Raw genomic sequence first — 44,784 nt, 5'->3', positions numbered from 1 at the left:
CCAGGTCGCGGCTGCCCAGGTAGACGTGATAGCCTTGCTGGGCGAGCTGGCGGGCGGTTTCAAAGCCGATGCCTTTGTTGGCCCCGGTTATCAGAACGGTTTTCATGGAGGGGTGCGGTTAGTTTACCCCGCAAAGGTCCTCAACCCCAGAAAGCCAGCAGTTGCCATTTGGCAAAAAGCGCGTCAACGAATATTTTTTCGTATTCGACTCAGCGACGACTGCGTCATACCCAGAAACGAGGCCAGGTAGGATAGCGGAATGCGATTGGCCAGCCGGGGGTAGTGGTCGAGAAATTCTCGGTAGCGGGTGCTTGCGTCCTGCGTGACCATCGGGCTGATACGCGCCAGCTTCTCGTTTAGGTGCTTGGACGTCATCTTATGCACCATGTCGCTCCAGCCCACTATCGTATGGGCCAACCCGTCCCAGTCGTGCTTGGCAAATACCAGGAGCCGGCAATCGGTGACCGCCTGCACGTACTCGGGCGAAGCTAGGCCTTCTTCCAAGCCGCGCAGGTTGGTGGTCAGGTGCAGCTCGTCGATAAAATTGCGGGTGATTTCGGTGCCCTTATTGTCATAATAGCAAATCCGCAGCACGCCTTCCTGCAGGAAACCTACTCGCCTGGATACGTGCCCGGCCTCCAGGAAATAGGCATCCTTGAGCAGCGCCAAGGGGGTAGCCTTGCTGGCAATCAGGTCGAGTTGGCGCTGATTGAGCGACCCGAATTGCAAGAGATAGCCGAAGAGTTCATCCATGGGTGCAAAGTACGCGGGCTTGGGGGAGTGCTACTTGCCATTTGGCAAAAAGGTAACTTTAGCCAGCCACAAAGGGGAATGTCAGACTACCATTACCTAATGCTGTCCGCTTCCCTTGAAAGAAGACCAGTTTAGGCTGGAGCCTGACAGCTCAAGCGTGGTTTAAAGTTGGCCACCTTACCGAGCTACCGCTGAAGAAGCCAGTTTCGCTCGGGTCAGATAGGTAGCGGCAAGGAAAGGGTAGACGAGAGGCTTTCCTGCTTTACCAGCACTTTAGCTCGTGGATATAATGGAATGGTTAAAAAAGGGCCTTCTGAGCCTAGGATATTGCCGGCGTTTCGCTATCGAGCAGCAGAAATGGGTACTCGGTTTTTTTACTACCCATTTCTACTGGCTATCCTAAGGGCAATTTATTTACAAAGCCATTGCAGTATGAGTATTAAACCAGAATTACTCGCCGCTGTGCGCGGCCTCATCACGCAAGCGCGCAAACAGGCTGTGCGGGCTGTCGATACGGAACGGGTACTTCTACACTGGCACATCGGACGAGTAATTCTTGAAGAAGAGCAGCACGGGGCCGACCGGGCAGCCTACGGCAGCAGTCTTATCAAGGGTTTGGCGATAGAGTTGCAACCGCAGTTTGGTAGCGGATTTTCGGGCCGGCAACTGGAACGCTACCGCCAGTTTTACCGTACCTTCCCAATTGCGTCCGCACTGCGGACGCAATTGAGCTGGACACACTATAAAACGCTTATCAGCCTCGACAATCCCGATAAGCGCGAATTCTATCTGGCTGAAGCAACTAAAAACAACTGGTCGGCCCGACAGTTGGAGCGGCAGGTTAACAGCCAGCTGTTCGAGCGTTTACTGCTTAGCAACGACGTGGCGGCCGTACTGGCCGTGGCCCGCCAAGAGAAACTACCCACGGAGGCCCGAGACATCATCAAAGACCCTATGGTGCTGGAGTTTCTGGGTCTTAAGCGGGAGGCCGCCTACTACGAGCGCGACCTAGAAGCTGCCTTGATTACGCATTTACAGGAATTTCTGCTGGAGCTGGGCAACGGCTTCTCATTTGTGTCTCGGCAGCAGTGCCTGCACCTCGACGGCGACGACTTCTTCGTGGACCTAGTGTTCTACAACCGGCTGCTGCAATACTTCGTGCTGGTTGAAATCAAGACCGATAAGCTCACCCACCAGGATTTGGGCCAGTTGCAGATGTACGTCAACTACTACGACCGCCTGGAAAAGCTGCCCCACGAGAATCCCACCATCGGTATCTTGCTCTGCGCCAACAAGAACGATGCGGTGGTGAAAATCAGTCTGCCAGCCGATAATCAGACCATTGTAGCCAGCAAGTATCAGCTTTATTTACCTAGTGAGCAGGCGCTTATGGCAGAGGTGCGGAAGGAATTTGATAAGCTGGACCAGTCCTAGTATACATTCAGTCATTGAGACGAAAATCGAACGGTAGGCTAACCTTATTGAGGGAGTGCTAGTGCGCCAGAAATACATCCTGAAAGTAGTCCAATAAGGGTCAGTAAAATATGACTGGAAAAAGGGCTTCCACACGCTGGAATCGCCCTCTCTGAAAGAATCCAATAAAGGCCCGTGGCTGTTGCAGAACTCGGCGCACCGACTTTTCAGGAAGCCTCGACCACCCGAATAAGGCTAGAAAAGCTGCCAAAACCGGCTTTTAGATAAGCTTAACTACCAATTCACACTGTTGCTGAGCCAGCCAGCGAGTTTTGTAACAGCCACGCCCGTGGATGTTGCAGAACCTGCCGGCTCGGTCGAAACTTGGTAATCTAGCTACGAAGGGCATGTAAAAAGCAATCTTGGTAGCCTTTCTAGCTCGGTTCAGCTCGTCGAATCCTCGCTTGCAGGTGTCACGCCGAGTTCCGCAACAGCCACGCCCGCTTGGTGAAGCAGTGCTCGATACCGTATTCGGTGCAAACGCGATCAAAGATATGGCGAAAGGCTTTGAGCTGATTACGCATATTGCCGAACTAAATACCATTGTCTGTCAATACCATGTGCACTCGGCAGGGCAATTTAGCCAGCACTCGGCGCAGAAACTTCGCTGCCCGCACTAAGGTGCTCAATGAGGAGTGGGAAGGTTGTTTTCGGCAGCAGCACCCTGCCCCTAGTCTTTGTCGTCCGAACCGATGCAGTTGACTGCCTAGCCCGCCTGCCCCACAGTTTTTGATGCTCTCCAATACTCCTCGCTACAGAAATCCTCGTTGCGGCACACCAAGGAAAGAATTCGTGGTGAATGGCTTGATGAGCCAATCCAGAATTCGCATCCTAAACGCTTGTCGTTAATTACATCCCAGATACGGTAGCAGGGATGCGCGTAGTAAGGCGCAAAATCGGCCAGCTTGCGCAGATAGCGCGTAGATGCGTACCAAAAATTTCCGTTGAAATGGGAGATGTTGCCCATATCGCGCCAGTTTACCCCTATCACATCGTATTGCGGTAGCTGAAGCGCGCAGCGTTCCCACTGCTCCACCAACTCCTTCATCATCAGGCGCCGCCAGTGGACTTTGATTTTGTCGTCCGGATTGCTCACGCCTTTACTGTGCAAATACAGCACATATCCTTCGTGCTGCCGGGCGTGTGCTTCCATAGCCAGCATGGCCGGCGTTTCAAAATACGTTAGTTCAGGAGCCCGGAAAAGGACTTCGGCTAGTAGCTCTAGGTTACTGCAAATGGAATTCACCACCAGCAAATCGGCTTCATCACCAAGCATCGTCAACTTAACCTGACGAAACCCATTCTGCTGAAGCTGAAGCATCTGCTCAGCAAAGACCTGCTGCCAGTTGCCCATGCAGGCCAAGTGATAAAACACGGCTACCTGCGTACGGAAGTAAGCCGCCACGCTCATTTTATAGGATAACAGTAGCTCAAAATCCGCATCGTAATCCAGCTTAGCAGGCAGGCTTTTCGCTTCCAGAATCTGCGAGCGGGTACTATCGATCAGACCACAGCCCCAGTCCGTGTCAAGCACGACGCACGCATAGGTAGTCTGCTGGAAGAATCGCAAGGCGGCCTTCCACACCTGCCCATTCCAGTTTTCTCCTTCCTCAAACTCTGCTAGCTCCCGCTGATACCATGCCGTGGGCGGCAAACAATCATGCAAGACGATAAGGCCGCCGCTTGCCAAGCACTGGCTGGCATTAGTCATGTCACGAAGCGCTTGTTCTTCGGTGTGTAGCCCGTCAATAAAAATCAGGTCGAACGGCGTCTTGTTTTGCGCAAAAAACGCATCGGACGTTCCCTGAAACGTAGTAACCGGCTTAGGATCAACGCCTATTTTGTAGCCACACCGGATGTGGGCGAAGTTATCCTGCTCGTTGCTGACACCTATTTCCAGGTAGCGTTGCAGGTTGCGCTGATCCACAAAATAATTAAGCAGTTCGGTGCGGGTCATGGCTTGCTACACTTTCTGAAGGACTACCAGTGTTTCCGCCACCTGAATTTTGCGGTAGGCTTTGCTGGCGATCAGCTCCCGCACAAATCCCTGTACCCCGGGATAATAATCAGCGTAGTCGTGGAAGGCCACGTAGGCATTTGGCTGCAGGTAGTCGGCAAAGTGCCAGAAGTCGCGGGCGACGTTAGGATAATCGTGCAGGCCGTCGATGAACAGCAGCGCGATGGGCGTTTGCCACGGAACCTCATCCGCCCGCTTCTGAATGACTTGCACTACATCGGCTACGCCGGCTTTCACCAGATTCATTTTAAAGGGAATCAGCGACGGCGGCAGGACCTGCAGCTCCTGATCGGCCGCGCCTAACTTGCCATCGTGCAAGTCAATGGCTATCAGGCGAGCCTGTGGACAAAAGGCTTTGATGACGCTCCCAATTAAAACGGTGGATTTACCATGGTAGCTGCCCACCTCCACGACTACCGGCGGCGCTGATGCGCCCTGGCAAACTTTTAGGGTAATGGCCAGCAGTAGATCGGCTTCCTCGTCGCTGAGCCATCCTTCCATTGTTTTTAGATGCCTTATGAGCGCCAGTGGCCTGAACAGACTCGGCGCGGCTTGTGTGTCAAAGCAGTCTGCGGGTTTTTCACAGGTGTAATGGTTGAAGTGGCGCCGGGTATGCTGACGCACAGTATCCTCGTAGTGCCGTTCGACGGGGTGAACCCAGTAGGCATCGGGTTGCGTAAAGGCCTGCTGTAGCTGCTGCTGACTGTAGGCTTGCCGGTACTGCACATAGGTGTGACTACACGGGTTTCTGGCAATTTCATAGCCTAGCAGCCGGACCAGCGTCGGCAGGATAATTTCCTCCGTGGCCCAGATCTTAGTCTGGATCATGAGGTGCTGCAACTGCGGGTCTTCTCGGAAGAGGCGGGTTAAATCGCGGGCAGCGTCCGCCGTGAAGATGGTAGAGGGCCAGAAGGTCCAGTGAACAAACTTGCTTTCTCCATCCGCGAAACGCCGCAGCCAGGGTTTCCACAAGTCATACTCTTTGAACGCCTGCGTAACGGGCCAGATATCCTGCGTAGCTTGGGTAAGCCGCTCGGGGCGGTTGGAAAGCAGGCCGATGTTCGTCTGTGACGCCAGAAAAGAGGCCAGGAAAGCCGGGTAACCTGCCCGGATGGCTAGCTGATCGGAATCGACAATGGTCAGGGTATCGAACGGGCTGGTATCCAGGGCAAACGCCATGGTATCCAGCGCGAACTGATGCAGGTACCCATGCTGCATAGGGTGTGGCTTAGGATGCACTAGTACTCCTAAGGCGTCCCAGTGCGCACGACTTTTCAGTAAATCCGGGTTTTGGCCGCCATTGTACAAGACAATAGGGGACTCCGGGTCGAGGTGGCGCAGGTTGCGCACCAGATCAAGCACGCACTCTGCGTGCTCATGCACCAGGCAGGCATACACGTTCCGGACGGGTTTGGGTACCGTAGGCACCGGGCTTCCTTCCCGAACGGTAATTTGGCTGGGTGGAGGCGCTACTACCACAGCTTCGGCGGGGCGGTAGCTCTGCCAGTCGGCTTGCAGAATAGTTTGAATGTCTGCCACCGCGTGGGGCTGCCACCATTGGCCAGCGGTTCGCTTGGGACTAACATTTTGGTTATGAATCATATGAACCGAAATAGTCCAATCGGGTAGGACCGAGATGCGCTCGGGAGCCGTCGCCCAGATAAATAGCCCATCCATGCCCACGTTGATATCGGCGAAGGGATTTTGCTGCCACAGATCTTTGGTAAAACACAGCGAACTGATCCAAGTCCGCTGGTTAGCGGGGTATCGGTACTGAAACGCGCGGTGGTTGATCAGATCGTAGTAGAGCAGCTTATTGATGCCACAAACATCGGTTTTCTCCGTCTGCAAGGTTGAAACCTGGTAGCTCAGCCGCCGGGAGGCGTACCAGTCGTCGTCGTCCCATAGCGCTAAAATAGAGCCAGCTGCGTGCGAGCAGGCCAGGTTAAGCTTGGCCCCCAAGGTCACCTTATTCGCTAGTCGAATATACCGAATGTTAGGAACATCAGGCACCAGATCGGCCACTGCGTCGGTGCCGTCGTCCAAGATAATCAACTCTTTATGAGGATAATCTTGCCGGAGAAAATACCGGATGGCATGCGGGACAAATTCGCGCCGGTTGTACGTCGGCATGAGGCAGGAGACGAGCAAAAAGGGGGCGTTAAGCATTTTGCTGACCGGCGAGACCTCTTAAAAAAAGAAACGAGACCAACTTGTGTCAGTCTCGTTCGTTCACGCCCGGGACTCGAACCCTTCACATAATTCGCAACCAAAGCACTCAGTACACTAGCGAAGTGAGCAAAAGCACACAACAAAGCAGACCTAACTCTTCGACAACTCACTACACAACCTTACCGAAAGGACAGACGCTGTGTTAAATATAAGAAGCGCTATTGTTAATTCCAAGAAAAAACAGCTTTTTATGTGGAGGAGCTGTTCTGAGCAGCACACGCTGATTGTTACTAATAGCCGCTAAGGCGTGTTCGTACCCACCACATTAAGGGTGCCGTTGCGGGCAATAACAGTGGTTTGCTTGCTAGGAGCCATGTTCCACATCACCACCCATTGCGCGTTTCGAGGCTTGTCCGCTAAAGGCTCTACGTGAATGCCGACAACAAAGCTGCGCTTTTGATTGCCATCAGCGCTAGCCACGTAGTTTTTGGTAATCATCAGTCGCTCGCCCAGGTTGCCCCACACCCGAATACCGTCGATAAGAAAGTTGTCGGTATCGGGCAGGCGGTTGAGTCGGATGTTGTTGTTCTCAATGAGCAAGCTCTTGCAGTTGCCGACAAAAATGCCGTGGCGGTCCTGCTTGCTGGCCGTGGGCAGCAGCACGACATCAATGGTATTGCCGGCAATGGTAACGGCCTCGGCCTGATCAACATCTTCGTGATTGGCCTGCTCATGACTCAGCCCCACGTGCACCCCCTGCAAAGAGCCGACAATCGTATTATTCAGTACCCGAATGTCCTGGGCCGTGCGACCACCCACCGTAATGCCCTGGGCGGCTACCTGCTGCGTCTGCGTCGCCAGCGACGCGATGGCCTGGTTGAAGGCTGGCACAGTTTTGCGGAATACTTCATCTACCAGGAGCCGGTTCGCTAACTTTTTAATGTGCGTTTGCAAGTCTGCCGGCGCCGCGTTTGGCAGCGGCGGATTCGCAGTCAGCAGTTGCTGCCAGGCTTTGCGCAAAGGACTGAGCGTCTTGAAGCTCAGGCGCTGATCGCCCACCGTTATTTCGGCGTTGTGGCTTCCCCCTTTGGAAGCATTAAGCACTGCTTTGCTGAATAGCAGCTGGCGCAGCCCGGCCCGCTGCTGCTTATCGGCCACTACGCTGCTCAGGTTTAGCTGCCTTGTTGAGCTCGCGCGCAGGGTGTTGTTCTCGACCAGCGCCGTTGTCACGTTCACCAGCAGAATACCCTGTTGCTGATGCCCTACCTGCAGGTCGCAGCGACGGATCCGCACCGAGCCCGGGGTTTTATGTTCATTGCGGACGGTTAGGCAAGTAGCCGTCCGGACTGCTCCGGGGCCGCACTGCAGCTTAACATGCTCTACCTCAACCGTCGGGCAGCTCAGGAACGTCAAGACCCCGTTCAGCTGCGAAACTCCCGCCAGGATTGGTTTAAGCGCGTTGCTTGCTTCTGCGTAAAGGTCCTGAACCAGCACAGACGCACAGCTTTCAAATACCAGTCCTACCTCCAGCCGGGGCGCCAGGATGCGGGTACCGGGGCCGCCGCCGATTAGCTTGAGGTGCCCTTTGTGAGAAATCTTGACGGGCTTACTCAGCACGTAATCGCCCACCTTAAAGCAGATCTGGGCGTCCTGGCCTTCTTTGATCTTATCGAAAACGGCCTCCCAGCCCGGGCCTGGAGAGGCAGTTAGCGTACAGTGACCCTGCTGATTCTGGCAAAGCTGCTCAATGGCCTGCTGCACTGTCTGGGCCTGGGGCAGCTGACAAGCTGTGTTATTGAACTGCACATCATCGGCCGTGATTTCTGTCAGGGATGGAAACAGCTTGCGGCAGTCTTGCAGAGTTACCACGCCGCTCAGGGCCTGCACCAGGGCCAGGCGGCAGTAGTGATGCTTGGTACCGGCGGGTAGTTGCGGCAGGGGCGCGTCGTTGGGAATAGCGAAGGGCGGCCATTCTACCTCCCCGGTGGCGGTACGGGCCGCGAAAGTCCAGTAGTCGCCCGGGTGGTAAGATCCTTCAGTGAAGGCGACCTGAATGCCATCTTCCAAGTCTATCCAGTCGCCTACGGCACCGGCCGGCTTCATGGCCAGCGCCGCGGCCGCCTGGTCCCAGCGGCGCAGCTTCAGGTTCTGATTCGCTTTCAATGCATCAGCAGAGCTATTGAGGGTAATAGCCTGTTTGTCGACATCGATGGCGGCAATCTGGAATAAGGCATTTGGGCGACTGGTGAGCGTGGCGGTTTCGTCGACAATCTCGACCCACTGCCCGTTGGCGAAGCCCAGCACGGAGTCGCGGCCCAGGTCTGCCACAACGAGGTTTGCCCCGTCAATGGCTTCTATCCTGGTTTCGACGCTGGCATCATCCCGCGACCATTTAAAGGTGCCTACCGTTCGGTTGTCCCCCTGCTGCACCTCGACCCGGTACAGTTGATTTTCCAAGCGGCGAAACCCGGAGGTAGGCGGCAGGGCGCAAGGATCCTTGGGGTTGGTGTTCCGCTTAGTTTGTACGTTAAGCTTCCCCGTGGGGGGCGCAATAAGTTGGTCCCACTCCGGAAAGGCACTCTGGCAGTCGGGGGCGCCGCTCCCTGCAGTCACCTTCACCAGCCTGACCTGCCAGACCGTCTGGAGCCGGGTGGTGGTATCTGCTTCGCCGAGTGCTACTTCCTGGATGTGCGGGTCATCGCGAAAGTTAATTTCGCGCTGCCAGGCGTCCAGGTACACCAGGTAGCTGCCATCCTGTAGCGTCAGCTGGCCGGCATCGGGTGGGCTAGTAGGCGGGCTACCGAGCTGGCGCTGGAAGTAAGCGATACTGGGAGCCGGGTAGCAGGGCTGCTGGAAGTAAGTAACGTCCTGGCTCAGCTCGCACAGCAACCCCTCAACGTAGAGGCGCCCCGCCGCAATAGTGAGCCGGCTGCCCGGGCCCGAAAGGCCTATTTTAAACCCGTCGTTGTTTTTCGGCACGCCCGTGGCTCCCACCAAATCGGTGGTTTCCGTCTCGGTCCGGTACTGCTGAATGGCCAGCTGCTCGTTCCAGTCGGCGTCAAGCTGGACGCGTCCCTGCTGCATGAGCACGCCGCTGTAGTGCTTTTCCTGGTCGAAAGTTTTTCGCGAATAATCACCAGCCATTGTGTGGTTCTCCTTTTAAATTCAGGCGTTATCCTGGGGTGAATTTGTAGTTGCTGCGAAGCCTTCCTCTTCGGACTTAGGAGGCGTAAAAGATGCCCGCTTCCAGTCCAAACCGCAGGTACTCTTCCAGCCTGGCCCGCAGGTTGGCCTCGCGCTGAGGGTGGTAGAGATTGTGAAATGCCCCCATTTCCGCTTCGTCGTCGGCTCCTTGCCGGATTTCCGGGGCACAGTGCTCACTAAGCTGGCCGTAGCCCGCATCGCCGTAGCGCAAAGAGGTAAAGACTGGGCGCACCCGAACTGCTTCGGCTGCGGCTTGGGGCTGGCATCGGTAGGGCGAAGGCACCCGGGAGCCGGGCGGCACGTACGAAAACCGAACGCAGCCTTTCTGGAGACGGTCAGCCACGACCGGTGCGGGCCACTGGTCGGCTGGCGCGAGGCTGGCCATAAAAATGGTGTTGGCAGCCAAGGTCATTACCCGCGTGTGGACCTTGCCGATAACCGTGCAGTTTTGGATAGTAAGCGAAGCCCCTGGCCGGGCAGCCTCAAAAGCGGTAGCCGGGCCGGGAGCTACCAGGCCCGCAAAAGCGACTTCCGTTGCCCGCAAGGCATCGACTATGCTGTTTTTGAGGCTGACGGCAGCCTCGTCCGTCACTCGCAGGCTTCCGACGATGGATTGTTCCACTTCCACCTCACAGTTCGGCACCTCTACCACGAGCCGGGGCCCGGCGGGCTGCGCCACCAGGCGTCCCTCCTCCGTGCGAAGAGCCGGACTCGCTCCTGGCAGCAGGGTGCAGTGGCGCACCCAAATGGCGTGCAGAAGGTTAAGCGCCCCGCTGCTAGCCAGCGCCGGCACCCGCACCCTGCCCCCGCTAACGAGCAAGCCATTTAAGTGAAACTCGGCATTGGCTTCGCCCAGGACAAGCAGCTCGCCCGCCAGCACTAAAACGGGCCGATGCTCATCGGCGGCCCGCAGCTCAATGGTCTTCCCGCTGGCAATCTGCACCACCGGGTTTTCCAGATAGTAGCCGTTGTCCTGAATTTCCACTACCCCCCCGGTTACGGCCAGCTGATTCAGCGCGTCTTGAATAGTCAGCCCGTTGGCTTTTGAAACTGGTACCAGTTGGGCCAGCCCGGCGGAGAAGGTGCTGGCCCGGCCGTACTCGCCGCCACCCATGTCGGCACTAAATCCATACTGGTAGCTGACCTGCACTGTTTGGGGGGGCATTTGAAAAGCCATCCGTCCCAGCACCGGATCAATCGCCAAGCGGTAGCGGGGGTAGCTTCCCTGCGGGGGGCTGCTTACCGGTGGGGGCATGTTTACCCAACCCACGGGCTGCCCTGCACCGTCCAGAACGTCGTTGCCGGCCAGATCTTTGATGTTGCTCAGGTCACAGATCGAAATAAAATCAGGTGCCACCATCTGCTCATCAGCCCACACCAGCAGACTCTTCGGCAGGGTACCCGCCGCGTCGGGGCCGTAGTATGTGGCCAAGTCACGCGTTAGGCGAGACCGACTCAGGGGCATGGGCACGTTGACTGGTTCGGCTAAGTGCGTGATTTCCTGCTCCGCAGCCGGGCGGTTGTAGAGCGGCGCATCGAGGCCTACCGCGTTAAAAGTATAGCGCAGAAGATCAACCTGAAAGGCAGGTGATTGAGTTAATGGATAGCTGCCAATCCGCCAGAGGTAGATGCCGATGTTCGGCAGGTTATACTTGCCCCGTTGCGGCTCAATGCGGCGTACGTCGGCGGTGCGGGTAATTTTGTCGAAAGGAGTATGCAGTATTTCTAGGGAGGCCGCATTGCGCAAGGAAGCTACCGCCAGATTTTTGGGGCGCAAGTGATTCATATACTGGGTAGTGGCCAGCAATTGAAAATACTCCACCACGCTGGCGTCCCACCCGGTCACGTCGTGAGCCAGCTGCTCGATAACGGCCGCGGTGCCTTTCCGACGTCGGTAGCTAAGGGTATTGGCTACCTGGCTTCGCTGGCTGAAATTGGCATTCGGATACACTACCAGGCCGCGCGCGCCCACCAAATCGCCGATATAGGGCACCACCCATTCCGCGCAGGTTTCGATAAACTGATCGTCGTAGAGTTGGGCCAGGTCTTCTTCCAGCACGCCCACCTGCTCAGCCAACAACGCTAGCAGCGCTTTCAACGGCCCGCCCTCGTCCGGCAGCGACAGGGTCCGGCCTACCTCGGCATCGCGCAGGCGATAAAGAGCAGGCAGCAGCTCGTATAAGTGTTTGGCATCGAAGCTCATGACATCAGGCGCAACTTAACGGGACGGGGGTCGAGCAGCAGCAGCTCCGCCGCCAGAACGGTCCGGTCCCCGGGGCGGGGTACCGTAGCTTCCAGGGGCTGCGTAAGGCCGGCGCCGGTACCGGCGTCTTCCTGGTCGGTTCGAAAAAGTGCCTCAAGCTCCACTGCTACTACGCCGGGCACCCGTTGGATGACGGCCACAACGGTGCTCTGGGCCAGGGGTTGGCCGAAGTCCCTGGCAGCAAAGGATAACTGCTGACGCAGCGCGGCTTCTACGGCGGGAAGTACCGTTGCCGGTAAATAGTCCGGGTTTACTTTCACGCTGGCTGCAACTTGAAAATAGACTGGGTCATAGGTCGCAATGACTACCGACACATTCGGATCACCAGCTTGGCGAGTCGCTTGCAACAGGTTCTTATACAGCATTCCCTGCTCGTCGACGATGGCTCCGCTGGAACCTGCTACTGTTACAAACACGCGCCGCCGCTGCCCCACCCAGGTCCAGGTAGCCAGTGCTTTGTCGATGCCGGCGAACGAGCGGGCAAAGTCGGCGTAGTCTTGCAGGGACACGATGCGGCCGAGCGTCAGTACTTGCAGCGGGGCGTTGCGGCGGGCATCGTCCAGTGTTTCTTGCTCAGCGCCTCCCTGGGCCGCTAGTGGGTTATTGACGCCCTTTACGCCGAGCGGCCGGCTGACCAGCTGCGAGAGTTGATTGGCATTCACCAGGTTGTCCAGGCCCAGGCCTTTGCGGTACTTGACCTTCACGTTTTCGGTCCCCGTGGGCAAGCGCGCGCCGGTGATACCATCGCCAAACATGACGGTAGTTTTGCCCTCGTTGTCGGTGTGCGTGGTATATACTTTTTCCTGAGGTCCGAGCCCTAACAACGAGGCCGCCTCGTGCCACAGCACCTCATTGACGCGGATTTCCAGCGTAGTCGCGGCGCCACTGGTCGTTGCCCCGCTTAGGTAGGTAAGCGGCGGTTGGCGTAGCACAAAACGCTGAAATACCTGGCTGGCGTTGCCGCTGCCGAGGCTTTCCCGCACGGTTTCACCTTGCGTGGCCAGGGCTACGTTGCCGTTGAAGGTCACAGAGCTGCGGACGTAGGCATTGGTCAGCGCCTTTTCTAAACCTATTATTGTAAAACCCTGAGTAACAGATACGTCTTTAATAATCAGCACTTCACTCGCTACTACGCCGGGCAAGTCGCTAGGCGTACCAATAAGCAGTAGTTTTTGTCCCGTGCGCAGGCCGGGATAGTAGCGGCCAAGGGTGAGGGAGTTGCCCTCAATTAAATCGACGATGGGAATATCGGCGACGGTCAGCGGCTCGCTTTGGGCGTAAACAGTCAGGCCGCGGAGCGAAGCCAGGGAGGATAAGCTACTGGCAATAAGCTGCCGCCAGTCACCCGCTACGGTTAGGGCCGTTGATTTGATGCTCAGACCGTAGTCCGTGCGCGCCCGCACGTCCACTTGCTGCACATCAATGATTCTTTTAACATCTTCGAGCTTTTCATCGGCTCCCTGAATGGCGATGACTCCCCCCGGGAGTAGCTCTTCATACGCCGTATCCAGAAAGATTCGGGTGGCACACTCGCTGACAGCCCATTCCTGAAAGCCCGGAATGGTCCCCGTGTACACTACTTTGTAAGGCGCATTATAGCCAAAGAAGAACGCCCTTTTACGGAACGCCTGCACCCCGTTTTCAGCCGTAGTCTTCGGGGGCGCCGGCGGAGCCGAAAAGCTGGTTGCCAACATTGTAGCCGACCATCTATTGGCGGAAATCATGGCGGCTATGTCGCCCTCGCGCCAAGTGCTTTGCAGCAGCTGCTTAACGGTAAGCCCCGTTAGCGCAGGTTTTTTCAGGTAGGCGCTGACTTGCCCCGCGGGAGATGCCGGGGCTACATAGGCGGGAAAGGACGCCTCGGCCACGAAATCAACCCGCGTCGTTTTGGCAGTTTCGTCCAAGCTAACGTTCAGGATTTTCCGCAGCTTAGTCTTGTTAATCAGAATTACATCGCCTTGCTTGAGCGCGTAGCCGGTTCCTTGCAGCAGCAGTACCCCCATCGTGACCGACAGGGGCTGCGGCTGGGTAAGGCGGGGCTTCATGGCGTTCCACTCGGCGCGGGCCTCAATGGTTTCGATAGTTTCAAAGGTCTGCACCAGCTCGCCGGGTCCCGGAATGCTCTGCACTTTGAGTTCCGGGGTGATGGTGGTACTGGCTAGGTCCGCTTGCCCGTTGAAAGTAGTACCAGGCACCAGCTGGGGCGCGAAGGCTCCAGCGGTGTCGTCGAGCGTAAAAGCTAGGTAGGCGCTGGCCGCTACGCCGGGCTGCAGCTCATAGCCAATGAGCCGGGCCATTTCCAGCACGGAGAACCGCTCGGTGGCCGTCCGCAAAAAAGACTCGTTGGCAATCCGCTCCTGGTAAAACGTCAGTACGTCGGCCACCGTTGACCAGGCATCCAGCAATCCAACCGTGAAGTCGTCGCCGTGGCGCGTGGTAAAGGCGTTCAGGGCGGGGCCAGCAGCGGCCAGGCGAGCCAGCAAGCTCTGCCTGAACTGCGCGTGCGTGCCCACCCGGTACGCAATAGCGCTCAACCCCGGCCGATTGCCTACCGGAGCAGGCGTTTGGGCCGCCTGGCCCTCGCCGCAACTACAAGTAGCTGACTGCTGCATATTACCGCCCCCCTTTCATAAGCAGGTTAAAAACGCCGTGGTCCGGGAAGTTCGGGTCGTTGTCCAGTCGCGCAATCTCGAGCCGGCCCAGCGGAATTTTGCCGCTTGTGAGGGTTCCCGCGTCGAAGCTACCCTGGCGCCGGAAAGTTGTAATCTGCACCGACAGAACGCCCGGCGTAGCCTGCGCCGCCGCGTAAAATGGACTGAGGTACACTAGTTGTCCAAACGTGAACTGATCGGGATGAAATAGCCCCGGCTGGCCACTGGGCTGATACGCTCGGGTGAACACGCGCAGCAAGGCGGCTTTCACCTCGCTGGCGAAGTAGTTGCGGTCCACGCAAACCTCCATGACCATTTCCAGCGAAACGTACTGCGGCCCCTCTACTTCTAGGTCGTAGCCGGCCATTCGATAGCGTTCCAGCTTCGTGCGGGTTTGCTGCTCAAACGGCACATCAACGGCTTGCCCGCCCGCGCGGTCCACCGTCAGAAAAGCGGTGCGCCAGCTGCCGGTCCAGCGGAAGGTGCAGGCGGTGCGTTGAATGGTCGCGTCTATGCGTTGGCTTATCTCCTCATAATCGGCGGGCGTAACGGCGCGCTCCTGTCGCCGGAAGGCGCTGGGGGCTTTCTGCCGAGCTTCCTCCATCGTCTCCGGCGCCACGCCGCCCCGGGCCGGGAGCGGATTCCGAATACCGATAATGCTCGTTGGATGGAGCGTAATAGCCGAGTCATTTGTCGCTAGGTACGCCAGCGTTTCGGCCCCTATGTTGCCGCTAAGCCCATTGCCTACCCGGTACGTGGCGCGAAAAACGGTAGCGGCAGCGGGGCGCGACCCCAGCACATCATCCCCGAAGCGGAGATACGCCACGCCATCAGTTTCCACCTCGACGACAAAGTCTGGGGCGGTGGGTTGGCTGTTGATGAAATCGCGTTGTGGTTTCCAGAAGATGACTTGGTCCGGCAACCCGTCGGCCTTTTGCTCACGCAGGCTCACCACAGGCAGGGGTTCCCGCATTGACCAGGTCATGGCTCCGGTCGCCGCAGGCGGTGGGTTCTGTGGGTCATAGGGCGCCGCCTGGGTCAGGGACCCTACAGCCAGTTGGGGACGAAAACGGGCGGGAATCGGCACCTCGGGCGAGGCTTGGCAGTGCCCGGCTACTATGCGGGGGCGGTGGCGCGTGGAGGGCGGCACCGTATCAGGCGTGAGGGCGCTGGTTTGCTGCTCCTGAACGGTCAGCCCGTGGTCAGCCAGCACGATATTGCCCCACGCCATGCTGACGTGGTCGTAAAACTGGGTGCCGTGGCGCGCGGAAAGGCACAGGACAATCGACAGCGCATCGGCCGGGTGCCAGCGAATATTGGTTACTACGGGCACAATTCCGGCGGGCAGCGGACCAGGCGGTGTACGCTGCATGCCAAGCGGGTCTGTTGACCAAGACACGTCGGTGAGGCGCACGGCCTGCCGGTGCGTTGGGTCGGCGTCGCCTGCCAGGCCCGTTTGAGGTCCTCGATTCTCCGCCAGAATGAGCACCTGCCCCGGCGCCAGCTGCGGAAAATGGCCGGCCAGCGTGGCGCTGGTAGCGCCCGCGGGCAGGCAGCAATCCGTGTCACCCCAGGTATAGAATGGCATTTCGGTATGTTCACTGAAAAGTGTTTCGTCCTGCATCAGCTCAAAAACCTGTGGGCCAGCTGCTAAAGCTTTTTCATAAGCTGCTGACTCAATGAATATTATTGGGGATGTTGCGTCCCGGACCCTGGTCAGAAACTGTGTTTTTCGACCCTGATTTTCCTTTTGCAGCAATACTTTGCCCGCGCCGGGGGCGAGCTGCACCTGCACCCACACGCGGGCATTGCAGCCGTCGTGCATGAAATAGTCGACCAGGCGGGCGTGGCGCCGCACCGAGGTGCGTTTGCGGGCCGTGTTCAGGTAGGCTTCCGTAGCGGTGGCGTCTTGCTGATAGCTCAGGTAATCAGCCACATACGCTAGCAGCTCCAGGAGCGTAATGCCCAAATCGGCCACATTACGCTCCTGATAGTCGGGCACCAGCAGCGCCAGCCGGTCCAGCATCAGTTGCCGGAAGCTCGCGTAGTCTTTTGCTAAGTAGTTGACCTGCAAAGCTTCCGTTGGCTTTGCGGGAATGCAGGGAACGGGTTGGCAATCAAAATCGCTGGGGCAGCTTACCTTAAACGAAAACGCTACCGCCGACAGAATCGGGTCGAACAGAACCGGGTCGAAGCCGGGCGGCGATTGTTTTGCTTGCAGGTCCTGCACCAGCCGCAGCGTGTAGGGCGAGAAATCACCCGCCTCGCTCACGGTCACGAGCAGCACCCGGCTCTGCGGCGGCGCAGGCGGGGAGCCCGGAGGCGAGCTGGGCGGGAAGCCCGGCAACCCGGCCAGCACCGATACGCCGGTCACGCGGATGTTCCTGATGCGCTCCCCACCTTCAATAACGACCGTCAGCGCCGCTAAATCGACGGGTTGAAAATCGTTGATGAGGTGAACTGCCAGCGTGGTTTGGCGCTGCTCATTCGGGTCGCTGGGCTTATCCACTACCTCCAGAAAGTCAATCCCGTTCACGGCCGGATTGCCTTTGATCAAGTTCCGGCGCGACTCGTCACAGCAGGCGTAGAACATGGTCGTTAGCGGGTAAATTGGGCTATCTGGCGCTGCTGCGTGCGCCGCACAGTGTAGACAATGGTGACCGCTAGGGTGGAGTCCTCGCTGGTTGCTTGCACGGCGTTCACCTCAATTAGGTCGCCCAGCCACTGCTGCAAGGCGCCCTGCACCAGAAACTGGACGGTAGCGGCCAACTCGTCGCTGTTGGGCTGAAACACCAGCTGCATCAGCCCGCTGCCGAAAGTCGGGCGGTTGACCCGTTCGCCTGGCGCCGTAAACAGTACCTGCTCAATCAGGTCGCGGAGGTGACCGTCCTGATCGGTTTCAGTGGTGCGGCCCCGCTCGTCAAACTGCAAAGGAAACTTGATCTGCATAGTACTTTAGGCATTTGTCGTTCAAGGTATAATACTCATAATCAAGCTCATATAAGACACATCACTTTCTTTTGCTTAAGTACTTAAGTGCCGAGTACTTTGGTTTGCGTGCTTAGAATTAGCAGCGGCGTGCCATTAGGGGCGCAAATGGCTTGGCTGTCGAGCAGCAGCACGGGCATTCCGTTTGAGAGGATGCGCGTGGACGCGCTGACCCATTGCGCCGTGACGCAGGGCACCGGGGCACCGGCCACGTTGAAAGGGCAGCCCGCCACCAGGTGGGGAGTGGGCTGCGTCACGATGGGCTGCCCCGCCACCAGAACCCGCGGATTAGGCGCACTAGGCTGGGCTTGTCCCCCATGAACGCATTGTACCGAAGCGCCCGCGTGGAGTAGAAAACCAGGCATAAGAATCTGTTGTAAAGAAGGTAGGCAACTAATGCCCAGGCTCAGGTCACCATTAGAGCCCCTTTGTTAATGGTGACGGTGGATCCGGCCAGGATGATTTCGGCCTGCCCGTTGGTGAGCACGATGCCCGCCTGCGTAACCATGATGCGGGGGCTGGTGGGGCTGGCCAAGGGGCCGGCGCACAACGTGATGCCGCCGCCGGGCGTGCCGAACACGGTGATGGAGTTGCGGCCGGTGGTTTGAAACACCATGTTGGGCGTGGGCGGCGGCGAGGCAATGCCCATTTCGGGCAGTTCCGCCGTGCTGCCCCAGAAGCACCCCGTCCAGATGGGATAGTCCGGGTTGCCTTGCTCAAACTCGATCCACACCCCCGCCCCCAGCTCGGGCACGAAGTAGGCGCCGCTGCCCTTGCCAGCGGCCGGTAGGCAGGGCAGGGCAAACGTGGTGGGGATCAGGCCCTGCACGTCGGGCACGATGGCCTGGATGCGGCCACGGTTTTCCGGGTCCAGGTTGTTGAACACGGTGCCGCGGTACTTGCCCAGGAATCGGTGGACGTCGGTGTTCATACGGGCACGTTCGGGAAAGTGGAAATCAGGCCGTTGCGCGACAGCTCAAAGCTCTGCCGGTACTGCCCGCGCTTTATTTTGTGCTGCACGCTTTTCACGTAGTACAGGCCGTCGTAGGCCAGGCCGGCCCCGCGCACGCCCACCAGCTGGCGGGCCTTCAGGATGCGGCCGTAGCGCAGCACGTCCAGCTCGCCCCGGCCGGTCACGGCGTCGGCCCATTGGGCCGCCTTGGCCAGCCCAATCATAATAGCCTTGGGCAGCGAGTACTTGGCTAGGTCGTGCGCCGCCGGCTCCAGCCGGGTAGGGATGGGCGGCAGCAGGCCCAGCGGCGGGTTGAGCGGCGTGATGGGCGGAATGGGCACCACGATGACGGCTTTGGTGAGCTCGTCGTAATAAAACGCCGTCGGGATGGCGTTCAGGTTATTGCTGAAATTGAACGTGAGCGACTCCACGTTGGTATGCGCGTCCAGGTTGATGCTGAGGGCCGGCTGCGGCGCGCCCACCTTGATTCGGGGCCCCCAGTAGGCGATGTTGACGCCCGGCACCGGGCCGGGCTCGATGTAAAAAACGTACCCCACTTCCTCGGCTAGGTACTTTATGTACGACAGGTCCGTGCCACGCTGCGAAGGGATGCGCGTGGTGGGCACCACTACGTCGACCAGCACGCTGGGGATGATCAGCGGCACCAGCCCCAGGAAGCTATACTTGGCCACGAGCAGCGCCACCCGGCCCTCAGCTGGCACGGCCGGGAACGGAAAACCGCTGAAATCTATCCGGTCCATCACCACCGACAGGTCCTCGCCGGTGATGGTGAGCAGGGCCTGCCCGCCGGCCGGGTCCGGGGCAATTTCGTGGTTGGTAATGACGCCGTCCATGAGCACGGTGGGCGCCCCGTTGAGAGTGGCGATGATGATGACCCGAAACAGCGGCGCGACGCCGCCGCCCGTGAGCAGGAACAGCGTGTGCAGGGGCGAATTCTTGCTGATTTTAAACGAGAGCTGAAACCCGCTGCCCCCGCCGTCCCGGTTCGTCACCGTCACGTCGGTCAGCGCGTCGAGCACTTCCGGCGGCACTGGCAGCGGCACCACCGGGCCAATCAGCAGCGTGAGGTAGATGCCCTTAAGCACGGTTGAAGCCAGGGATGCCTTCGGGCAGGGTGATGCGGAGGCGGCGGCCCACGGTGGCCGTCAGCTCGTTGGGCTGTACGGCGCCGTTGGCGTCGCACAGCCGCCAAAACTGCTCCGGGTCGCCGAGGTACTGGTTGGCCATGTTGTCGGGCCGCTCGCCCTCGGTTACGGCGTGCTCCTGCAGCAGGAAAAAGCGCTCGGGCGGCGGCACCAGCCGCCGGCGCAGGTACACCAGCGGCTCGCCGGTGGCGGTTTCCAGCCGGGCCGTGGCCAGGCCGTAGTACCGGCTGGTGGGCGGGAAAGGCGCAGGGGTCCTACCCGTTTGCTGAAGCATCGTTTGCAGCGGATCGGTCATGGCTGGGCTATGGCTGGGTTAGGGAATGGCGTTGATTCCGAAGGCGTTCAGCGCGCCGCCGGCAAAGAGGCCCGCCAGGTGTTCCTTGCTCTGCTGGTAGCTCAGGTACAGGCTGCCGCCTTTGTGCTGGAAGCCCAGGTCGTCCACGCTCAGCACGCGCATGCCCAGGCTCACCTTGGCCCGCAGCGGGTTCAGGTTCACATCAAAGGCTTCTTCCGTCACGCTGAACTCGGTGATGCGCACCGGGATGATGCGTTGCTTATTCCAGATGAAGAGGGTCAGGGCCGTTTCCATGGGCACAATTTCCAGGGTGCCCGACTGGGCCAGACGGTTGTTGGCGAGCAGCTGCGCGCTGCTGGGGTAAATGATGGTTTCCAGGGCCGCCAGCTGCGGCTGGATGCCCACCTGCACCGTCACCGCATCGGCCACTTCGAGCTGGTCGGCGGCGTCAATCTCCGCCTCCAGCTTCAGCGTTTCCACCGGGGGGCCCGTCAGGCGCAGCGCCTCCGAGCGGTTGACGCCCTCGCCTCCCACCCCCTTTACCTGGAACGACCGGGTGAGCGTGTCCGGGTTGTACTGCAAGGCGATGATGCGCTGCACCGCCGACGTCTCCACATCAATCAGCACCAGCCCGCCTTTCAGAATGCGGGGAGAACCGGGGAAGGTGGTCATGAGTTAAACAAGCAAAAAGGATGATTTTGTGTCGAGCATTTAATTCATAAAGCATTATATTATAGCAACTAAAGCATTTTAAAAGATAAGAAAAGCAATTCAATTGCTTTTGCTCATCGGCTTTCTCCACACGGGAAATCCAGTGCAATCACCTGCGGTTGGATCAGCCCGTTCACCAGCGCAGCCACGTGCCGGTTGTTAAACATCCACACGAGGGGGTAGCCGCAGCGGGCCGCCACCGCGAGTTGAAGCTGGGATTGGTCAATGAAACGATTGATGGTCTGCTGCCGCATCAGGTAAGTGGCCGGGGAGGTATTCAAAAGGAACCCGTAACCGGTCTTTACTTCGTACAAGGCGCCACCGGCCGTTCGCGCATCAAAATCCACGTAGAGGCCTTCAGGCGTTTTGATGCCCCACTCCCGAGGCGTCCCACTGACCATCGTAGCGAATTGATCATGGCAGGAGTTTGCCCCGCGCTGGGCGGTTGCCATGCCGCGGCAGCCCTTCCTATTTTCTTCCTCCGTATCGATGTCCGGGCGCGGCAGCGGCCGGGCCACCGGCTTTGGTATCGGCTGTTGTTGCGGCAGCGGCAATGAAGCTTCCGGTGCAAACCAATCCCGCAATCCTTTCTGGTCGGCTTTAGATGTTTTGCCCGTTTCCCAAGGCGTGGGCATCAAGGGGGGGAGGTCATCAAAAAAATCGGGTCGTGACTTGAAAGTGGGCGCGGCCGGCTGGTGGCACCCCGAGATGCACACGGCCAGGGGCGAAGGCAAAATAATGTATCCCTGGCTTTCCAACTCGCGTTGGAAGCGGGACCAAAACACGAGGGCCACAATTGCAACGACCACCACCGCCCCCACTGCTACCGGAGCTGCGATGGCAACGGTGCCCCCTGCTGCCGCTGTGCCTTCTGCCGCGGCGGTAGCGGCCGCTTCTTCCGCCGCTACGGTGGCCGCTTGCCTGGCCCAGGCGGCATCTGCTACCTGCTGAGCCGTTATTTTGACAGCCATGCCTTCTGCCGCGGCCCCTCCGCTAAGCGCACGCGTGGCCAGGGCCCCGCCCGCTGCGGCCTGTGGCGTAGCAGCTTCCCGGGGCCCCATTCCTGCCGAGGCCCGCCCCGAGCCGTACATTTCCCAGGCTTCTTTTTCGGTCAATAATTTCTGGCAGGCGCCTTCTTCCCGGCAGCGACGCACGGCATTCGCTTCTTTTAGCAAGCCCGCGCGCCGGTACGCCCCTTCGACGTCGGTGCGCCGTTTTTCTGACGGAATTTGGGACCCCGCGCCCGGCGGGCCGGCGTGTACGCCCGGCGCGGCCTGCCGCTGGATTCGATTTCCTCCAGACGCCGCCGAAGCCCTGCCGCCGCCCTGCTGAAGGACGTGCGCCAGCTCGTGGGCCAGCAGACGCTGGCCGGTAGCCGATTGCGGCGCGTACTGCCCGGCCCCGAATACCACGTTCCGGCCGACGGTGTAGGCTAGGGCGTTGATGGCCGCGGCCGATTCAGCAGCCTGGGCACCCGCGTGGATGCGCACCGCGCCTAGGTCGTGGCCGAAACGGGTTTCCATGAACCGGCGGGTGGCGGTGTCCAGGGGCTGGCCGGCCGCCTGCAGTGTCTGCGTTACGGCTGGCGAAGCTTCCGGCACGGGCTGGGGGCTGGCTGCTTTTCGGTGCAGTTCCTCCTCTTTTTCGCACGCCGCGCATTTTCTTTGAAGCAGCCCGCCCGGGGCGGGAGTTGGTTGTAACGACGGTGATTTTTCTTTGCGCTGCGCTTTTTCCTCCTTTTCGCAGTGCGCGCATTTGCGTTGCACCGATGCCACGGCGGGTTTGAAAGCCATACCGTCGCCGGGGCCCACGGTAGGCAGGCGCATTACTTTTTCGGCCATTGCGTCGGCTTCCTGCTCGTGTGCATCGCCCGGCTGGTTGATTACCAACTTAGGTTGCAACCGCACTGGGCTCGCCAGGAGGGTTTGGTACCCGTGCGCGCTGATACTGCCGATATTATGGCCTGCACCTAGGTGCAATCCAAGGGCGGTTTCCCGGGCGACGTCTGGCAGTAGATCCGCAGCTTTTTTGAGTAAAGGCGCAGCTACGCCTGGGGCCGGGCTCTTCGCATTTAAAAAAGCTGAACTCGTCATTTTGCCTCTCTTTTACCAATCAACTTACCTGCCCTACGGTACCCTCAGGTACGACCTATCGGCCTGGCGGGCATACGTCAGCGTGGGGCGCAGTTGCGCGGCGGTGGGCGACGCCCGGGGCCCCAGGTAGCCGATATCGATGCGTTCGACGTGGGGCCCCAGCCGGGCCGCGGCGGCATCGACCGCGGCGTCGATGGTGGCCACGTCGGCCGATGCCACCGTTACATTGATGGAAATGATACCGCCGGACGGCACGCCCGGCATCGGCACGGTGAGCTGGCTGGCGCGCGCGGGCGTGTCCTTGGCTTTGGCCACGATGGCCTGCGTGATTTTGCTCCGGGTGCCCGTGATGCCCTCGGCGTAATCGGCCAGCGCGCGCCCAATGCCGCCCAGCCCAGGCTTTGGGGTCACTAGGCCAGCGGGGGCCGACGTCACCGACCGCCCTTCGAGCCGGGTGATGGTACCGTTTTCCAGGTGCAGCACCAGGTCGGGAGTGCGCTGGGCCATCGTGGGCGGCACTATTTCGACCGATTGCACACGCACCCCACCCACTTCTCCACGCTCCAGCATCCGGATGATGTCGCGCAGTTCGGCGGCGGCGGCGCGCCCGTCCACGCGCGTCAGCGGGGCGCGGGCGCGCCGGATGATGTCGGACAACGCGTTGTTGGGGGCCACCAACCGGCCTTGGTAGTGGGTTATCAGGTCCTGCGATACGCTCTCGACGGTGCGGGCAACCGCCGGGGCGTTGGGGACCGGGGCCAAAACTCCGAAGGGCTGGACGAGGGCGGCCGGCGGCGCGTCCTCGGCCCGGGCCAAAGTGGGCCCCAGCCCTTCAGCTTCCTCGCGAATCAGCGTTGTGGCGGCTCGCTCTTCCAGCACCGGCGCCGCTTCGGCCGTGCCAATCAGTATGCGGGCCGCGCCGGCGCGCGCGGTGTTAGCGGTGCGGTTGAACGACCGGCCGGCCACCGCGGTGGCTTCTTTGACGCCCGCTTTTACCAGGGGGCCCGCCAGCTTAGCTATTACCACCCCGATATCGGCCACGATAAACAACGCGTCGATGGGGTCGAACTGGTCAACTTCCACGGGCGCTTCCAGCCCGCTCGTCGAGAGCAACTTTCCGTTACGGTCCACCTCCATTATCGTCACGCCCGCCCGCAGCCGGTAGCCAATGAGCTGGTTCGTTTTGGGGTGGCGGATGGGCATCGCGGCCCTGCTGCTCAGCCTAAATGTCTGCCGAACGTCCGAGTCGGGCAGGCCAATGCTGGTGTTAGGCGGCAGGTCGCCGGCCGGCTCGAAGCGCATTTGCTGCAGCTGGGCTTTGCTGGGCGGCGGGCCGGGGCCCAGCCAGACGGCTTTGCGCGGGTCAATTTCGGGATCGGGCGGCTGCATGGTGTGCAGGAACGGTTGGCCGGAGCGCAGCTGGGTTTCGAACGGCGTCGGGGGCGGGTCAACGGTTAAGTAGTGGCTCAGGTCGGGCCCCGGGCCGGCGGTGGGCGTTTGCAGCGGCGGGGGCAGCGCGAAGGGGCTTTCCGCTTTGTCGGCCGCAAACAGCGCCTGCTGCTTGCGCGCCCGCTGTTGCCGCACGGCCAGGGGCGGCTCGCCCAGCCACGTTGCCTGGCTGGGATCGGGCGCGGGGGACGCAGCTTTCATCGTTTCGAGCACGGTTTCCGCCACTTGCAGGGCCGGCGCCGCCTTGGCAATTGTCGCGTCAATTTGCTGCGGCGTGACCCCGCTGGCCTGCGTGGCTTGGCGCAGGGCTCCGTTGGCCTGTTCAATTTGGGCACGCACCGGCGCGGGCGCCACCTCCAGCGCCCGCTGGTAAATTTTGTTCAGCCGGTTGAAATAGGGTGTCGGCGCGCCCGGGCTAGCTTCCTGGCGCGCTAGGCCAGGGCGGCTCGCGGCGCGCACCGCCACTGGGCGGTTTTGCTGAATGGCCACCGCGGCGTGGTCGGCGTCCCGCTCGTGCGCGGGCCCTGGCGGGGTGGCCGACGGCCGGGCCTGCTGCACCACGTGGGCCAGCTCGTGGGCCAGCAGCCGCTGCCCGGCCGGGGCCCCGGGCGCGTATTGGTGGGCCCCAAATGCAATGTCGTGGCCTACTGTGTAGGCCCGGGCATTCATCGCCTGCGCGGCCTCAGCCGTTTGGTCGTTGGCGTGCACGCGCACCTGCTTGAAATCGTGGCCAAACCGCGCTTCCATAAAAGTGCGGGTGCTGGCATCCAACGGCTGGCCCGGTGACTGCAACCCGCCAAGTGCGGCGGAGTGGCCGTCGCAGACATGTGCGCTGATTTTGCCAAAATCATGGCTCATTCCCAAGGCCCACCCGTGCATGTTTGTACGGGCAGCTTCGGAAGCGATGGCCTTCTTGGCAACGGGCGCTGCTTCCAGGGCCCTGTGCTTTCCTTTTAAGGCCGTGCTGCTCATTTGTTGAAGCCAGTGTAAACCGATTGGGCAATTTGGGCTCCCACCGCGGCGGCCCCGCTGCCGGGCGCGACGGAGAAACTGCCGGCGTTCAGCCGCTCCACGCTGCACTCGTCGGCGAGTGCAGGAGGCAGGCCCTGCGCCTGCAACAGCCGGGTGATTTCGCGTTCCACAGCGGCGCCAATCTGGTGGGCGTTGGAGGCCCCAAAGCCGTGCAGGATTAATTCTTCGATGTGCAGCTCGATGTTGGGGCTCATGGCGTTCACGTTACCAGCCGTTCATTTCCGCGTGGCTCAGCGGGCGTTCGAGTTTGTTGTATTCGCTGCGGGCGGCGCGGGCGATGTGGGCCATCCGCACGGGTTGGTTGTCGTGGGCAGCGGCGAAGGCCGCGTTCAGGGCCATGTTGCGGATGTTGCCGCCGGGCACGCTCAGACGGGCCAGCTTTTCGAAATCCAGGTCTTCGCGGGGCGTGGCGGCGGGGAACACCCGGCGCCAGATTTCGGCCCGCTGGGCCGCGTCGGGATACGGGAACTGCACCACGAACCGCAGCCGGCGCAGGAAGGCTTTGTCCAGGGCGGCGCGTAGGTTGGTGGTGAGGACGGCCAGGCCCCGGTAGGCTTCCATGCGCTGGAGCAGGTAGCTCACCTCGATGTTGCTGTGGCGGTCGTGGCTGTCCTTTACTTCGCTGCGCTTGCCGAATAGCGCGTCGGCTTCGTCGAAGAGCAGGATGGCGCCGCCAGCCTCGGCCGCGTCGAAGATGCGGCGCAGATTTTTTTCCGTTTCGCCGATGTACTTGTTCACCACCTGACTTAAGTCGATGCGGTAGAGGTCGAGGTGCAGAGCGTGGGCCAGCACCTCCGCGGCCATAGTTTTGCCCGTGCCGCTTTCGCCCGCAAATAGCACCGTGATGCCCAGCCCGCGCGCCCCGGGGCCCCCAAAGCCCCACTCGTGGTACACGCGGTGGCGCTGCCGCACCTGCCAGACTATTTCCCGCAGGGTGTGCAGCTGGGCGTCGGGCAGCACCAGGTCGGCCCAGGTCGCCCGCGGGTCGATGCGCTGGGCCAGCTCATCGACCCGCGGGCGGGTGTGGGCGCAGCAGGCTTGCCACAGCCGGCGGGCGAGCGGCGTAGCGGCCGCTTTTCCCACCGGTGTTTCGGCGGTTGGGGCCCGTAGCGCGTCGGCACTGGCGGCCTGAATGCTGCTGGCGCTCAAGTCAAACTGCGCCACCACGGCTTGCAACGCTTCAGGCGGGTGGGCGGCGGGTCCCAAGGCGTTTTGCCAAAGCTGTAACTGCTCGGCGGGTGTGGGCTTGGGCACCGTGAATTCAGCTTTCGGGCGCTTCAGCCGCGGCTCCCAGGAGCCTCCACTCAGCAGCACCACCCCATCCACGTGGTCGATGAAATGGGCCGCACCCTGCGTCTGCGCCCGGTCGCCAGGGTCTAGGTCGGCGCAGTCCACGTGGAGGGCGTAGGATAGCAAGGCCGCTTCTCGGTTCCAGATCCGGAGCAGCTGGTTGGCTTCCGGCACCGCAGCCGGGATGAGATGCGCGGGCAGCGAGTAGAGTTGCAGCCCCAGCAGTGCGCCGGCGTGGGACCCGAGCGCGGCGTTGCCCGCCGCGTCGTCGCCGCGCAGCACCAGCACCGGCAGCACCTCGCCGGCGCAGGCCCGGGCCATGCCATCGGCCAGAACTTGCTGCGAGTCCGTCAGCAAGGCCTCGAGCCGCACCGGCTCGGCGAGGTCGCGCAGGCGTTCGTCCAGCGTGCAGGTGCCCGTTAAGTAGTGCAGAATTTGTTCATCAATTTTCAAGGGGCTTTGGGTAAGCAACGGTCCGGCGGCCGGCTTTACCAGCTGCCAGTAGCGCAGGGGCGCGGTGGGTAGCAGGGCGCTCCAGTGCGCGTGCGGGAAGGCGGCCAGCGCCAGGCTGAACGTGGGCAGCGGTGCCCCGCCCTGTAACGAAGCTACCAGCGCCCTGAAGGCGGCATCCAACTCCACCGCGGCGCACAGCAGCAGCACTTTGCATTCAAAATCGGACAGGCTCAGCAGCGTGGTCAGGGTAGCTAGCGCCGACGGCGCCGGCAGTTCGGCGCTGACATCTTCCGCCGCCTGCTGCGCGGCGCTGAGTAAGGCCTGCTGCGACAAGATCTGTTCGGCATCGGCCGCCGTGCGTGCCTGGTGCAGGGCCAATTCGTGGTGCAAAGCGCGCACGGCCGCCGTCAGGTAACCGTGGTTAGCCGTGGTCCAGCTTTGCGTAAGCGTGGTGGTCATGCAATCGTGACCTGGGGTGAATTGAATGTTCCCACTGCATCAGTATCCAAGGGGCTTTCGGCCCCATCAACCTGCAGGCGCACTAGGTAGGTGCCGGGTTTTACGGTCTGCACCGGCACGGTTAGGGTTGAGGTAGGCAGCGCCGCAGGAGCCGCCGTGGGCGGTCGGAAGCTGTAAGCCGTATCCGCGCCGAGCGTATTCAGGAGCACGACGACCTGCTGGCGGGCCAATACGGCCGGGTTTACCGTTAGGGTCAGATTGCCCGTTCGGGGGCTGGTACCGCCGCCTGAAACGTTGGCGTAGGTCACGGCGCTGAGCGTGGGACTGAGCACAAAAGCTTCCAGATTGGAGGCGCCGCCCCGGTGTTCTGCCAGGGGGAGGCCCATCAGGATCTGATGCACTACCTGTACGCCGTGAATGCCAGTTACCAGGGTATTAGGTAGCGTGAAAACGAGTTGGGAATCACTCACCGAATCCAGCACCACCGGTTCACCGTCAATCGTTGCCGTCACCAAATCGTTTTTTAGCTGCCGTCCTACCACCACAAGCTTATAGCTCGCCAGGATCTTCTGGTTGTCAACTACTAATGATCCGGCCGCCGGGGCCTGCGATTTAAGCTGGTCGATAATCGGCTGGCGAAAAGGTAGCACGTAAACCTGTCGACGCTGCACGGGCAAGGCCGAGCGGGTAGACTTCTGGCTCTGAATTAATACTACCGTGACTTTATACGCGGCCGAGGCCCGGTATTTGGCTTGAAAGGCGGTCCAGAACCGGGAAAGGTCCTCCGCATTCAGCGACTCTGGAGTAATCTTAATCTGCTCTACCTGCTCGGCCAGCTCAGCAGTAGCCAAAAGCCGTAGCGCGGGCGGCAGCCCCGTGGGGGAAGTCGTAGAAGGCGCCGCTAGCGACTGGCGGATGGCCTCGCGCGATAAAACCGGCGTTTCGTGCAATAGCTGCATCCCGTAGCCCAGCAGAATTTCGGCGTGGAGCTCTTCGGCTCCGTAGGCCGTGAGAAAATAGTGCAGGTCAAGCGCCAGGGGCGGATTACCGACGCGTTGGCCGCGCCCATTAAAACCAGGCAATCCCTCATTGCGCCACCCGGCATTGGGCTGAACCTGGTACATAAACAGATTCAGCCCACTTTGCTCGCTGGCGGTGCCTACCTCCATGCGGTCGGGGGGAAGCGCGCTTACCTGCACGTTGCCGTTGATAATGCCCGTCACGTCATGATCGATAAGGCCATTATTGAGCAGGTCCTTCAGTACGTGCGTCACGGAGGCAATTCCAAGGGCCGTACTCATTTACCTACTGGTTTAGAACTGGTGAGTGATTTGCGGCTTTCAGCGCAAATAATTGAATTTTAGCTACTTAATGGCTGGGGGCTACTCTGCCGGGCGGGTGCTGCGCTGCTTCAGGTACTCGTCCAACGACAGCAGGGGCTTGGGGCCGGCCGAGGGCGGGGCAGTGGCGGGAGCTGGTGCGGAAACAGCCCGTACCTCGATCCGCCCGATTGTGACTTTAATCGTGGTGGGCGTGGCGGCAGCTGGTCCTTGCTCTCTTCCACTCGGGCTACTACTGCGTTGAGTGGTGGGCAGACGGGCCGGTCCGCCCAGCAGGCCATTCAACTGGCTCGGGCTTTCCGCCCGGTTTATCCCCGCCTCACTCCCGACGCGAAGTGCCGGCTCAACCAGGTCCTGATGCTGGCGTTTGAGATCCATCGCTACGGCCTGGGGGAATTTGCTTACTGCTTGCTGTGCGTCGGGGCTCATCGAAACCAGGGCGGACTCTTCAGAACTTGCAGGTGAGACACTTGGCCCAGCAGGGCTTTGTTTCCGAACCGCTGCTTCAAGCGGGCGGCGTTCCATTGCCTGCTCCCATTCGCCGGCAGGAGCGCCCGGTAGATGGGGTGAAGCTACTGCACCAGGCAGAGGCGGCTGCCTAGCTGGCAGGCGGCCGGCCGGTTGCTCAGCATAGGGCTCTATCTGTTGGGCGGGCCAGCTAGTACCGTAGTTTTCCGTGTTGGTATCCTGGGTAAATAGGGCAGGCCGGGTACGTTCTGCTGGCTCAAAGCGCCCCCTTACGCGGGGTTGGACATTATCCTCCACCTGCACGTGGCGGTTAACTAGATTATTCACAAAGTCACTCATACTCCAATCAGGTCGAGGTATAGTTGCCGCCGTTGAGGGCTCATGCGCAGAATGTCCTGTTCCGACCACCCATAAGCCCGGGCCAGCGCATACACTTCCTGTAAAATGTGCCTGGCCCAACTCTCTATTTCCAGCCACAAGTAGCTGACAATGTCAAAGCGGACTTCCCACTGCTGCCCGCAGCCTGGACAGTTCACCAGCATCTGAATATCCGCCTGCGGGTCCTCTCGGGCCATCTGCTCATTCAGCGCCTCCACAATGGTAGCGGGCAACTCCGCAAACGAATATTCCTGAGCCTGCTGTTGAACGCTAATCAGGCAATCAGCCAGCAGTTGCTCGGGGGTTGCCTGGTAGCTGACCTGTGACATGGCTCGGCGCAGATCGTGGCTGTTGGGGAGCCGGAATCGGACCAAAAATCCATCTCTCTCCAGCGTAAACTCCTTCTGTAAGCCTACCGCTTCCGGGGTCTGAAGACGCAGATCACGAGTGCTGGTTTCCCATTCTACCGTTTCAGCGCAGGTAGGACAGGTTGCTTTATTTAGCAGGTGAAACCCGAACAGCCATTCGCGCAGCTGCAACAGGTGGGCATCACGCTGACCGACACTTAAGCTAGCTATGCTGCTTATGTCCTCGGCCGCGCACGCAACCCGCAGCAGGTGCAGCGCTTTTTCGAGCAGCGTCTGCTGCAGACCCGCTTCCCACACGTTAAGTAGTTCTATCGTTGTTAGCGGCCTCATACCTGGCTATCCCCTGGCGCAGCTACCACCTAACAGCTTAAGCAGGTTCCGTAAACGTGGGCTCACTGGGTTCGGGCACTTCGTAGTCCCGCTCCCAGCCTTCGGTTTCCAGCTTGAGGTGCTGAATCAAAACGGCGTTAGCGTTGGCGTCGAAGTCTGATACTGGCTGGTATTCCGACACCCAGCACCGATACACTTTGTAGGCAATGGCCAACTGCCCGGCCTCGTTGTAGAGTTCGATAATCAGGTCTTTGCGAAAATCTTTAAGCGATACCTCCGCTCCCAGGCCCGAGCCGAAGTTCCAGACCTTATTGGCCCATTGCTCAAAAACCGGGTCGTGGGTAACGCCCCGCTCGAGGGTAAGGGCATCGTACTCGGTGCGTCCCGGCGACTTGCGGCTGCTACTCGGGTCACCGCCTTCCCGGTGCTTCACTACTTCTGTAGTGCGCTTGAATCCGCTTAACTTGCTGACACCCATAACGTAGACCCCATCCCATTTTACCCGAAACTTAAAGTTTTTGTACGGGTCGAAGCGTTGCGCATTGACGGTAAATTGTGCCATGACGTTTCGGGTTAGAAGTCGATTTGTCCGGAGAGTTGCTGAATCCTGATGAACACGAATTCGGCCGGCTTAAGCGGGGCAAACCCAACCAGCACGTTTACCACGCCCTGATTGATATCGGTCTGGTTGGTGGTTTCCTGGTCGCACTTCACCAGGTAGGCTTCCCGGGGAGTTTTGCCCTGAAAGGCTCCCTGTCGAAAGAGGTTGTGCATGAAGGCGCCCACGTTGAGCCGGATCTGGGACCATAGGGGTTCGTCGTTGGGTTCAAAAACAACCCACTGAGTACCCCGGTACAAGCTTTCCTCAATGAACAGGGAAGTCCGCCGAACTGCCACGTACTTGTTGTCGGTATCAGCCAACTGGTCAGCGCCACGCAATGTGCGGGCGCCCCACACTACGCGGCCCGTAACCGGAAACTGGCGCAAGCAATTGATCCCAAGCGGGTTCAAAATCCCATTCTCATCGTCGGTCAAACTTACCTGCAGGCCCTGAATTCCGTTGAGCGAGGCATCAAGGCCCGCTGGTGATTTCCAGACGCCACGGCGGGCGTCGGTGCGGGCCATCACGCCGGCTACGAGTCCACACGGCACAAAAGCGTCAACCTGACCGTCTCGTTTGGGATCTACCTCCCTGATGCGGGGAAAGTAGAGCGCCGCATTGCGAGCGTCGCTGCCCGCTAGACCCAAACTGGTTAGCACCTGTTCCGCCTTTTTCAGGGCATTATCGCCCGAGCTTCCCCAGGCGGCGGGAGGATCTACTAGGAGCATGGCTCGTTTCTCAAGGCACAGGCTTAGGCCAGTTGAGTAAACTTCGGATGCAGTATCGCCGCCCCGCACAGCTGGCGGGATACAGAGTAGATTGAATTCCGTATTGCGCAGCGCAAAAACGCCCGTCTTGGCTACCTCACTGCCCAGGTACTCGATCGAGGTTAAATCGCTACCGTCGGCGTTATCGGCCGCGCTGGCGGGGATACCGGTGAAACTAGGAGGGCTTTCCAGTAGGGGTGTTTCTTTGGGGCGCTCTGCGGGCATAGGCCCTTGCACGCGCACCAACGCGGAGTTCTGGTCTAATACCCGTGGCAGGTAGCGGGAAGAAGCAGGGTCGCTCGAAACATTGAGGAAGGCTTCCGTCGCGCCTTGCTCTTCCCTAACTGTTAGGTTAAAAAGCTTGTTATCAGCTGTATTTTTAGTTTTATAAGTAACAATTACACTTAACCTGCTGCCCCAGCTACCGACATTAACCGCTTCGAGTATGAGCGGGGCGCCGCTGTCAACAGGTAACGTGATAGTAGCAGCGACAGCATTTTTGGCAAGACGGATAATCACGGCTTTGCTGCCGCCATTCTGGTAAAAATCGCGTACCGCATAGCTCATCATGCTCTCCGACCAGATGCCGCCAAACTGGCGCTCAAAGTCGCCAAAATTGTTAAGTGTCACCGGGTCGTTGACGGGCCCACGTAAGGCTCGCCCGAGAAAGGCGGTAATAGACGTCGCGACGCCTGTGATAGTCCGTACTCCGCTTGAAACCTCCTCAATGTAGACACCGGGGTAAGTTGGTTGTATGGGCATGGGCGTAACGGGTTAAAGCAACAGTCGGATTACAGTTTTTTTAACAAGCTGACGCATACGTTCAGTGACAGTGCTTGCCGAAGTCCGTTGAGTTGAACTCCAAAACGGGTTTTACCTTTTTTCTTGAATAAGATACCCTTTAGCCCCGCCAGTGGCCCGTGCATAATCTGTACCCAGTCCCCGCTCAGCAGGCTCGGTTCCAATTCAACAGCGACGCTTTCCACTTTCCGAATTGTCTCGATTTCATCAGTTGAAATAATGGCTGGCCGTCCTTCAAAAGCAACAAACCGCGCCACTCCTGCTACTTTTAGCACGTTCACCCGCTCGTGATCGTGAATGTGAACGAAGAGATAACTGGGGAAAAGAGGGACATGTAGTTCCTTAATTCGGTCGCTCCACTGTCGGAGAACTTTCTGTAGTGGCAGATACGTGCTTATGGCTTGTTTTACCAGCTCCGAATGAATTCTGCGTTCCAGGTTTGGGTATGTGTAAACCGCATACCAATTTGCTTTTAATGGTATCATCAGCAGGAAGCTCTTAGTATTTAGCCGTGTTCTGGCAGGCCTTGAGCTCACCAGCAACGTAATGGCGAGGCACTACAAGGCTTCGCCAACCTTCATCACAGGGCGTGTATGAAGCACAATCTTCCCCATCTACTTATAAGCGGATATGTATAAGTAACTAAAATCAAATATACATAACTATATTGATTAATTACCATTTCCATAAATTATTATTAAGACATATAAAAATTAATAATGCTCTTTCACTCGGTTCTTATCCAAATAGTTGGCCTACTTCCGACTGCTGCCCACTATAAGATTTAACGTTTTAGGGACGGGTTGTGATGCGGTGCAGCGTGGTCTCGGAAAGTGTTGAAATATTGCTGACTATGTTGCCGACTCATACAAAGTGCACTCGGTGAGTCAACACGTTGGTGCTGCTCAAGGATAGGGTCCCCTCAGAAGGAGTCCACAATAATTTCGACGGGTGTTGCGGCGGGCCCGCCTTGCACTTGGTCTATCAACTGATGTCGGACCAAAATAGGGCGCGACAAACTGCATCAGCTCTAGCAAACGCACAATTTGATTCTGCGTCGAAAGCGATCGGTGCCAAAAACGACGAACTTGGCGCGTAGCCTGCGTAAGTATCCTAACCTGCTAGTGGATATAGCGTTGATGGCACCACAACAAGCTTGGGTGTGCGACATTACCTACTTGTGCATCGGGTTGAGCTTCGGCTACTTGTCTTTATTAACCGATGCGTATTTGAAGCTTATCGTCGGCTACTGCCTGCATCCGCTGCTTACCGTGGAGGACTCATTGAAAGCCTTAGAAGTGGCTTTGCAGCGCGAGCCACCTAGCGCCGCCCCCTTGATTCACCACTCGGGAGTCAGTACGGCAGCTTTGCGTATATCCAGCGGCTTCGGCAAGCGGGGATTGCCATCAGCATGACCCATCACGGCGACCCCTACGAAAAGGCAGTGGCCGAACGCGTCAATGGTATCTTGAAAACGGATTTCCGGCTAAACCGCGTGTTTATCACCTTTGATGAAGCAGCCCGAGCCGTCGAGCAGCGTGTACGCAACTATAATCACCTGCGCCCATATAGGAGCTGTGGGTATCTCACACCGACGGCCGCCCATGCCAGTACCGAGCCCTTTCAAAAGCATTGGAAACCCAACGTATACAAGACTGCTCAACCCCCAGCATCAACTGATGCAGCCTAACTTGACAATCTGCTATCAGGATTAGAATCACTTATTTTTTCTCCCGCGAAAACTGACAACTTTTTTTCAGGATTAGACAACCTGTATAGCTATAGCTGGACGAGACAAAGACGGACAGTGGCGAGATATAGTTTGGAAATAGTTTTTGAAGTAGTTAAGTGACTAGAAGCCGAGCGCGGAATGGCGTCTTTCAGCATTATGGTAGCAGGTGTAGTGGCGAACTTCCCAGCGGCTTTCAGCTAGATTAGGAAAGTTGCCGCCGTCAAACAATTCGGTCTTGAGTTGACTCCAAATAGATGCAGTATTAGTATTGTTGCAACAGGTGCCTAGCCACTTTGCAACCCATCTGCGAACCACATTCTGCTTTTGTCCGGCATAGCTAGACCATCTCACAGGTGTGAGCACTACCTCCATTGGTATCAGAGTAGTTTCTTGTTGACCCAACTATTGCACGTAGATATTGTGTCAATCAGTTGACACTTCGGGGGAGAAAAAAACAAGAATTAACGGGTTCAGTGGAGTACAATATGCCGAGATTGCACTTACAAGTAAGTAGCACAAACTATTGATTACTAATGATAAATACTCCAATAAGGGCCCCGTGGCTAGTGCATTTCTCCGAGGTGACCCCTACAGATGAGCGCGCTACGAGTCGCATCAAAGTAGAAATTACTGGCGCTCAAACCTTATTGTGCCCTTAACGGCTAAGCGATAAGGAGTCTTAACTACCTAACGGCAACCCCTGGTACAGCGCGTCGTTTATTCCATCGTTCCGTCGAAGTTAGCCCTACTACCTGACCAAGCTGGGCGGCTCCGTAACGCCCCTAATCGGTGCCTTGCGAGCCTGGGGCACGCACTACCGTAGCCACCCGGGCTAGCCCGCCCGCCTACCTTCGCGCCCATGAAACCTGAGATTCTTGCCCGTATCCGCGAGCTGAGCGGTACCACCGAGGGCGTGCGTGGCCGCTCACTGGCCGATGACTTGCAGGCCATTCGCTTTTCCTCGGTGCTATATCCCCAGCCCACCGACACGCCCTGGGCTGCGGCGGCAGCCACCGAGCCTATTGCCGGGCTGCAGGCCTGGGTGGTGGCCCACCGCTCGCTGCTGGCGCACGACCGGACGGCTTTCGACCAGCAGCTGGTAGCCCATTTCTACCAGCTCACGCCGGAGCCCCGCGGGCAGGCGTTTTTCGTGGGTCGCCTGTTCACGCCCTTTCGGCCGGGCACGCCCGACTATACCGAATGGTCCGCCGACTTCGCTGACCCCGACCTGGTGGACCTGAGCCCAGTGCGCGCCGTGGCGGCCGACCCTGCCCCCGATTTTGTGCACCTAGCCTCCAGCTATGGCTACCCCGACAACTTCTACGTGTGCCTAGCCGACCCAGCTCCTGACGACCCCACGGTATTTGGCACCGACCACGAAACGTTTTTTCAGCAAATCACCAACGAAGGGGCGCTAAGCGCGTTTTTTCAGCGCTATCTCACGCCCGCCGAGTTGCTGGCGCTGGTGCACCGCCAACTGGCGACTTGAGTGCCGCCCCCGCACTACCTCTTCCTTACCCTATGCCGCCACCTACCTACCCCCACGCGCCCTTACCAGCCGATGCCAACGCGGAAGACCAGGCCATGCAGCCCGTGCTGGAACAGCTACTGCTGGAAATGCTGGCCAATCGGGGCGGCAAGCTCACCACCTTTCCCACTTATGTCGCGGCGCGGGCGCAGGATGCGGCCTACCAAGGTCGGTTGCTGTTGGCGACGGCCGCCGTGATGAATGCCAACATGGGCGACCAAGCGACCTACAACAATGCCGCGCATTGGTCGCTTAGGGAGGTGTTTAATAGCCTCTTGCGGGGCACCGTGGCGCTGAGTGAAGCCCATTGGCTGCGGCTGCTGGAGCGGTGCAGGCAGCCGCGCCAGCCCGACACCCGCGCCAAATACCCGGCCTCCAGCTTTTTCTCGTTGAGCCTGCTGCTCAACCAGCTTGCCCGCCACGCTAAAAAACAGCCCGTGCAGCACCTGCCGCTGCGGGCCCTGCTGGCGCACCTGCTGACTGAGAGCAGCACCGCCAGCAAGGAGGACGCCAAGGTGCAGGCGAAAATCCGCGAAATTCTGGGCCCGGATACCCCTGCTTCTCCTTTTTAGCAACCAATTCCATACGTTCAGGAAGTAGGCAGTACTAAAACCTGCTTCTCAGTAGCCCCTTATCCGAATAAATTCGAAACCGCAGGTTGGCACTTAGACTAGGTTGTTACGCAGACGGAGTTACTCGACTACGAACGCTTCTTTATGAGCACCATCACGCAGTTATTCGCTGACTCGGCTACTCCCACCGGCAACCTGCGCACCCTGGAACTGCCCGGTCTGGTGCTGCCGACTGGCCACCTCGTAGCCTGTGACCCGCTCGCGCACTGCGACCCGCAGCCCTTTACGCAAGCCTGCCCGGCCGGCCGCTACCCGGTATACCTGCACCGGCTGCCTACCGAAAACCGAATTGCCTACGCCGAGCTGCGCCTGAGTTTGGCGACGGTGGTGCGCTGGGAGTTGGCCGTCACGGCCGAACAGGACCCGGCGACGCTGGCCGCTGACGAAATCTTTGGGTACCCGGTATCGGCGGGTTTGGGTTGCTTTATGGACCACCCCACGGTGGCGCTGCTCGCCCAGCATGATGTTGACCTAGAAGTCCAGCTCGGGGATGACTACGTCAGCTACTATGATGACTACCTGGCCGAGCACCTGGAAAATGACGCGCTAGCCGGTTCCGAGCACTGCCTGTTGCAGCCCTATGCCGACCAAGAAAACCAAGTGGCCGTGTTTCAATCGGGCTACGGGGATGGTTTTTACCCCACCTACGTGGGGCTGGACGCCGCCGGCCAGCCGGTCAAGTTCGTAACCGAATTTATCGACGTGGCCACCGCAGCTAGCTGACAAGCAGGTCTCACGTAGTTGCCTTCGCTGGAACAGCTAGACAACTAGTGTTTGGCCGAACAGCAGCCCGCAGCTTTTAGGGCCCCTCCCCCGGCAGACTAGCCCAAGCTACAGAAGCACGACATCCAGGTCCAGGCCAGCGAGGCTACCTAGCGGGCTAACGGCCGCCGGCTCCGTGCGAACCAGCAAAAATTCATACCCGCAGGGCCGGGTTTCGAGGTCGGCATTCTAGCGCTCACAAAAGCCGACGACGGTGACCTGATACCAGCCGTTAGGCACACGCACCTCCTGGACAACCCGAAAGTCATTGGCGGCATAGTTCGCTGCCAGCGGCTGGCGCCCAAACTCCAGGTACGCGGCGGCCTCCCAGCGGAGCAGCGCCCAGCCATCGGCTACCAGCACCCGCCCACTGCTGACGTGGAGGGCGAAGCCAGCGGCGGCAAATAAGACCCACTCGGCCGGTACGGTCGGTTGAGCAGCCACTGCCACCCGAACGCGATAATCCCAGGCCACAATCGGGTGGACCGGCAGTAGGCAGCCCGTGGCGAGGGCTTCCTTAGCCAAGTCCGGATTACTACGGAAGCTATCCCAAAGATTGGAAACCGGCAGGTGGTGGTAGTCGATAAAGGCCTGTAGCACAACGGGATCAAAGAGCACCAGGCCCGCGGTTTGCACCAGTAGCTTTACTTCGGTCATCTTACCGCGCGTTAAGAAACAGTTTGGGATGACCTGTGGACAACTTATGCATACCGCTTTTTCAATAGAGCCACTTGTGCCAGCTAAATACTTGATTATTAAGGATAAATAATCCAATAAAGGCCCGCTCGTAAGTAGTCTGGTGCAGCAGGCTAAAGGGCCAGCCGGTGTAGTTGGCCGCCAACGGCATCAACGTATAAAAGGCGATCAGGAAGAGCAGCAGCTTTCCCCAGGCAGGTAGCTTTATAGCAGCGCGTAAAGTAAGCAAGCGGACGTACAACGCATCAATAAATAACGACGGGCAGCGCGGTAATCGCTGGCCCAGGCTATAGCAGACCCAGTGCTATTTTGTCGGCGCTTAACCAATTCAGCGCTGCTAGCAAAGCGGCCGGCGGGGCCTTGCAGCGACGCGTGGATGATTCATAAGCCAGCTAAAATTCAGTTTAATAGGCGCGAAGTCCTCAACCAGTGCGCTACGTCCGCGTAGAAACAGCGGAGCTTAAAACTTCATCAGCCTTACATACTCCACCGACTAAGCTACCTATTCCTTTCTCCCTGTCCGACCAATTCTACCCCTACCCTAATGAAAAAACAATTTCTCACTGCCATCATTTTCCTGGCTGCCAGCGCCTTCAATAGTGCCCAGGCGCAATTCAAGCTTAATTCCACTTCTCTGGGCGCCGGTCTAAAGGCCGCCAAAGCCGCCACCCTCAGCGACCAGGATGTAGTGGCCTACACCAAAGAATACGTGGCCTGGAGTGATGCCAACAACCCCGTGGCCCCCGCCACCAGCCCCTACGCCAAGCGCCTACAAAAGCTGGTAGCTACCCTCGGCACCTACGACGGCATGAGCATGAACTACAAAGTATATCTGGTCAAGGATGTGAACGCCTTTGCCTGCGCCGATGGCAGCGTGCGCGTGCTGGCGGGGCTCATGGATTTGATGAGCGACCAGGAAGTGCTCGGCGTTATCGGCCACGAGATTGGCCACGTCAAGCACAAAGACTCGCGCGATGCCATGCGCACCGCCCTGCTTACGTCAGCCCTCAAGGAAGGCGCTTCGTCGCAAGGCGGTGCCGCAGCCACGCTGAGCAACTCGCAGCTCGGCGACGTGGGCCAGGCGCTGGCGAATGCGTCGTTTTCGCGCTCGCAAGAGAGCAGCGCCGATGGCTACGGCTACGAGCTGCTCAAGGCGCAGCAAGTAAATCCGTGGTACATGGCCACGGCTTTTGGCAAGCTGCAAGCGTTGTCGAGCGGCGCCAAATCGTCGAAAACGTCGCAGCTGTTCTCCTCGCATCCCGACACGGAGAAGCGGATGGCCGTGGTGAGCGAGCGGGCCCAAAAAGATGGTTTTGCCAAGCCCACGAAGTAAATGAAGGCGTAGCCTTGCCAGCCAAGCACTAAAGCTGGCGGGCAAGGCGTAGCTTTCCTACCCCCCAAACTCTTGCCCTATGACCATCTTTGGAATCGTGCTAGCCGTTCTAGGCTACGCGCTGCAATACCTGATGAATCGCCGCGCCTTTAACCGCCGCAACGCCGCCGGGGTCGAAGAATTTAAATCCTACGAGGCAGCCACTGGCATCCGGTTTTTAGAGGGGGCTGGCCGCAAGCTTGGCTCCGTGCTGCTCATCGGGGGCCTCATCATAGCTGCTTTTGGCTTCTTCGGGCACCACAGATAAAACCTCTTTTACCCGGTGGCTAGCTACCGCCAGTTCTAGACCACATTGTCCTCCGCTTGCGCACCCTTCTGGCACGGTGCGCAAACTTGTTTCCTTCAGCCCCAGCGTGGCCTTGGCCACCGTGGCGCAGTGCGTCCCCGCTACCACCGCCTACGCGCAGACTACTAAGCCCGCCGCCCATCCCGAAGTCGGGCAAATCCCGGAGGTGTACACCACCAAAAGCAGCCGCCTGACTATGACAGCTGCTGGTGCTCATCAACTAGCTGTACCAACTCGTGACGTTTCAGCAAAAAAATCGCATCACCATCCTGCCCTCGAACCGCCCAACAACCAAGGTCGAGGAGGACGTTTTACAGGCCGTCTGAAAACCGCCTTTCTGCAGCCAAACCCAAGAAGATTATTTTAAGTAACTGACTATCAAGTGTAAATACTCAAATGAGGGCCCGATTAATAGTATTGCAAAATCAGCCTGCAAATAGCTTGTTAATAACTAACAAGCTGTTTGCAGGCTGATTTTGCAATACTGCAGTTGCCTAAGCATCAGCTGGCTTGCTGCGACCTGGCTTGCCTTTGGGAGTGCCATCTTTTCGACGGCCGTATGGAGCTTCGAGATCTGCGACAGTTGCTTCTTTTGGAGCACGCGTTTGGCGCTGCCTTCTCGCAGGAACAACTCCGTCTAAGAGTTCATAAATGCTCGTCAGTTCTTTGGTGATATTACTGACTAAGTTTTCCACACGCACCAAACTTTTGCGGACCTCTTTCTCAGTTGCAGCCGTCGTAGTGACTTGGTCTAGGAGCGCTTGTAGTTCGGTTAAATTGATAGCCATGTCAGGTACCTAAAGGAAAAAATGCTTTATCAATCCTATTACGCACCTTGCGGAAAACGGATAATACGCAAAGTCAGCCAATTGCTAAATAAACCCCTACAATCTGTCCTTAAAAAGAAAATTATGATAAGTTGAACCAGCGGGCGCAGTAAATCGAGCGCGTACAGCGGATATAGCGGAACGAGAGAGCAGAGTGCAATAAGCTGATAACATTTGCGGAGCACTGTAACTATTGCAGAACTCTTCGATCTTCTTGCAAATAGGTCATAATGCTCACCAAAACGTGAAAAAAGCAGCCTTACCGCCGGTTTGCTCGCCTGGTTTGGCTGGTAGCAACCGCGCATGAGCCCTGAACTGAGCTCTGCAACAGGCACCATTGTTTAATAAATATTATAAGCTCGTCAATACGGGTCAAGGAGAGCATTGCTTGAAATAGAACACGTGCTCTTACGCGCTAAACCGAGCAGCCCCGACCTTCTAACGAAGACTGGGAGTGTCTATAATGAACACTTATCGTACCTAAACTATCACTTTTGCATGGCTACCCTAAATTGCTTTCAGCGCAGCTTTTACAATCTAGGAGTAGTCTGATTCTGGTCGAGTACCCGACAGGTAAGGGAGAATAACGTCCACTTATCGCTCCCTATCTGACTTAAATGTGACCAGTCGCCTTAACCACCGATAAGGAAGGCTTTCCTACTGCCGATTGGCTTACTTAACTGGGAAGCTGACAAACCACTTCAATAGTGGCGTGGTCTCTTATCATACTTCAGTGTAAGGTCAAGCATTAAGCAACTATCGAACGGGGTATACGCTATCCTTAACTTGCTATTACTGGTTGAACTGCCACCAGTCAAATCGGAGCGTGTTGTTGCTGGTACCTTTGAAAACAAAGTACACATCGTGTATCCCACCTTGCCGGCTGACTTTGCAGGACTGCACTAACCAGTTTTCAAGACTTCCGGTTTGCTTAACTTTTAAAGCCCCCAGCAGCGTACCGGTAGGACTGTCAAGGTGTAGTTCAATAACAGCATTGGGTGACGTGCTCGCCATCGAGGCCATAAATTCTTTCGCTCCCTTTTCAAAAGAAACTCCCTTAACTTTTATATAATCGTCACTGTCTATAGCCGTTACGTATAAACCATTGACGCCTTTATTGGTTTTCAGGCCTTGACTCCAGGCAATTGTTTCCGCCTCGGTGCGCTTATACGGGTTCAAGACCGCGGTACGGTCTACGCCAGTTGCTGACCAAAACGGTAGCTTCTGAATCGTGCCATCACTGTTATAGGTTAGCTTATCTACGCAAACGGAGCGCCGCTCAGAATGCGTCGAAGATATCGCTTTAGAAAGGGCGTAGTTGAAGCCAAACAGATAGGTGCTTCCCTTATAATCGATAATGCCCGGGTGATTGCCATTGGACCTGGGGTCGCTGTCCATAAGCATACCGGTGTAGTTCCAGGGGCCCGTGGGGCTGGTGCTCATGCTGTAGCCGATGCCCTCCGGGCAACACGTTGAGGCATAGGCTACATAATAATTGTCTTTGCGCTTGTAAAACCACGGCCCTTCCTGGTAATTAGTCGGTTTGGTGGGCGACTTAACAATCTCTCCCGAATAAGAAATCATATCCTTATTCAGCTTGACATAATACAGATTCGGGTTACCCCAATATAGATATGCTTGGCCATCGTCATCAATGTATACCGTGGGGTCAATATCGTCAATACTGTTCTTAATCAAAGGTTTACCTAAGGGGTCAGTGAAGGGGCCATACGGACTATCCGATACCAAAACCCCGATACCTTTGACGTGGATGGGGCAGTACAAATAGAATTTCCCATTACGCGCTACGCACTGCGGGGCCCAGGCCCCATTTTGCGGCGACCAGCTAAAACTTTTCGTCGAGGCGACCGTCCCGTGGTCGGTCCAGTTCACCATATCGGTGGAGGTGTAGAGCAGCCAATTATACATCTTAAACCCTTTCGCATCGTCCTCATCATGGCTGGTGTATAAAAACACGGTGTCCCGGTAAACCAGCGGGGCCGGGTCAGCCGTGAACTTGGTTTGGATGATGGGGTTTTGGGCCTTGCCCAGGAAAGCTGCTGATAGAAGCAGTAACAGAAGCAAAAGTCTCAATATCATGTCTTTGCTAGTTGGTGGGCATGACTTACACTACTTTCTAGGAGGAGGTCAGGTGACAGCAGTTTCACTGCCAGCACTGCAAAAGCGCTGACAGCGCACCTAGGTGCCTATTTCAGGAGCCGCACGTCGAAGACGCCGCCGGCGGTAGAGCCGGGGTCGGCGGCAAACTTGACGGTGAGTACCTTGCTGGCGGGGCCGGTGCGCAGCGCGGCGGGCAGCGGGTACTCCACGTCGAAGAACGTGCTACCCTTGCTAGCGTCGGAAGTCACCTTTTGTAGGAGCTTGTCATTGAGGAAGATGGAAAAGGTGCGGCCCTGGTCGCCGCCGAAGTACGTCACACGCAGGGCGCGGGCTTCAGCCTTAGGGTTGCGCAGGTTGTAGCTGAACCAGCCGGTGGCGTGGCGGTAGTGGCGGTCCTGAAATACGCCCATTTCGGTGCGCTCGCTAGCAAAGCCGTGGTCCGACTCGGGCTGCTGCTCGCCGGGCGCCACGCGGTCCACGGTGCGCGCGTCGAGGGCCAGCTTTTCGGCGTCTTTTTGGCGCATCGCTGCTTTGCGGGCGACTAGTCCTTCGGGCGTCGTCACGGGCCAGTACACCATGTAGCGCGTATCGTGCAGCTGGTAAAACGGTACTAGCTTGAGGTTACGGTACTTCTCGGCATCAATCAGTCCCGCAGCCGTGAAGGTGAGTGGCTCGCCAGGCACGGGCCGGATGCTGGCCGTGAGGTCGGCAGGCTGGCGGCTCACCAGCACCGGCGCATCGTCGATGGGGTAGAGCGGACCGTTGGCTACGTGGCCCATGCGGCTGCCCCCCGCGCGCAGGCTGGGCAGGTCGGTGGTATCGGTAGCGGCGGCCAGCACCACGGGGCCGTGCACAAACGACACCCAGGGCGAATGGTCGGGCAGGTACTCGGCCGTGGTGTGCATGGGCAGCGCCACCGTCACCATATCGCCCGATTTCCACTTGCGCTCGACCGTGACGTAACCGGAGGTAGCCGAGCTAGTCGCTACCGGCTGGCCATTCACTTGCACGACCAATTGGCCGGCCGGCACCCAGGCCGGTTGCCGAATGCTGAGGGCAAACTTGCGGGCCTTTTTTAAGTGAAGGGTCAGTTCCGTAGATTCGGCAAAGGGAAAGCGCGTGGTCTGGGTGAGCGTGAGGCCGGCTGGCTGCCACGCCAGGCGCGAGGGCATAAACAGGTTGACCAGCAGTTGGCTAGTGCCGCGGTGCGCGTAGATAAGCTCGCCGTACTTGCCGTGGTTTTCCAGCCCCGAGCCTACGCAGCACCAGAAGCTTTCCTGCGGCTGCGAGTACACCCGGTAGTGCCGCGGCCGCATCGAGGTGAAGTACACAAACCCGCCCGTGCCGGGGTGCTGCGAGGAAAGAATGTGGTTATAGGTCGCCCGCTCGTAATAATCAAGATACTTGGTAGCGCCGCTGGCCAGGTACAGCTCCTTGCTGAGCTTGAGCATATTATAGGTGTTGCACGTCTCGGGGCCCTCCTTGCTTTCGAGCATCGACGTAAAGTCGGTGGCCGGCTGAAAGTGCTCGCTCACGCTGTTGCCGCCAATCGACACCGTGCGGTGCTCCACCACGGTTTGCCAGAAGAACGTGGCTGCGTTGCGCCACGCCGGGTCGCCGCCCACTTCGGCAATGCGCTCGTAGCCAATCACCTTTGGTATCTGCGTGTTGGCGTGGAGGCCATTGAGCTTATCCTCCCCTCGCAGCAGGGGTTGCAGCAGAGCCTGCTGCGAAAACCGCTGGGCCAGCTTCAGGTAGCGGGCGTCGCCGGTGAGGTCGGCCACGTCGGCAAACACCTCGTTCAGGCCGCCCTGCTCGGCGCGCAGCATGTCCTGGATTTGCGCATCGCTGAGGTTGGCCGTGAGGTCGAGGCACCAATCCGTGAGCTTGATGAGCATGGTTTTGGCCTTCGCATTGCCGGCAATTAGGTAAGCATCGCGCAGGCCGGCGTAGGTTTTGTGCAGGTTGTACCAGGGCACCCACTTCTGGTTCAGCCCGAAGCTATTGGCCTGGATATTACCCGCTTTCACCTGTTGCCACATTGCCGGTCCGCCCGGAATACCGCCGAGGTAGCCGTTGCCGCTCTGCTGCTGGCAGAGGTCGAGCTGGTCAATCATGTAAGTGAGGCGGCGCTCCACTTCTTTGTCGCCCGTGGCCGCGTACAGCAGGGCCAGGGCCGAGAGGTAGTGCCCGCCCACGTGCCCGTCGAGGCCCGTGTTTTCCCAGTTGCCGTAGCGCTCGGCTTTCGGCTTAAGGCCGGCCGAGAGCTGAAACGGCGCCAGCAGCCGGTCGGGGTCCAGGGCCATGACGTAGGCCTGGTCGGTTTGCTGGGC

The 44,784-nt window shown here is 58.7% G+C and carries 37 protein-coding genes (1 of these 37 running past the window's edge); 8 read left to right on the top strand and 29 right to left on the bottom strand.

What is annotated here, in order from left to right; genetic code table 11:
* Nucleotides 1-106, bottom strand: a 106-nt coding sequence (locus tag ACFSDX_RS25075; RefSeq protein WP_382318760.1) for an SDR family NAD(P)-dependent oxidoreductase, incomplete at its 3' end; no start/stop codon positions are given.
* Between the two features lie 77 nt (nt 107-183).
* Nucleotides 184-753, bottom strand: a complete 570-nt coding sequence (locus ACFSDX_RS25070; RefSeq protein ID WP_382318723.1) for a Crp/Fnr family transcriptional regulator — start codon at nt 751-753, stop codon at nt 184-186.
* Between the two features lie 432 nt (nt 754-1,185).
* Here ACFSDX_RS25070 and ACFSDX_RS25065 point away from each other — a divergent pair, with 432 nt between their 5' ends.
* Nucleotides 1,186-2,187, top strand: coding sequence for a PDDEXK nuclease domain-containing protein (locus ACFSDX_RS25065; protein WP_382318722.1), 1,002 nt, complete (start codon nt 1,186-1,188; stop codon nt 2,185-2,187).
* A 745-nt stretch (nt 2,188-2,932) separates the two neighbouring features.
* On the opposite strand, the gene ACFSDX_RS25060 is transcribed toward ACFSDX_RS25065, so the two are convergent.
* From ACFSDX_RS25060 to ACFSDX_RS24960, 21 genes are all read right to left on the bottom strand, one after another.
* The gene (locus tag ACFSDX_RS25060) at nt 2,933-4,183 is read right to left on the bottom strand and encodes a class I SAM-dependent methyltransferase (RefSeq protein ID WP_382318720.1); all 1,251 of its coding nucleotides are present in this window, start codon (nt 4,181-4,183) and stop codon (nt 2,933-2,935) included.
* 6 nt (nt 4,184-4,189) lie between these two features.
* Nucleotides 4,190-6,376 (bottom strand): glycosyltransferase, encoded by a 2,187-nt coding sequence (locus ACFSDX_RS25055; protein ID WP_382318718.1) that lies wholly within the window; start codon nt 6,374-6,376, stop codon nt 4,190-4,192.
* 339 nt (nt 6,377-6,715) lie between these two features.
* Nucleotides 6,716-9,559 carry a DUF6519 domain-containing protein gene (locus tag ACFSDX_RS25050; RefSeq protein WP_382318716.1) on the bottom strand — a complete coding sequence of 948 codons (2,844 nt, stop codon included), beginning with the start codon at nt 9,557-9,559 and terminating at the stop codon, nt 6,716-6,718.
* A gap of 76 nt (nt 9,560-9,635) precedes the next feature.
* A complete protein-coding gene (locus tag ACFSDX_RS25045) occupies nt 9,636-11,822 on the bottom strand; it encodes a hypothetical protein (protein ID WP_382318714.1) in 2,187 nt (728 codons plus the stop codon).
* Nucleotides 11,819-14,416, bottom strand: a complete 2,598-nt coding sequence (locus tag ACFSDX_RS25040) for a putative baseplate assembly protein (RefSeq protein ID WP_382318712.1) — start codon at nt 14,414-14,416, stop codon at nt 11,819-11,821. Before ACFSDX_RS25040 ends, ACFSDX_RS25045 begins: the two co-directional genes overlap by 4 nt.
* 79 nt (nt 14,417-14,495) lie before the next feature.
* A complete protein-coding gene (locus tag ACFSDX_RS25035; RefSeq protein WP_382318710.1) occupies nt 14,496-17,126 on the bottom strand; it encodes a putative baseplate assembly protein in 2,631 nt (876 codons plus the stop codon).
* 5 nt (nt 17,127-17,131) lie between these two features.
* Nucleotides 17,132-17,482, bottom strand: coding sequence for a GPW/gp25 family protein (locus ACFSDX_RS25030; protein WP_382318709.1), 351 nt, complete (start codon nt 17,480-17,482; stop codon nt 17,132-17,134).
* 83 nt (nt 17,483-17,565) lie between these two features.
* Nucleotides 17,566-17,886, bottom strand: a complete 321-nt coding sequence (locus ACFSDX_RS25025; protein ID WP_382318707.1) for a hypothetical protein — start codon at nt 17,884-17,886, stop codon at nt 17,566-17,568.
* Between the two features lie 41 nt (nt 17,887-17,927).
* The gene (locus ACFSDX_RS25020) at nt 17,928-18,452 is read right to left on the bottom strand and encodes a phage baseplate assembly protein V (RefSeq protein ID WP_382318705.1); all 525 of its coding nucleotides are present in this window, start codon (nt 18,450-18,452) and stop codon (nt 17,928-17,930) included.
* On the bottom strand, nt 18,449-19,579 hold the full coding sequence (locus ACFSDX_RS25015; protein ID WP_382318703.1) for a hypothetical protein: 1,131 nt from the start codon (nt 19,577-19,579) through the stop codon (nt 18,449-18,451). The genes ACFSDX_RS25020 and ACFSDX_RS25015 overlap by 4 nt, the downstream gene beginning before the upstream one ends.
* Entirely contained in the window at nt 19,572-19,934 is a 363-nt protein-coding gene (locus ACFSDX_RS25010) for a LysM domain-containing protein (protein ID WP_382318701.1), read from the bottom strand. The genes ACFSDX_RS25015 and ACFSDX_RS25010 overlap by 8 nt, the downstream gene beginning before the upstream one ends.
* An 18-nt stretch (nt 19,935-19,952) precedes the next feature.
* On the bottom strand, nt 19,953-20,606 hold the full coding sequence (locus ACFSDX_RS25005) for a hypothetical protein (RefSeq protein ID WP_382318699.1): 654 nt from the start codon (nt 20,604-20,606) through the stop codon (nt 19,953-19,955).
* 113 nt (nt 20,607-20,719) lie between these two features.
* Nucleotides 20,720-22,534, bottom strand: coding sequence for an eCIS core domain-containing protein (locus ACFSDX_RS25000; RefSeq protein ID WP_382318697.1), 1,815 nt, complete (start codon nt 22,532-22,534; stop codon nt 20,720-20,722).
* Between the two features lie 237 nt (nt 22,535-22,771).
* The gene (locus ACFSDX_RS24995) at nt 22,772-25,045 is read right to left on the bottom strand and encodes an eCIS core domain-containing protein (RefSeq protein WP_382318696.1); all 2,274 of its coding nucleotides are present in this window, start codon (nt 25,043-25,045) and stop codon (nt 22,772-22,774) included.
* Nucleotides 25,046-25,155: 110 nt separating this feature from the next.
* Nucleotides 25,156-25,413, bottom strand: coding sequence for a hypothetical protein (locus ACFSDX_RS24990; protein WP_382318694.1), 258 nt, complete (start codon nt 25,411-25,413; stop codon nt 25,156-25,158).
* 10 nt (nt 25,414-25,423) lie between these two features.
* Nucleotides 25,424-27,421 carry an ATP-binding protein gene (locus ACFSDX_RS24985; RefSeq protein ID WP_382318692.1) on the bottom strand — a complete coding sequence of 666 codons (1,998 nt, stop codon included), beginning with the start codon at nt 27,419-27,421 and terminating at the stop codon, nt 25,424-25,426.
* Entirely contained in the window at nt 27,418-28,722 is a 1,305-nt protein-coding gene (locus ACFSDX_RS24980) for a Pvc16 family protein (RefSeq protein WP_382318690.1), read from the bottom strand. Before ACFSDX_RS24980 ends, ACFSDX_RS24985 begins: the two co-directional genes overlap by 4 nt.
* A gap of 842 nt (nt 28,723-29,564) precedes the next feature.
* On the bottom strand, nt 29,565-30,272 hold the full coding sequence (locus tag ACFSDX_RS24975; protein WP_382318688.1) for a T4 family baseplate hub assembly chaperone: 708 nt from the start codon (nt 30,270-30,272) through the stop codon (nt 29,565-29,567).
* 70 nt (nt 30,273-30,342) lie between these two features.
* Entirely contained in the window at nt 30,343-30,867 is a 525-nt protein-coding gene (locus ACFSDX_RS24970; protein ID WP_382318686.1) for a phage tail protein, read from the bottom strand.
* Nucleotides 30,868-30,878: 11 nt separating this feature from the next.
* On the bottom strand, nt 30,879-32,435 hold the full coding sequence (locus ACFSDX_RS24965; protein WP_382318684.1) for a phage tail sheath family protein: 1,557 nt from the start codon (nt 32,433-32,435) through the stop codon (nt 30,879-30,881).
* 29 nt (nt 32,436-32,464) lie between these two features.
* On the bottom strand, nt 32,465-32,959 hold the full coding sequence (locus tag ACFSDX_RS24960; protein WP_382318682.1) for a UpxY family transcription antiterminator: 495 nt from the start codon (nt 32,957-32,959) through the stop codon (nt 32,465-32,467).
* Between the two features lie 654 nt (nt 32,960-33,613).
* On the opposite strand from ACFSDX_RS24960, the gene ACFSDX_RS24955 reads away from it, so the two are divergent.
* Together ACFSDX_RS24955 and ACFSDX_RS24950 are read left to right on the top strand one after the other, a co-directional pair.
* Nucleotides 33,614-33,889: a hypothetical protein gene (locus tag ACFSDX_RS24955; RefSeq protein WP_382318679.1), complete on the top strand. Its 276-nt coding sequence runs from the start codon at nt 33,614-33,616 to the stop codon at nt 33,887-33,889.
* Entirely contained in the window at nt 33,886-34,164 is a 279-nt protein-coding gene (locus ACFSDX_RS24950) for an integrase core domain-containing protein (RefSeq protein WP_382318677.1), read from the top strand. Before ACFSDX_RS24955 ends, ACFSDX_RS24950 begins: the two co-directional genes overlap by 4 nt.
* A 162-nt stretch (nt 34,165-34,326) precedes the next feature.
* Here the strand turns inward: ACFSDX_RS24950 and ACFSDX_RS24945 are convergent, their stop codons facing one another.
* Nucleotides 34,327-34,578 carry an IS3 family transposase gene (locus tag ACFSDX_RS24945; protein WP_382318675.1) on the bottom strand — a complete coding sequence of 84 codons (252 nt, stop codon included), beginning with the start codon at nt 34,576-34,578 and terminating at the stop codon, nt 34,327-34,329.
* 487 nt (nt 34,579-35,065) lie between these two features.
* On the opposite strand from ACFSDX_RS24945, the gene ACFSDX_RS24940 reads away from it, so the two are divergent.
* The 3 genes from ACFSDX_RS24940 to ACFSDX_RS24930 all read left to right on the top strand — a co-directional run bounded on the left by ACFSDX_RS24940 (nt 35,066) and on the right by ACFSDX_RS24930 (nt 37,089).
* A complete protein-coding gene (locus ACFSDX_RS24940) occupies nt 35,066-35,695 on the top strand; it encodes a hypothetical protein (RefSeq protein WP_382318673.1) in 630 nt (209 codons plus the stop codon).
* Nucleotides 35,696-35,727: 32 nt separating this feature from the next.
* The gene (locus ACFSDX_RS24935; RefSeq protein ID WP_382318672.1) at nt 35,728-36,306 is read left to right on the top strand and encodes a hypothetical protein; all 579 of its coding nucleotides are present in this window, start codon (nt 35,728-35,730) and stop codon (nt 36,304-36,306) included.
* A gap of 144 nt (nt 36,307-36,450) precedes the next feature.
* A complete protein-coding gene (locus tag ACFSDX_RS24930; RefSeq protein WP_382318670.1) occupies nt 36,451-37,089 on the top strand; it encodes a DUF4241 domain-containing protein in 639 nt (212 codons plus the stop codon).
* A 228-nt stretch (nt 37,090-37,317) separates the two neighbouring features.
* Here ACFSDX_RS24930 and ACFSDX_RS24925 read toward each other — a convergent pair whose 3' ends face one another.
* Nucleotides 37,318-37,785, bottom strand: coding sequence for a hypothetical protein (locus ACFSDX_RS24925; protein WP_382318668.1), 468 nt, complete (start codon nt 37,783-37,785; stop codon nt 37,318-37,320).
* A gap of 61 nt (nt 37,786-37,846) precedes the next feature.
* Nucleotides 37,847-38,065 carry a hypothetical protein gene (locus tag ACFSDX_RS24920; RefSeq protein ID WP_382318666.1) on the bottom strand — a complete coding sequence of 73 codons (219 nt, stop codon included), beginning with the start codon at nt 38,063-38,065 and terminating at the stop codon, nt 37,847-37,849.
* Between the two features lie 303 nt (nt 38,066-38,368).
* Here ACFSDX_RS24920 and ACFSDX_RS24915 point away from each other — a divergent pair, with 303 nt between their 5' ends.
* Together ACFSDX_RS24915 and ACFSDX_RS24910 are read left to right on the top strand one after the other, a co-directional pair.
* Nucleotides 38,369-39,157 (top strand): M48 family metallopeptidase, encoded by a 789-nt coding sequence (locus ACFSDX_RS24915; RefSeq protein WP_382318664.1) that lies wholly within the window; start codon nt 38,369-38,371, stop codon nt 39,155-39,157.
* A gap of 79 nt (nt 39,158-39,236) precedes the next feature.
* A complete protein-coding gene (locus ACFSDX_RS24910) occupies nt 39,237-39,464 on the top strand; it encodes a hypothetical protein (RefSeq protein WP_382318662.1) in 228 nt (75 codons plus the stop codon).
* A gap of 533 nt (nt 39,465-39,997) precedes the next feature.
* On the opposite strand, the gene ACFSDX_RS24905 is transcribed toward ACFSDX_RS24910, so the two are convergent.
* The 3 genes from ACFSDX_RS24905 to ACFSDX_RS24895 form a co-directional block, all read right to left on the bottom strand.
* The gene (locus tag ACFSDX_RS24905) at nt 39,998-40,291 is read right to left on the bottom strand and encodes a hypothetical protein (RefSeq protein ID WP_382318661.1); all 294 of its coding nucleotides are present in this window, start codon (nt 40,289-40,291) and stop codon (nt 39,998-40,000) included.
* An 831-nt stretch (nt 40,292-41,122) separates the two neighbouring features.
* The gene (locus ACFSDX_RS24900; RefSeq protein WP_382318659.1) at nt 41,123-42,430 is read right to left on the bottom strand and encodes a glycoside hydrolase family 43 protein; all 1,308 of its coding nucleotides are present in this window, start codon (nt 42,428-42,430) and stop codon (nt 41,123-41,125) included.
* 107 nt (nt 42,431-42,537) lie between these two features.
* Nucleotides 42,538-44,784 carry the 3' portion of a beta-L-arabinofuranosidase domain-containing protein gene (locus ACFSDX_RS24895; RefSeq protein WP_382318657.1) on the bottom strand. 120 nt of this gene lie beyond the right edge of the window, so the window shows 2,247 of its 2,367 coding nt (coding positions 121-2,367); its start codon lies off the right edge, out of view; its stop codon occupies nt 42,538-42,540.

Origin of the sequence: Hymenobacter bucti, assembly GCF_042681145.1 — a bacterium.
In the GTDB taxonomy this organism is placed as follows: Bacteria; Bacteroidota; Bacteroidia; order Cytophagales; family Hymenobacteraceae; genus Hymenobacter; species Hymenobacter bucti.
This window is presented reverse-complemented; position numbering and strand designations above follow the sequence as displayed.

Bases quoted from the DNA above. Each gene is read 5' to 3' on its own strand.
- ACFSDX_RS25070 (WP_382318723.1), bottom strand. From the start codon at position 753: ATGGATGAACTCTTCGGCTATCTCTTGCAATTCGGGTCGCTCAATCAG.
- ACFSDX_RS24960 (WP_382318682.1), bottom strand. From the start codon at position 32,959: ATGATACCATTAAAAGCAAATTGGTATGCGGTTTACACATACCCAAAC.
- ACFSDX_RS24995 (WP_382318696.1), bottom strand. From the start codon at position 25,045: ATGAGCCATGATTTTGGCAAAATCAGCGCACATGTCTGCGACGGCCAC.
- ACFSDX_RS25060 (WP_382318720.1), bottom strand. From the start codon at position 4,183: ATGACCCGCACCGAACTGCTTAATTATTTTGTGGATCAGCGCAACCTG.
- ACFSDX_RS24930 (WP_382318670.1), top strand. From the start codon at position 36,451: ATGAGCACCATCACGCAGTTATTCGCTGACTCGGCTACTCCCACCGGC.
- ACFSDX_RS24985 (WP_382318692.1), bottom strand. From the start codon at position 27,421: ATGACCACCACGCTTACGCAAAGCTGGACCACGGCTAACCACGGTTAC.
- ACFSDX_RS25045 (WP_382318714.1), bottom strand. From the start codon at position 11,822: ATGAGCTTCGATGCCAAACACTTATACGAGCTGCTGCCTGCTCTTTAT.
- ACFSDX_RS24950 (WP_382318677.1), top strand. From the start codon at position 33,886: ATGACCCATCACGGCGACCCCTACGAAAAGGCAGTGGCCGAACGCGTC.
- ACFSDX_RS24905 (WP_382318661.1), bottom strand. From the start codon at position 40,291: ATGGCTATCAATTTAACCGAACTACAAGCGCTCCTAGACCAAGTCACT.
- ACFSDX_RS24945 (WP_382318675.1), bottom strand. From the start codon at position 34,578: ATGGAGGTAGTGCTCACACCTGTGAGATGGTCTAGCTATGCCGGACAA.
- ACFSDX_RS25065 (WP_382318722.1), top strand. From the start codon at position 1,186: ATGAGTATTAAACCAGAATTACTCGCCGCTGTGCGCGGCCTCATCACG.
- ACFSDX_RS24955 (WP_382318679.1), top strand. From the start codon at position 33,614: ATGGCACCACAACAAGCTTGGGTGTGCGACATTACCTACTTGTGCATC.
- ACFSDX_RS25050 (WP_382318716.1), bottom strand. From the start codon at position 9,559: ATGGCTGGTGATTATTCGCGAAAAACTTTCGACCAGGAAAAGCACTAC.
- ACFSDX_RS25010 (WP_382318701.1), bottom strand. From the start codon at position 19,934: ATGACCGATCCGCTGCAAACGATGCTTCAGCAAACGGGTAGGACCCCT.
- ACFSDX_RS24935 (WP_382318672.1), top strand. From the start codon at position 35,728: ATGCCGCCACCTACCTACCCCCACGCGCCCTTACCAGCCGATGCCAAC.
- ACFSDX_RS25035 (WP_382318710.1), bottom strand. From the start codon at position 17,126: ATGTTCTACGCCTGCTGTGACGAGTCGCGCCGGAACTTGATCAAAGGC.
- ACFSDX_RS24965 (WP_382318684.1), bottom strand. From the start codon at position 32,435: ATGCCCATACAACCAACTTACCCCGGTGTCTACATTGAGGAGGTTTCA.
- ACFSDX_RS24940 (WP_382318673.1), top strand. From the start codon at position 35,066: ATGAAACCTGAGATTCTTGCCCGTATCCGCGAGCTGAGCGGTACCACC.
- ACFSDX_RS25025 (WP_382318707.1), bottom strand. From the start codon at position 17,886: ATGCCTGGTTTTCTACTCCACGCGGGCGCTTCGGTACAATGCGTTCAT.
- ACFSDX_RS24910 (WP_382318662.1), top strand. From the start codon at position 39,237: ATGACCATCTTTGGAATCGTGCTAGCCGTTCTAGGCTACGCGCTGCAA.
- ACFSDX_RS24990 (WP_382318694.1), bottom strand. From the start codon at position 25,413: ATGAGCCCCAACATCGAGCTGCACATCGAAGAATTAATCCTGCACGGC.
- ACFSDX_RS25020 (WP_382318705.1), bottom strand. From the start codon at position 18,452: ATGAACACCGACGTCCACCGATTCCTGGGCAAGTACCGCGGCACCGTG.
- ACFSDX_RS25030 (WP_382318709.1), bottom strand. From the start codon at position 17,482: ATGCAGATCAAGTTTCCTTTGCAGTTTGACGAGCGGGGCCGCACCACT.
- ACFSDX_RS24900 (WP_382318659.1), bottom strand. From the start codon at position 42,430: ATGATATTGAGACTTTTGCTTCTGTTACTGCTTCTATCAGCAGCTTTC.
- ACFSDX_RS24915 (WP_382318664.1), top strand. From the start codon at position 38,369: ATGAAAAAACAATTTCTCACTGCCATCATTTTCCTGGCTGCCAGCGCC.
- ACFSDX_RS24980 (WP_382318690.1), bottom strand. From the start codon at position 28,722: ATGAGTACGGCCCTTGGAATTGCCTCCGTGACGCACGTACTGAAGGAC.
- ACFSDX_RS25005 (WP_382318699.1), bottom strand. From the start codon at position 20,606: ATGACCACCTTCCCCGGTTCTCCCCGCATTCTGAAAGGCGGGCTGGTG.
- ACFSDX_RS25055 (WP_382318718.1), bottom strand. From the start codon at position 6,376: ATGCCGACGTACAACCGGCGCGAATTTGTCCCGCATGCCATCCGGTAT.
- ACFSDX_RS24925 (WP_382318668.1), bottom strand. From the start codon at position 37,785: ATGACCGAAGTAAAGCTACTGGTGCAAACCGCGGGCCTGGTGCTCTTT.
- ACFSDX_RS24970 (WP_382318686.1), bottom strand. From the start codon at position 30,867: ATGGCACAATTTACCGTCAATGCGCAACGCTTCGACCCGTACAAAAAC.